Origin of the sequence: Myxococcus sp. AS-1-15, assembly GCF_020037055.1 — a bacterium.
GTDB lineage: Bacteria > Myxococcota > Myxococcia > Myxococcales > Myxococcaceae > Myxococcus > Myxococcus fulvus.
In genome coordinates this window covers 55,559-111,712 of sequence record NZ_JAIQDF010000003.1, presented here as the reverse complement: position 1 = coordinate 111,712, position 56,154 = coordinate 55,559, and the positions used below count along the sequence as shown (strand labels likewise).

Below are 56,154 nucleotides of genomic sequence, written 5' to 3'. Positions count from 1 at the left end.
GGAGTGGGTGGCGGGGGTTCCGCTGGGGACGGACTCGGGGGCCTCGGGGACCGGGGCCTGGGTCGTCATGACGTCAGGGGAGGCCTTCGCCCGGGCGCGGCGGTCCATCCACCGGCGCAGCAGGGCCAGGGGGCCGCCGACGAGGAAGATGATGATGGCGGAGATGGACCAGCCCGTGGCGAGGATGCGCAGCAGGGCGGGGACCTCGGAGGTGCGTCCGGCGATGGCGGGCACCAGCCAGACGGCCAGGGACAGCGCCGAGCCGCCGAGCAACACCCACCGGCGCCACCCTCGCGCCATCGCGGGCCAGAACGACTTCAGGACGGTCCAGGCGACCACGTAGACCAGGAGGAGAAGCAACGGCCTGACCATCAACACGCTCCCAAGCGCACGAGAACCGCAGTCATAGCGCCGGGCCGCATGCCCCGCCGCACGAAGTGGCTGAATGTAGGTGATGCCCCTGTCACCGAGGCTCGCCTGGGCGCCAGGGCGTCCTCCCTACGTCCGCGCGGCCCGGGACATTCCCCAGGGCGTGTGGGCATCAGCCCCGGGCGCCGGGGCTGGCCATGCGCAGGTGCGCGTGCAGCGTCTCGGTGCGCAGGTAGAGGAACTGGGCATCGCCGAAACCCAGCGCGTCGCCATCCGTGAGCAGCACGTCCTGCTCGGGCGTCAGCGCGGCGGTGTTGACCCACGTCCCGTTCATCGAGCCCACGTCCCGGACCGAGCAGTCCCCCGCCGAGGCGTGCCACTTGAGCGTGGCGTGGTGCTTGGACACGGACGGGTCCGGGACGATGAGCGTGCAGCCCTCCATCCGTCCCACGGTGAGCTCCTGCCCGTCCACGGCCGGACGCAGGAAGTGGACCTCCAGCGCGTCGAAGCCGCGCAGCATGACGAAGAGCCGGTCCACCAGCCGGGTGCGGTGCGCCATGCCCACGGTGCGCGCCTCGCCCAGCCGCATCGCCACCTGTTGGAAGACGGGCTCGGGCGGCTGTTGGACGAGGACCACGGGCCCGGAGGCGTCGAGGAAGGCTTCCAGGGTTGCCAGGGCGAACGGGCGCAGTTGCTTCACGGACGGCATGGTGGCCACAACCTACCCCGAAGCCGCGGGCCCTGGCGCGCACCCGCACGCACCAGGCCGCCGCCGTCCACCAGCGAACGCTCCCACGTGAGCACATGGAGCGGGTTTGGTCCGGGTTCTTCGGAAGGTTTCATGGAGGCACGCGCGAGGCTCAATCCATGCGCAGTGATTGCGAGTGGCTGTAATCCCAGACCCGAGACGAGGCTGGAAACATTTCAGCTAGTGGCTATCAACGATGGAGAAGGCTCGACAATCATTGCATATCCGCCCACGGAGCTCGGGTCGGTGGGCTCCATCACCAGGAGAAGCGCATGAAGGCACTGTCATTCGTGATGGTCGCGGCTGTTTCCATGGGCGTGCTCGCCGGTTGCGGCGAGGGCACCACGCCGGAGGCGACAGTCGACGACAAGGGGCCCCGGTACGAGGCCACGCTGAACGATGGGAGGTCCGTGATCGTGCGGGACGCCTCGGGCGAGAGCAACGTGAGCGCCCAGGCCATCGAAGGTGAGCGCACCGTCACCCAGGCCGCGTGTTGGGTGACGTTGCAGTGGTGCAGCGAGCCGGGCACCGGCGACATCGTCTGCACCCAGAACGGCGGCTGCACGACGGCGCAGTTCATCGCCGCGTGCATCTCGCTCGCCGAGGATATCTGCGGAATCTGATACATCCGTGGAAGCTCAGCGTCAGCCCCAGGTGAGGGCTGACGCTGCATGGTGGTGCGTGGCGCGGTGTGTCGTGAGATGAGGCTTTGCGCTCGCGGCGTGTCCGGTGACACTCGTGTGACACAGACATTTGTGTTCGCGCGAGGAGCGTCCAAGCCATGTGGGAGCGAATGAGGAAGCACGGCGCCTGGGTGTTGGCGGCGTCGTTGTTGGCGTTGAGCGGGTGCTCGGACTCGGACGATGACCTGCCGATGCCGGACGCCGGGGCGCAGCCCGACTCGGGGACGCCGGACGCGGGGGCACCGGACTCGGGCTCGGAGCTGCCGCCGCTGCAGGTGCCGGAGGGCTGCAACCCGCTGGCATCCGAGCATGACTGCCTGTTGCCGTATCCCTCGGACTACTTCCTGAAGGAGGACGCGGCGCTGCCGTCGGGGCACCGGGTGACGCTGAGCGCGGCCGCGAAGCTGAAGACGCGGGATGGGACGCCGTTCGACTTCACGGACCTGCATCCGGCGGATGGGTATTCGCATGGCACGCAGATGCTGGCGCTGTTCCCGGGCGGGGTGGATGACACGGGGCTGCCCTCGGTGACGCGGCCCACGGCGGCGACGTCGGGGAGCACGGTGCTGTTGGAGGCGGAGGCGGGGACGGGGGTGTTGCACTTCGCGGAGCTGGACCCTCGGGCGGCGGCGGACGCGCGGCGGGCGCTGCTGGTGCGGCCGGCGGTGCGGCTGAAGGGTGGGACGCGCTACGTCGTGGCGCTGCGCGGGCTGAAGGCGAAGGACGGCACGCCGGTGCCGGTGCCGGAGGGCTTCCGCCGCATCCGGGATGGACAGACGGCGGGGGACGCGCTGCTGGCGCCGCTGGCCCGGCGCTACGAGGCGGACATCTTCCCGGCGTTGGAGGCGGCGGGGGTGCCGCGCGCGGAGCTGCAGCTGGCGTGGGACTTCACGACGGAGACCGAGGAGAACGTCACGCGGGACATGTTGGACGTGCGTCGGCTGGCGATGGAGGCGATGGATGCCACGCCGCCGGTGGTGACGGTGACGGAGGTGACGAACGACGTGGACGCGAACATCGCGCGTCGCATCAAGGGGACGCTGCGGGTGCCGCTGTTCATGGAGACGGCGCAGCCCGGAGCGCTGCTGGCGCGGGATGCGCAGGGGCGGGTGCGGCGCAATGGCGAGGCGGAGGTGCCCTTCACGCTGCAGATTCCCCGGAGTGTCTGGGGGCAGGGCGTGGCGCCGGTGCGGCTGCTCCAGTACGGGCACGGCTTCTTCGGTGGGCAGGGTGAGGCGGATGGTTCGTTCGTGCGGCCGTTCGTGCAGGCGACGAGGATGGTGGTGGTGACGGTGGACTGGTGGGGGATGTCGCAGGCGGACGCGCCGGGGGTGGTGGGGGCGATGGCGCAGCAGCCGGGGCAGACGATGCGCTTTTCGGACCGGGTGCATCAGGGGATGGTGAACCAGATGGCGGTGACGTACGCGGCGCGCACGACGCTCCGGGACGTGCCGGAGCTGAGCGACAACGGGGTGCTCGTGTACGAGCCGGGGCAGACGTACTTCTACGGCATCAGCCAGGGGCACATCCTGGGCGGGACGTACGTGGCGCTCTCGCCGCATCTCGAGCGCGCGGTGTTCAGCGTGGGTGGGGCGGACTTCTCGCTGATGATGTTCCGGGCGAAGCCCTTCGCGCCGTTCCTGCAGGCGATCGCCGCGGCGGTGCCGGACGCGCTGGACCAGCAGAAGTTCGCGGCGATGACGCAGACGGGGTTCGACCGCATCGACCCGCTGACGTACGCGCCGCACGTGTTGAAGACGCCGTATGAAGGCAGCCCCGCGTCGCGCAAGGTGTTGGTGCAGTACGGCCTGGGCGATGCACAGGTGCCCAACGTGGCGACGGAGCTGCATGCGCGGGCGATGGGGCTGACGCAGCAGTTGCCGGCGACGTGGCGCGTGCCGGAGCTGCCGGCAGTGGAGGGGGTCCTCGACGGCGCGGCGCTGGTGCAGTTCGACTTCGGGTTGCCCTCGCCGCTGCCGGGCACGGTGGCGAACCTGCCGGCGGACGACAACCCGGTGCACGAAGGGGTGCGTCGCAACACGAAGGGCCGTGAGCAGGTGGACCTGTTCCTCAGGCCCGACGGCAAGGTGGAGGCCACCTGCGGCGGCGTCTGCCTCGGCGCGAACTGACGCGGTGGGCCGAACGTGTAAGCCGTAGTTACAAGTTCGTGGATGGCTCCGCGTTGGTTCGGAAATCGTGCGCCGTGAGGCGTGTGGCTTGCAGCGGAGACGGTCCGCGCTCGTGAAGGGGCGCGGACCGTCCAACCTGTGAGACTGCATGCATCGTCTGAGTGAATCGCCGGGCCATACGGCCCCTGTCGTGATGGGGCCGCGAAGGAGGGTAGGGAGTAGACAGCACGACCTGGGGGGTGAGACACCCGGGATGGACCTCGCGCCCCTTCGGGCCGAAGTCCGTCGAGGCGAGAGTGCTCGGGCTCGACAGGGAGGGCTCATGACGCGGTACTGGCTTTCGTTCGACTTGGGGCTCCGGGGCAACTACGACGACCTCTACCGGTGGTTGGCGAAGCTGGACGCGCGCGAGTGTGGTGACGGCATCGCGACGTTCACCACGGAGCAGACGCCCGTGCAGCTCAAGCGGGCCCTCAAGCCCATCGTGGGCAAGAAGGGGCGGGCCTACCTGATTGGCTCCGACAAGGAAGGGAAGTGGAGCGGCAAGTGGCTCTTCGGCAACCGGCGTCCCGCCCCGTGGGTCGGCTACGTCGAGCTCGCCGGTGAGGAGCAGGACGACGCATGAAGGTCTGTGTCGATGCCTGCTTCCTGCTCGCGCTCTATGACCCGAGGGATGGTCTCCACGGCGTCGCCAAGGCGCTGTTCGAGAAGCTGTTCGACTCGACTGCCCACGAACTGGTGGTGCCCTGGCCCATCCTCTACGAGACGGTGTCGACGCGCATGGCTCGCAGGAGCGCGTCGATGGGGCTGCTGGAGCGGGACTTGAAGCGCCTGCGGCAGCGCAACCGGCTGTCGATGTTGTTCGACCGGAAGATGCGCGAGCAGGCGCTCGCGGAGTGCTTCGAGGAGCTGACGAAGGACGGTGGTTACCGCGCCCTGAGTCTGGTGGACCGGGTGGTGCGGCTGATGCTGCTCAGTCGGAGCCACCGGCTCCACGCCCTCGTCACCTTCAACCGGGGCGACTTCGAGGACGTGTGCCGGCAGCGGAAGATCCAGCTCATCGACCAGCAGGGCTGACGAGCTTGGGGCCCACCGTCCTTCCACGGACGGCGGGCCCACCGTGCCTCACCCCGCGGCGGTGCTCGGGTTCTTGATGAGGTGGTCGCCGTAGTCCTCACGGAGCTTCGTCTTGAGGAACTTCCCGGTGGACGTGCGCGGAATCTGCTCGATGAAGAGGTAGTCGTCCGGCAGCCAGAACTTGGCGAACTGCTTCGCCAGGTGCTCCGTCAGCGCCTCCTTGCTCACCGCCTGCCCCGGCTTGAGCACCACCGCCGCCAGCGGACGCTCGTCCCACCGCGCATGCCGCCCGGCGAACACCGCCGCCTCCAGCACCGCCGGGTGGCTCATCAGCGCGTTCTCCAACGCCACCGACGAAATCCACTCCCCGCCCGACTTGATGACGTCCTTGCTCCGGTCGCAGATGCGCACATACCCATCTGCGTCCAACGTGACGACATCCCCCGTCCTGAACCAGCCATCCGCCGTGAAGCGGTCCGCGCCCTCGCCGCCGTAGTACGAGCCCGCCACCCACGGCCCGCGCACCTCCAGCTCGCCCATCGTCGCGCCGTCCCACGGCAACGCCTTCCCGTCCTCCCCCATCACCCGCGTCTCCACGAACGGCAGCGCGAAGCCCTGCGAGCTCTGCGCCCCCAGCTGCGCCTTCGCGTCCGCGTGGCGAAGCGCCTGCTTCACCTTCGCCATCGTCCCCACCGGGTTCATCTCCGTCATGCCCCAGGCGTGCGTCACCTCCAGCCCGTGCCGCTGCCGGAAGCCGTCAATCATCGCCGGCGGCGCCGCCGAGCCTCCAATCAACATCGTCCGCATCGCGCTCAGGTCCCACTTCTTCGGGTCCTGGTCCAACAACGCGAGGATGCCCAGCCAGATGGTCGGCACTCCGCCCGCCACCGTCACCTTCTCCGCCGACATCAACTCCAGGAGCGACGGCGGGTCCAGGTGCGGCCCCGGCATCACCATCCGCGCCCCCGTGAGCAGCGCGTCGAACGGCAACCCCCACGCCGCCGCGTGGAACATGGGCACCACCGGCAACACCGAGTCCGCCTCGCCGATGCCCGTCAAATCCTTCATGCAGCACACCAGCGTGTGCAACGTGATGGACCGATGGCTGAACAGCACCCCCTTGGGGTTGCCCGTCGTGCCCGACGTGTAGCAGAGCATCGCCGCGCTGTTCTCCTCCAGCGTGGGGAAGTCGAACGTCTCCGGCTCCGCCGCGAGCAGCTGCTCGTAGTCCAGCGTCCCCTCCGGCGCGGGCCCCGCGTCCGGGATGACGATGACATGGCGGATGCTCGGCACCTGCGCCGCGAACTTCTCGAACAGGGGCCACAGCGAGCGGTCCACCAGCACCACCGTGTCCTCGGCGTGCCGGGCGATGTAGGCCAAATCATTCGGATGCAGTCGCAGGTTGAGCGTGTGCACCACCGCGCCCATCGCCGGAATCCCGAAGTACGCCTCCAGGTGCCGGTAGTGGTTCCAGCTCAGCGTCGCCACCCTGTCGCCGGCCTTCACCCCCAGCCGCTTCAGCGCGTTCATCAGCCGGCACGTGCGCTTGTAGAAGTCCGCGTACGTGTAGCGGTGCATCGACTTGTCCGGATTGCGGCTGACGATTTCGGAGCGCGGGTAGTACGTCCGCGCGCGCTCCAGGAAGTGCGTCAACGTCAGCGGGAAGTCCATCATGCGGCCTGGCAGCATCGGCACGTCCCTTCGAGGCGAGGGTGGGGCGCCGATGCTACCGGATGCGCGCTCGGGCCAGCGTCCCGCGTCACTCGCGCCCCGAGCGTTGTCGCGTTGCGTCAGCCGAAGAACACCTGGGCGACCTCGAAGAACTCCGTCGGGACGCGCTTGAGCTCCTTGGTGGCGGCGGCCAGCTCCACGCTGACGATTTCGTTGCCCTTGAGCGCGGCCATCTTCCCGAACTCGCCCCGGGCGACCATGTCGCACGCGTGCACGCCGTAGCGCGTGGCCAGCACGCGGTCATGCGCGGTGGGCGCGCCGCCGCGCTGGATGTGGCCCAGCACGGACACGCGCGTCTCGAAGCCCGTGCGGCGCTCGATTTCCTGCGCGACGATGTTGCCCACGCCGCCCAGCCGGGGCCGTCCCGCCTCGTCCAGCGCGCCGCTCGTCACCAGCTGCTCGCCCTGGTCCGCGGACAGCTTGATGCGCGTGCCCTCGGCCACCACGACGATGGAGAAGCTGCGTCCGCCCGCGTGGCGGCTGCGGATGTGCTCGGCCACGCGCTCCAGGTCCGCGGGAATCTCCGGCACCAGGATGACGTCCGCGCCGCCGGCGATGCCCGCGTAGGTGGCAATCCAGCCCACGTGCCGGCCCATCACCTCGCAGACGATGACGCGCTTGTGCGACTCGGCCGTCGAGTGCAGCCGGTCCACCGCCTCCGTCGCAATCGCCACCGCGGTGTCGAAGCCGAAGGTGAAGTCGGTGCCGTTCAGGTCGTTGTCGATGGTCTTCGGCACGCCCACGATTCGCAGCCCCTCCTGGGACATGCGCGTGGCGGCGGACAGCGTGCCCTCGCCGCCGATGGCGATGACGGCGTGGATTCCGTTGCGCTCGATGGCGCGCTTCACCTTCTCCAGGCCGTTCTCCACCTTGAACGGGTTGACGCGCGAGGTGCCCAGGATGGTGCCGCCCCGGTGGAGGATGCCGGAGGTCGTCTCGCGGGTGAGGCGGAAGTGGTTGTCCTCGAGCAGGCCCTTCCACCCGTCGCGGAGGCCCATCATCTCGAAACCGTGGGCGGAGGCGCGGCGGACGAGGGCGCGGATGACGGCGTTCAGGCCGGGGCAGTCACCCCCGCCGGTAAGCACGGCGACTTTCATGAAGAATGTTTTATCGCGCCTTGCACCCGACGTGCTGATGAAGTTTGCCCGAGCGCCCTGCGACGGGAGGAGCGGCCCCTAGCCGAACACCGACGGCCGCCGGTGCGTCCACGGATGCGCGGCCTCCAGCTGCGACGCCAGCCGCAAGAGCGTGGCTTCATCCCCGAAGCGGGCGATGAACTGCACGCCCACCGGCAGTCCCTCGGGACTCCAGTGGAGGGGCACGCTCATCGCCGGGTTGCCCGCCATGTTGGCCATGGGGCAGTAGGGCGTGAAGCCCGCCGCGCGGAACAGGGGAGCGAGCGGCGCGTCGGGCAGGGACGCGAACGTCCCCAGCACGGGCGCGGGCTCGGTGACGGTGGGCAAGAGCCACACGTCCACGTCCTCGAAGTGCCGGGCGAAGACGCGGCCGAAGCGCAGGATTTCCGTCTGCGCGTGCAGGTAGGCCGACAGGCCCTGGCTCAGCCCGTGTTGATACAGCGCCCAGGTGAAGGGCTCGAAGTCCTCGGGCGAGGGCGCGCGGCCCAGGCGGCGCGAGAGCCCCTCCACGGTGTTCACCACGCCACAGGCCCAGGCCGTCATGAAGTGCTGGCCGAGCGTGTCGTCGCCGGGAATCTGGAGGTTGCCCTCGAGGACGGAGTGGCCCAGGCCCTCGAGCCGCTTCGCGGTGGCGACGACGGCGCTGAGGCACTCGGGGTGGACGGGGGCGCCCACCGCGTTGCGCAGCGTCAGGCCGATGCGCAGCCGACCCGGGGGTGCGCCGACCTCCAGGCCGTAGGGACGGGCCTTGGGCGGGGCGTGGTAGGGCGCGCCGAGGTCGGGCCCCTCGGTGGCGTCGAGCAGCGCCGCGCTGTCTCTCACCGTGCGGGTGAGGGCATGCTCGCCTATCAGCCAGTGGACACTGTCGGCCAGCTCCGGCCCGGTGGGGTTCCTGCCCCGGCTGGGCTTGAGGCCGAACAGGCCACACGCGGACGCGGGGATGCGGATGGAGCCGCCGCCGTCGGAGGCGTGCGCGAAGGGCACCATGCCGCTGGCCACCGCCGCCGCCGCGCCGCCGCTGGAGCCTCCCGGCGTGCGCGTCACGTCCCACGGGTTGCGACACGGTCCGTGCAGCGAGCCCTCCGTCGTGGGGAGCAGCCCCAGCTCCGACGTGTTGGTCTTTCCCAGGACCACGAGCCCCGCGCGCAGGTAGCGCTTCACCAGCTCGCTGTCATGGCCCGGCGCGAAGTCCTTCGCGAAGCGCGAGCCGAAGGTGAGCGGGTAGCCCTCCTGCGCGGCGAGCAAATCCTTGAGCAGGAAGGGCACGCCGGTGAAGGGGCCTTCGGGCAGCGGAGCCTTCGCCCTGAGGCGCGCGGTCTCGAACTGCGTCTGCACCACGGCGTTGAGCCGGGGGTTGCAGCGCTCGATGCGGGAGATGGCCGCGTCCACGAGCTCCAGCGGAGTCACCTCCCGGCGCCGCACGAGCTCGGCCTGGGCGGTGGCGTCGAGGCTGATGAAGGGGTCCATGGGCGGGCACTCTACCCGTGCGTGCGCCACGCGCGGTATGACGCGTCGCGTCCGCGCGGTGTCGGCGATGACGGCAGTTGCTGCAACAGTCACGGACATGCCTCTGGGTGAACGGCTTCGTGACTCCCGGGTGGTGTTGAGGGGCCCAAGAACATGTTCGTGTGCGCGGCTCTTTTCGAGCGAGGAGCCTCCATGAACATCCGGGTCTTCGAGTCCGAGCAGGAAGCGGCCGCCGCGTGCGCCGCGCGCATCGCCGAGGCGGTGACGGCGCATCCGTCGTTGGTGTTGGGGTTGCCCACGGGGCGCACGCCGCTCAACGTGTACCGGGAGCTGGTGTCGCTGCAGGCCAGGCGGCGGCTGGACTGGTCGATGGCGCGGACGTTCAACCTGGAGGAGTGGGTGGGGTTGTCGCCGGAGGATGGCGGCAGCTTCCACGCGTACATGGAGCGGCACCTGTTCCGACATGTGAACCTGTCGAAGGAGCGCATCCACTTCCTCGACGGCGCGGCGCCGGACCTCGCCCAGGAGTGCGAGCGCTACGAGGCGGAGCTGATGGCGGAGGGGGGGCTGGGATTGGTGTTGGTGGGCGTGGGCGCGGACGGGCACCTGGCGTTCAACGCGCCGTCGGACAGCCTGCGCGCGCCCTGTCACCGGGCGAAGCTGAGCCGGGGGGCGCGCGAGGCGAACGCGATGTTCTTCGGGGATGACGCGAGCCGCGTGCCGCTGGAGGTGCTGACGCTGGGCATGGGCGCGCTCATCCAGTCGCGCCGGGCGATGCTGCTGGCGTTCGGCGCGCAGAAGGCGGAGGCGGTGAAGGCGCTGGTGGAGGGGCCGCTGACGCCGTCGTGTCCCGCGTCGTTCCTGCAACTGCACCGCGACGTGGAGGTGTGGCTGGACGTGCCCGCCGCGAGCGCGCTGGCGGGCCGCGTCCAGTAGGGCCTCAGCGCGAGCTGCTGGCGAGGCGCGGGGCGAGAAGCTGGCGCAGCTTGCCGAGCAGCGTGAGGAACTCCACGCGGTCCTCCTGCCCGTGGGTGGCGTCCGCCGCGAGCGAGTGGATGCGCGAGAAGTTGCGCTCGTCGGTGGTCAGGGTGCCGCGCAGCAGGTCCGCGGTGCTGGCGACCGCCGCCGCGAAGCGCAGGTCCTCCGAGGCGCGGTCCAGCGACGCCTTCACCTCGTTGCGGTTCAGCACGAAGCGCTGCTCGGCGGCCTCGGAGTCACCCGGCTTCTTGGCGCGCACGCGCACGGTGGCCACCGTGTCCCCCTTGCCCGTCAGGTCCAGCTCGTAGAGCGCGGTGACGGTGTGGCCCGCGCCCACCTCGCCCGCGTCGACGTCGTCCTTGCGGAAGTCCGCGTCGGCGATGGCGCGGTTCTCGTAGCCGAGCAGCCGGTACGCGCGCACCGCGGTGCGGTCGAACTCCACTTGAATCTTCACGTCCTGGGCGATGACCTCCAGCGTGCCGCCCAGCTGGTCGCGGAACACGCGCTGCGCCTCGCGCTCCGAGTCGATGTAGTAGCAGTTGCCGTTGCCCTGGTTGGCCAGCTTCTCCATCAGCTCGTCACGGTAGTTGCCCATGCCGAAGCCAATGGTGGACAGGGTGACGCCCTCCTTCACGTACCGACGGATGCTGCCGAGCATCGTCTCCACCGTCTGGTTGCGGCCCAGGTTGGTGTCGCCGTCCGTCAGCACGATGACGCGCGAGACGCGCTGTGAGCCCGCCATGCGCACCGCCTGACGGTAGGCGAGCTCCAGGCCATCCCCCATGGCGGTGCCACCGCCCGCGGAGAGCGCGTCGATGGCGGCGTTGATGCGCTTGCGCTCCTTGGCGGGCGTGGGCTCGAGCACGGTGGACACGCCGCCGGCGTAGGTGGTGATGGCCACGGTGTCGTGAGGGTTGAGCCCCTCCACCGCGAGCTTCACCGACTTCTGGACGAGCGCCAGCCGGTCGGGCCCCTGCATGGAGCCGCTGGTGTCCACGAGGAAGACCAGGTGCGTGGGCTTGCGCTCGGCCCTGGGGACGTGGCGTCCCTGGAGGCTCACCTTGAGCAGGTGCTGGCGCTCCGCGAAGGGCGAGGGCGCGGCCTCGAGCGCGACGTGGAACGGGCCCTGCCCCGGGGGTGGCGCGGGGATGGCGTAGCGGAAGTAGTTGACCCACTCCTCCACGCGCACGTTGGACGGGTGGGGGAGCTGGTGCTCCGTCACCGAGCGGCGGAACTGGGTGTAGGAGGCGGTGTCCACGTCCACCGCGAAGGTGGAGAGGGCGTCCTCGCGCACGTCGGTGCGCGGATTGATGGCCTGGGGCGCGCCGCTGGGGGCCGGGGCCTGTGCGACGGGGACGCTGGCCCGCTGCCCGGTGTCGGAGTCGCCATAGGCGTCGTTGTTGCCGAAGGTCCTCATGCTCTTGCGCTGGAGGCCCTCCGAGCCCGAGGCGACGGCCTCATGGTTCCCCGTGAGCGACGAGGCGCTGGCGCCGAAGAGCTTGCGGATGTTGTCGCCGTACAGCGTGACGCCGCCGCCGAGCAGCGCGAGCGTGACGAACAGCGTGACGAGGATGCGGGTGAAGCGCTTGCTCATGGGGCCTCGGGGTGTGGCGGAAGAAGGCATTGCGTGGAGGGACTCGTCTCATGGGCGCCTCACCGCGCGCGTCCGTCATCCGCCCGAGGTCGGTCATCGGGAGGAGGTCGGTCATCCGACCGATGCCCTCGTGCGGGAGGAGCCGGAGGCGGGACGCCTCGGATTGGATGTCTGGGATTGCCCCAGCTCCGTCGGAAAGTGGATAGCCATGGAAAGAGGGCCTGTTGACGGTCTGCCAATAAGAGGGCATCCTTTCTGGCGAAGCAGTCACGAGTGGCCCCCATGCGCTCCTTCCCCTGGTCCTCGATTGCCGAGCAGGTCTCGCTCCTCGCGCGCTCGAGTGGAGTGACGACCGTGCGTGGGACGAGGGCTGTCGGGTGCGCTCGGCGAGGCGCCCGACGATGTCCCCTCCGCGCGCACTTCCGCCTCGCTGTCAGGGATGCCCGCCCTGGAGTCCGCCATGGTGGCGGCGCTCTGGACGGGCCTGGCCTGCTTCCCTCCGTGTCTTGGCGGCCGGGAAGCGGGAACACGCAGCGAAGGAGCGTTTCATGCGCGTCGTCAGGAAGTCACTCACAGGAAGCCGTTACGCCGTGTCATTCATTCGCACGTGGGTTGCCGTGGCGACGCTGGCGGTCCCCGGCGTCGGCGCCGCGAATGACTTGTTGAAGAGCAGTCGAGGCGGTTCGGTGCAGTGGGACTTCTGCTACGGCAAGGCGGACAGCACGCTGTTGCCCGTGGACCCGCGCACGCTGGTGCAGCCGGGCATCAGCAACGGCAAGGCGGTGCACTTCAACGCCTATTGGAAGAACTGCCACGTCGACCCGGTGGCGGTGAAGGAGGTCGGCGCGGCGAAGACGTGCGGCGAGCTGCGCGCGCGCTTCGACCACGGAGAGGGCCTGTTGACCAACGGCCACCCCGGCGTGGGCGCGCTGTTCACCGGCACCGACTACACCGTGCCCGAGGCCGCGTTCGGCATCGCGACGTTCTCCGCCGCGCAGTACAACGAGCTGTGGCGGGTCTGGGGCTTTCCCTTCCGTCCCGACAACTTCGACACCCTGGTCTCGCAACGCTACGGCTCGGGGTTGAGTCCCAAGCGCAACCCCTATCCGCTGCCGGGGCAGTTCCCCAACCTCTCCAACGGTGGCAGCGGGCAGCTGCCGGAGATGCTCACGCAGCTGCGCAACCCGGATGGCAGCTGGAGCGGGCGCATCGGCGTGACCTGCCACGCCTGCCACAGCGGCATGGTGGGAAAGCCCTCGGATGGTCCGGGGATGGGCGTCCAGGTGGGCGGTGGCAGCAGCCTGGCGGACCTGGACCTGTTCCTGAGTGATTTGCTGCCGCTGGGGTATCCCGCGTCGCTGGCCACGTTCCTGAACCTCAACCGCACGCGCGGCACGAACAACGCCAGTGACATCAACCTGGCCTTCCTGTTCCCGGACGAGAAGCTGCTGCGGCCCTCGGAGGTGATTGGGCTCATCAACTCCGGCTCCACCGCCGGCATGGACACGCCGGCGTGGTGGAACATGGGGCACCGTCCGGTGAAGTTCGTCGACGGGGTGTTCCCGATGGATGCGCCGCGCGTGGACATGGTGTTCTACACGCCGTTCATCGGTCTGTTCGGAAGTGCCGGCGGGCCGCTGAGCGAGGCGGGACAGGACTGGATGCGGGAGAACGGCCCGTCGCTCAACACCTGGGTGGACGCGCTGAAGTCCCCGCCGTATCCGCTGCCCATCAACCCGACGTTGGCGGAGCAGGGGGCGGTGCTGTTCCACACGCTCGACATGTGGGCGCCCTCGCGCAACAACACGGTGCCCCGGCCGCAGGGCAACGGCTCGTGCGCGAGCTGCCACGGGGCGTACGCGCCCCGGTACGTCAACGACCCGTCCTTCCTCGCGTCCCCGGCGCTGGAGGGCATGGCAAGCTACATCGTCCCGCTGGACATCATCGGCACGGACCCCGTGCGCGTGAACACGAACAACGCGGCGGTGCAGTCGGCGGGGGCGAAGAACTTCTTCGGCTATCCGACGACGGCGGGGACGGACCAGGACTGCGGTCCGCAGAACCAGCCGCACATCCGGGGCAACCGCCCGCTGGGCTATCTGGCGCCGCCGCTCTATGGCGTCTGGGCCACGGCGCCGTACTTCCACAACGGCTCGGTGCCGAACGTGTGGGAGGTGCTCAAGCCGTCGGACCGCAAGCCCATCTGGCGCCGGGTCTCCACGCCGCCGCGGTGGGACCAGCCGCTGGTGGTGATGGGGTTCGACACGGACCTGCAGCGCGCGTTCGACTCGACGAAGCTGGGGTGGAAGTACGACACGATTGCCTGCAAGTGGCGCGGGCCGTTGAACCCGGCGGTGTCGCCGTACATCAACTGCCAGCCGGGGGATGAGTTCACCACGCCGCTGGCTCAGGAGCTGATGAACGTGCTGTTCAGCAACCTGATTGTCTCCTGGAACATCCTCTTCCCGCCCACGCGCACGCGGCAGCAGTTGGAGGACCGGAAGATCTACAACACGAACGCCTTCGGCCAGGACAACGGCGGGCACGAGTTCAACTCCGTGCTCACCGACCCGGAGCGTCTGGCGCTCATCGAATACATGAAGACGCTGTAGGCGGCAGGTCGAGCGCTGATGGCATGCGGGCCCGCTGCTTCCTCTCGGGAGGTGGCGGTGTCCCGTGTGCGCACCGAACGCCTCCTCCGGGTCCTCTGCAACTGAGGGCCTCCACCCTCGCTGGATGACCTCCGCATGGGGGCCGCGGCGCTCAGTCGGAGTGTCGCGCTTCTCCGCGCGCCCGGCCCCTGTATGGCAGCACGAACAGGTACAGGCCGGTGAGCAGGAGCAGGAGGAGGGGAGGCAGTGCCAGATACGCGACCCAGACGGGCGGCGATTCCTGGCCCATGACGACGATGTTGGCGATGACCGCCACCGTGAAGGCCACGGACAGCCAACGGTGGGTCTGACGGATTCCTCGGCTCCAGCTCATGGGTTGCTCCTGGGATGAATCCCCACTGTGGAGTCGCGTGCGGGGGATTGCTTCTCGAAACCTGCTCGATCGGCCTGCGCTACGTGCCGGCAGACAGGGTGGAACCAAGGGCTACACGACCGTCAGCGGTGCGGTGTCCACGAAGACACAGGCCGCGAACACGGGGGCTCGCGGATCCGGTCCTCTTCCGAGAAGCCCTGCCTGGGACGTACTGTCTTCATCCCAGGCCTGGCGCACGGATAGGGTCGCGTCCGTGCCACGGGGCAGTCTGGGGTTGCGCCGTGTGCTAGCTTCGGGCCTCGACTCCAACGCCTGCTCAACGGAAGAGACGAGACCCTCATGTGCTACAGCGGCTGCCCGTTCGAACCCGGAGAGTTCGCCGAAGGCCTCATCCGGAATGAAGGCTATCCCGTGCTGGATTTGTGCGCGAAGTGCCGCAAGATGTTGCCCCAGGCGCGTGGATACTGTTCGGGCTGTGGTGAGACCATCGAGTCTTCCACGGAAGAGGGCGGGACGCTGGTGAAGTGTTGTAGCGCCGAGATGATGCGAAAGGTCCGCGAAGGGAACCTCTTCGCTCAGACGTGGAATGCCGAGCCGATGAAAGGCTCGACGCTCGGGGCGTATGTCAACATGAGCATCCAGTTGGCCAGGCTGTCGCACGAGCACGACATCGGCTTGATGTTGTACCTGGGCGAGAGCCTGACGCTGGTGAAGCGCTGCATGGGATGGTTCGTGAACGAGCGCCTGGAGGAGACGGGCGTCCTGCGCAAGCTGCCCGGCGTGAAGGTGACCGGCTCGCTCACGACCGGAGGGGAAAGCGCCATGCCCTCCTTGTCCTGGCAGGAGTACTTCGCCCAGAAGCTGGCGAAGGGCGTCGAGCTGGCCAGGACCTGGAACCCTTCCGGGCCGACGAACCTGACGGTAGGGATTGCGGACTATGGCGTCAGTGGCGGGAGCTTCAAGGCGCTCTGCAAGTACCTGAGCACCCGCACCTTCCCGGGCGTGGAGAAGTTCCAGGTCGTGATGTTCTGCTCCGAGTCCTCACGGGAGAAGCTCCTGACCGCCGTCCAGGCCTACAACAACCAGGGCAAGTTCGCCGAGGCCCTGGTCCTCCCCTTCGAGGCCTTCCTCCCGAACCCCAAGCTCGGAGGAGACACGCCGAAGAACTTCCAGGGGCGCGGCTCCATCAAGCGCGCCTGGGATGACTTTGGTGAGAAGCGCCGGTACCGCGACCTCGAGGACTCGGGAGTCGTCTCCGAGGAGGACGCCTACTTCGAGCGGATGAAGACGGAGATCCACGACCTGCTGAGGTCGGGCAACTTCGACCGCGGATGAGGGCCGTGGCGGACCGGCTCCCTCGGTTCGCGCGGCTCAGCCCTGGCGCGTGCCGGGCGTCACAGCGGGCTTCGCCTGGGTCGCGCGGGTCGAGGCCTTCGCGGGCGCACCCTGTGGCTTCGCCGGAGTCTTGGCCGAGGGCGTGGGCCTCGCCGCGACAGGCTTCGCTGCCTGCGGCTTCGGTCGAGGCGCCGTGGCTCCCGTCTTCACGGCCGCCGTCGAAGAGGGGCGCGGAGGCTCCGCCTTCGCCGCCGCGGGAGGCGAGGACGCCACCTTCGTCGTCTCGGGCTGGGGCCGAGCGGGGGCCACGGCCTTGCGCGCCCCCGTCTGCGCCGGCCTCATCGCCGGAGCCGGCTTCACCACCACCGCCGCGCGCACGGGCGTCTCCACGGCCACCACGGGCACGGGCCGCGCGCGCGCCGCCACCACGGGCCGCGCAGGCGGCTCCGGCCGCGTCCGAGCCCACGCCGTGAGCACCTTCGGCACGTAGTACTCCGTCTCCCCGTTCCTCGGCACGCGCCCGTTCACCGCGCCGGGCCCCGCGTTGTACGCGGCCACCGCGAGCCGCACGTCACGGAAGCGCCGCAGCTGCTCGGCCAGGTACCGCGCGCTCCCATCCAGCGCCGGCTCCGGGTCGAACGGGTCCTCCACGCCGAGCATCTTCGCCGTCGTCGGCATCAGCTGCCCCGGGCCCATCGCACCCGCCGGGGAGATGCGGTGCACCCGCCCCTCCGACTCCACCAGCACCAGCGCGTGCAGCAACCCCTCGGGCAGCCCGTGCCGCCGCTCCGCTCGCGTGATGAGCGGCTCCAGCGGCTCATGCCCATCCCACAGACACGAGGGCCGATGCGCCGCGTACGAGCGCAGCGCGTTCACCTTCATCTCCAGGAACGAGGGCGACAGGGGCGAGATGTGCGTGTCCCCCAGCCACGCGACGGCCGTGTTGATGAGCACCAGCGGCGCCACCGCCGCCAGCCCCACCCACGCCCACCACGGAATGCTGAAGCCACCCAGGGCCCGCTTGCGTCCCACCTCCCCACCCTTAAGGGCGCTTTCCCCCTCCGTCCAACTTCCGGCGCCCCCCAGGTCCACCCGGCGGCACCCTCAGTCCATCCAGCACCAACGTGGTGAGCGCGTCCGGCAGCTCCAGCGGGTTGCCGATGTCCTCCTCGCTCAACACCGCGAGCAACAGCCGCTCCACCGCCCCCACCACCGCGAGCCCGCTCACCGCCGGGCGGATGGGCCGCAAGAGCCCGTGCGTGTGCGCCTTCTGGGTGATGGCCACCGCGTGCCGGGACACCTCGCGCGACAGCTGCGCCACCTTCGTGCGCGCCCCCACCGCCGGCCCCCGGCTCTCCTGCAGGTACAGCCGCACCACGCCCGGGTACTGCAAGAGCGCGCTGGCGATGACCGCCGCCATCGCCCGGTACGCCTCGAACATCGCCTCCACGCCGCGCGCCCCCGCGAGCGCCCGGCCACACGCCTCCAGCCCCGACAACAGCTCCGCGCGCACGGGCGAAAGCAGCGCCTCCACCAGCGCCGGCTTGTCGGCGAAGTACCGGTAGAACGTCCCCTTGGCCACCCCCGCCGCCTGGGTGATGTCGTCGATGGTGACCGCGTCCAGCCCCCGCTCCACGAAGAGCCTCAGCGCCGCGTCCTCCAGCGCCTTCGTCCGCTCCCGCCGCGCCGTCTCCCGCACACCCCCCGGACGCCCCGGACGCTTGTCCGCCTCCCTGGCCCCTCGCTTCGGACTCACCATCGTGCGCTCCGACGCATCGCGTGATACATAAAGAGTGACCAAATAGTCATGATATCGAGGGCGGGGCGTCGACCGGGCGCTCCGTGGGAGAGCGACGATGATTGGCATCCCTCTGGGCTGGGCGTACTCCAATTTCGGCGAATGGGCGCTGCACAAGTACGTGCTGCACGGCCTGGGGCGCCGCCGCGGGAGCTTCTGGGGCTTCCACTGGCACGAGCACCACCAGGCCTCGCGCCGGCACGACATGCTGGACGACCAGTACCTGCGCTCCTTGTGGACGTGGTCCGCGCAGACCAAGGAGCTCTTGGGGCTGGCGGTGCTGGCGCTCGCGCACGCGCCCCTGTTGCCGGTGGCGCCGTTCTTCGTGGGCACCGTCTGGGCCTGCGCGGCCAACTACTACCGCGTCCACCGCCGCGCCCACCTGGACCCGAAGTGGGCCCGGGAGCACCTGCCGTGGCACTGCGACCACCACCTGGGCACGGACCAGAACGCCAACTGGTGCGTCACCCATCCGTTCTTCGACAACGTCCTGGGCACCCGCCGCGAGTACCTGGGCGTGCAGCCCGTGCACGCGGGAGAGCGCCATTCCGTGGCCTCTCCCGCGCACCCGTGAGGCGGACCTAGAACACCAGGTCGAAGTAGTTCGCCTTGGCGCGCACGCCCGCGCACGCCTCCAGCCGGGCGCTCCAGTCGCGCGTGGGCAGCGAGCCGCGCGCGGTGAAGACCAGCTGCAGCGAGTCCTCGCGCGCCATGTCCAGCAGGTTCACCGCGCCGCTGCCCGTCAGCCGGATGGACTGGGTGGGCGTGGTGCTGGCGCGGCGGTACTCACCGATGAGGATGCTCTCGGAGGTGCCCGGCTTCACCACGGACACGCTGGCGCGCTCGATGCCGCTCAGGTCCGTGCTGGACGTCACCTCGAAGCCGCGGAGCCTGAGCTCCGTCTCCACGTCGGTGTCCTCGGGGAGCACGTCGTCGAAGTCGCCCAGCGGGAAGTCGAGCGCGTACTCGATGTCGGCGGAGCCGGGGAAGGCGGCGGGGAAGTCCACGTTCGGCTCGGCCTTGCAGATCTCCTCGGCCTCCGCCTCGATGAAGAACAACGAGTCGCAACCGGTGGCGACGAGCGCGCAGGTGGAGAGCACCAGGGCGCGGAAGGAAGTCGTTCGCATGGTGGGGGCTCCTGGCCTTAGAAGAAGTAGAAGAGGAACCCCACCTTGACGGAGGGGATGGTGGCGCGAACGGTGAGGTTGCGGGCGGTGATGTCCGACTCGTCGGTGGCGTCCTCGATGAGGGCGGTGGCGTCCTTCACGCCCATCCGCACGTAGCTCAGGCCCAGGTGCAGGAAGAAGTTGAAGCGGCTGGCCGCGCCAATCTCCAGGCCCACGCTGCCGGCCACGTAGTTGTAGCTGATGTCCTGGATGGCGGACGTCGCCCGCGAGGGCTCGGCGCCCAGCCAGTCCACCACGTCGTTGTAGTCCGAGCCGAAGTAGTACCCGGCCTCGGCGTTGATGGACGGCGCGATGAAGGTCTGCAGGGGCAGGATGCTCAACCCGCCGCGCAGGCCCAGGCTCAGCGTGTTGGTGGTGGGCCCCGCCTGCAGCCGCAGCCAGGGCACCGGCTTGAGCACCGCGGACAGGCCGATGCCGTGCGGCGCGCCCGCGTCCACCAGCAGGCCGAAGCGGTAGGGTGAGTCGCCTCCGCCCTCCTGGGCGTGGGCGGCGGCGCCAGTGGCCAGCGCCGTGAGGCAGGCCAGCGCCGTGCCGTGTCGTCGTAGGAATGCCGCGCGTCGTCTCGTCGAGGGTGTCGCCGTCGTCATGTGCTGTTCCACGAAGGGAAGTCCCGGCCCGGGCGAGCATCATTCGGCGCCACGCTCCGAAACGGAAGTCGCGCGCTCGAAAATGATGCCGGCGGCCGCCTCAAGGCACGGAAAGCCCCGGGTTCCCGGCGCCGGCCCCGAGGAGGGGAGGCCCGCTGCCCGGTGTACACCAGGCAACGAAACCTCCCACACGCCTCGGGCCCTGCAGGCGACGTCAGCCCTGGAGCGCCTCGGTGCGGCCCTGGCGCGCGTTGACGGCCTCGATGACCTGCGCGGGCGCAATCACACCCTGGCGGCCGAGGATGACGGCGGTGGACTCACCCTCCGCCACCACCTTGCCGTTCGAGATGAACTGGTGCGTGGCGTAGAAGTACTTCTCGTCCCAGCGCGAAATCGTCATCGACACCGTGTACTTGCGGAACGGCGGCAGCGCCTTTTTGTAGTCCATGGTGTGGCGCACGATGATGGGCGCCCACTTGTTCTTCATCATCAGCGCCGCCAGCCCCGTGCGCACGAACAGGTCCACCCGGTTCAAGTCACACACCGTGAGGAACCGCCCGTTGTTCATGTGCAGGTTCAGGTCCAAATCATTGGGCAGCACGCGCTGCTGGAGGGTGCTGGTCAGCGCGTCCACCTTCATCTGCGGCTTCCACAGCGAGGACACGAGCACCCACAACATCCGGAGATAGAGATTCATGTGCTTCGCGCTGCTCCTGCAGGAAGAACGAGATGAGGCGGGACGGCGGATAGTAGCCAAAGCCGGAAGCGTGGCGGTACATGAAACCCAGATGGCCCCCGTGCGGTGTGAGCTCCAGTTGCACGTGGGAGCGCAGCTCGCCCGGTGAGGGCAGCGTGTCGGGCGCCACCAGCGGGTCGTCTCCGGCGTTGAGGATGAGGAAGGGCGTCTGGATGTCGCCCAGGAACTGCCGGCTGCTGCAGCGGCGGTAGTAGTCCTGGGCGTCGCTGAAGCCATGCAGCGGCGCGGTGAACACCTCGTCGAAGTCGCGGATGCCGCGCAGGCCCGACAGCGCGCCCAGCCGCGAGGCGTACTCGGGCAGGTGTGCCTTGAGCCGCGCCACGCGCTGGTAGGAGCGCAGCACGCGCAGCTGGTAGAGCTGGTTGATGCCCTCGTACGCGCGGGCGGCGGTGCTGGCCAGGTCGAACGTCAGCGACACGGCGGCCGCGGCGCGCAGGTGGCTGTGGTGGCCCGTCTGCGCGAGGTAGCGGATGACCATGCTGCCGCCCAGCGAGAAGCCCACCGCGTACAGCGGCGTGGTGGGCTCCTGCTCGCGCACGGTGGCGACGAGCCAGCCCAGGTGCTCGGTGAAGCCCGCGTGGTAGAAGGGCGCCAGCCGGTTGGGCACCGCGCCGCCCCGGTGGCAGAGCACCGCCGCGCGCAGGCCGCGCCGGGACAGCTCTCCCAACAGCGCGCGGATGTACGTGGAGTCGGGCGTGCCCTGCATCCCGGGCAGCAGGATGAACAGGGGCCCTGAGCCCTCGCGGTTCAGCCAGTGCACGTCCACGAAGTCGCCGTCGGGCAGCTCGTGCCGGCGCTGCTCGATGGCCACGTCGAAGCGCCGCGGGTCCAGGTGCGGCGCCACCGTCTGCACGTGCGAGTGCCTGAGCCACCACGGGGCCTGGAAGCCGGAGGCAAGCTCACCCACGGACGGCCTCGACGGGCGGCGTGGCCGTGTCCTCGGGCAGCGGCATGCCGATGCGCGCCATGACCTCCAAATCCTTGGGCGTGTAGGGCCGCGTGCGGCGGCGCACGTAGTCCGCGCCCAGCACCAGGTTGAAGTTGGACACGCCGCCGTAGCGGTGGTGCAGGAAGTGGTTGCGGTAGATGGCGCGGCCGTAGCGCGTGCGCAGGAACCACGCGAGCCACCGGGGCGCGGTGCGCTGCCCCTCCTCGAACGGGCGGTGCAGGTACGGGTGCACGAAGTGGCTCATGAACGGCGGCAGGAGCAGCGTCACGCACCCGGCCAGGAAGGCGATGGGCTTGAGCGTGAAGTAGAAGAGCGGGAAGAAGATGACCAGCGGCGAGACGAAGACGAACGCGCCCTCGCCGTGCAGCTTCGTGGCGAACGCGCCCTTGATGATGGTGACGCCGTGCTTGCCGCGCTGGAGCAGCTCCTCGGTGAGCTTCGTCTTCTCCTCCTCGTCGCGGAACTGGGTGACGTGGTCCCCGCGGAAGGTGCGCACGTGGTGGATGGTGTGGTGGGAGAAGTGCGTGTTGATGAGCGGCCGGAACAGCCACGGCGCGCGCTGCCAGAAGCGCACGGCCTTGGGGCGCGCGTCGGACACGTACTCGTGCATGAAGGACTCGATGTACGAGGCGATGACGTAGCCGAGCACGAGCCCGAGGAGGACATGGATGAGGTCGGACATGGGAGTCAGTGCTCCTCTCCGGAGAGGGTGAGCAGGCGGTCCAGCCGACCGGGTGAGGGGGCCGGAGCCGCCAGGAGCGCGGGTGCGCCCCGGGGTGGGGTGGGGGGAAAGCCCGTCATGCGGCCTTGCGACGCGTCGTAGACCTTGAGGCGGAAGGCCTTCAGCGACTCGAACAGGCCCAGGCGCACGCCGTGGCCCTCCAAGTCATGCTGCTGCATGTAGTCGCGCAGCAGGTAGCCAGGCACCTGCGGCTTGAGGTGGTGCACGTGGTGCAGGTTGATGGCGCCGAAGGTCCACTCGAGCACGCGCGGCAGCACCAGGAAGCTGCTGCCCTTGAGCGCGGAGTCCTTGAGCGTCCAGCGCGCGTGCGGCACCCAGTACGGCTCCTCCACCTGGTGCTGCACGAAGAACAGCCAGATGCCCAGGCCCGCGGCCACCTGGGTGATGAGCAGGTGCATCAGGAAGAAGCGCGGCCAGTCACCGAAGGCGAGGAAGGCCGCGTGGACCGCGACGAGCGCCAGGTTCGTCACCCAGATGGAGCGGCGCTCCGGCACGCGCGAGCGCGCCACCAGCGTGGGCAGGCGGAAGCGGAACATGAACTGGAACACCGGGCCGATGCCGAGCAGCACCGCGGGGTGGCGGTAGAGCCGGTAGCGCAGCCGCTCGACGGGGCGGAGCGCCTGGTACTCGTCCGCCGTCATCGTCACGATGTCGCCCGTGCCCCGGCGCTCCAGGTCGCCGCTGGTGCTGTGATGCACCAGGTGCATGGCGCGCCAGTACGCGTGCGGCGCCAGCGTGAGCAGCCCGAGCCACGTGCCCACCCGGTCATTCATCGACGGGCGCGCGAAGAGCGAGCGGTGTGAGCAGTCGTGCTGGAGGATGAAGACCCGCACCAGGGTGATTCCCGCGAGCACCGCGAGCCCCAGGCCCAGGGCCATGGAGTGCGCGAGGGCCACGTAGCTGGCGGCGGTGAGCAGCAGATAGGCGCCCGCCGTGCCCACCACGTGGAGCAGGCTTCGGGTGGTGCGGGGTTGCCAGCGGGCTGTCGGTGCGGGGTGTGGGGTGTGGGGTGTGGGATGAGCTGTCATGGTTGTCTCGACGCTGCGGGCCGGCCCCCCGGAACCATTGATTTCTCCATCAATGGACATAACCGCCGTGACGCGTCGCGACAAGGACTTCGCAGGTTTTGCGATGATTTGGTAGTTTTCTTGGTTGGTTGTGCGTCTGGGACTGTCAGGGGCGCAACAGTCGATGGAGGCTCACCTCGAGCTGGCTGCGGATGAGGGCCAGCAGGCTCTCCAGTTCGGCGGGGGCCAGCTGGAGCCGGCGGACGAGCGCGTCGCGGGTGCGCTCGACGAGCTGCTCACGGGCCTGCGCAATCCAGCGCGCGGCGGTGGAGCGGGAGGTCTGGTACATGAGGCCCACGGAGTCCACCGAGAGGTTGTCGACATGGTGCAGGCGCAGCAGGCCGCGCTCCCGGGGGGAGAGCGTGGCGAGGGCCTCCTGGAGACACTCCCGGAAGTCCTCCTGATGCCGCGCCCGGATGAAGCTCAGCTCCGCGTCCCCTCCCACCAGCGCGTCCGCGTCCGAGGGCAGCGCGTCCAGCGCCACGTGACGGGGCACCTCCGCGTGCAGGTCCGCGAGCAGCCGCGTGGCCACCGCGCGCACCCAGCGCTCCAGGGGGCCTCGGCCCGTGTACGTGGCGATGCGCGGCAGGGGCGCGCCCTCGGCGACGAGGAGCCGGTGGCGCAGGCGCTGCTTCAGCTCGGCGACGCGCTCGGCGTCCTCGGCGGGGAACCACGCGCCCACGCGGGCGAACACGCTCGTGTCCAGCAGGGCCAGGGCGGTGGTGTCCGCGTGCGCGCACGCGTAGGTCAAGAGCAGCTCGCCCGCGTGCACCTGCTCCAACAGCGCGCACGGGGCCTTCGACGCGGGCATGCGCGCGGCCAGGTGGCGCACGAAGTCCTCGGGCTGGAAGCACAGCGTGGGTTGCTCGTGTCGGGCGCGGGCGAGGAGGGCCTGCAGCCGCGCCTCCAGCGTTCCAAGGTCTTCTTCCGACGACGTCTTCACGGGTGTCACGGCGACGAAGGTCCGACTCAGCCCCAATGCATCCCCCATGGCGGGGGAGTCTATCCGGGGATGGGTGAAGGGGGGACGGCATGGGTGAGGGCACCTGTCCGGATGAGGCGGAGCTGGCCGACCTGGTGCAAGGGTTGGTGTCGGGGGACGCGCTGGCTTCGCTGGAGCGTCACCTGGATGGGTGCGGGCTGTGTCGGCGCGTGGTGGTGGTGCTCGCGGGAGGCGAGGCGCGCGCGGAGTCGGTGGCCGCCTCGGCGGATGCGGGCGTGCCCCGGTTGGAGCGCGGCGCCCGGGTGGGGCACTACGAGGTGCTGGAGCACGTGGGCCTGGGCGCCATGGGCGTGGTGTTCGCCGCGAACGACCCGAGGCTGCACCGCAAGGTGGCCCTGAAGTTGTTGCGCTCGGACTGGGTGAAGGAGGGCGGCGCGGAGGACGCGCGCGAGCGCTTGTGGCGCGAGGCGCGGGCGCTGGCCCGGCTGTCCCATCCGCACGTCGTCGCGGTGCATGACGTGGGGGTGCATGGGGAGAGCCTCTTCATCGCCATGGACTTCGTGGAGGGGACCACGCTGCGGCGCTGGCTGCGGGCGGAGCCTCGGCGGTGGACGGAGGTGCTGGGCCGCTTCCTCCAGGCGGGCGAGGGCCTGGCGGCGGCGCATGCGCGGGGGCTGGTGCACCGCGACTTCAAGCCGGACAACGTGCTGGTGGGCGTGGATGGGCGCGTGCGGGTGACGGACTTCGGGCTCGCCCGGCTGACGCAGACCTCGCTGCCGGGGGGCGTGGAGTCCGCCGTGCTCGACGGGGCCTCCTCCGGGGACGCGGGGACGGTGACGCAGCCGGGGGCGCTGCTGGGGACGCCCGCGTACATGGCGCCCGAGCAGCTGGAGGGACGGCCCGCGGACGCGCGCAGCGACCAGTTCAGCTTCTGCGTGGCGTTGCACGAGGGGCTGTATGGCCGGCGTCCGTTCGAGGCGAGCTCGCGCGCGGCGCTCGTGCAGGCCATCCGCGCGGGGCCTCCGGTGTCGTCGGGGGAGGCGCGGGTGCCGGCGAGGATTCGCCGCGCGGTGCTGCGGGGCTTGAGCGCGGACCCGACGGCGCGGCATCCCTCGATGGAGGCGTTGCTCGCGGCGCTCACGCATCGGCCCCGGTGGGAGCGCTGGCGGATGGCGGCGGTGTGGGCGGGGGCGGCGACGCTCGCGGGGGTGGGGGCGGGGTTCTGGCTCCGGGAGACCACGCGGTGCGCGGGCGCGGACGGGCACCTGGTGGGTGTCTGGGATTCGGCGCTGCGAGGCCAGCTGGAGGCGGTCTTCACCGCGTCGGGTCTGCCATTGGCCCAGGAGGGCTTCGGCGCGACGGCGCGGCGGCTGGATGCGTATGCGGAGGCGATTGCCCGGATGGAGCGGGACTCGTGCGAGGCCACTCACGTGCGCGGTGAGCAGTCCGGGCGGATGTTGGATTTGCGGGGCATGTGTCTGGACCGGCGGCGCGAGGCGCTGCGCGCGTCGGTGACGCTGATGCTGCAAGGGGACGCGGCGGTGCTGGAGCGCGCGCCCCAGGCGGCGCACGCGCTGCCGGACCTGCTGCCCTGCGCGGACCGGGAGGCGCTGGCCAGCGTGGTGCCGCTGCCCGAGGACCCGGTGGTGCGTCAGCGATTGCAGGGCTTGCAGGCGCGGCTCGCGGAGGGCATGGCGTTGCAGGAGGCGGGGCAGCACGCGCGGGCGCGGCAGGTGGCGGAGGAGGTGCTCCAGGCCGTGCGGCAGACGGGGTATCGGCCGATGGAGGCGTCGGCGTTGTTCCTGCTGGGGTTGGTGGAGAAGGCGCATGCGCGCTTCACCGAGGCCGCGGAGGTCTTCGACGCGGCGCAGCTGGCGGCCCTGGCCGGACGGGACGATGACCTGATGGTCCGCGCGCTCATGGGGCTGGCGGACTCGGAGCTCCAGGGGCATGCGCGCTACGCGGAGGCGGAGCGGGCCGTGAGGCTGGCGGAGGCGACGCTGGAGCGGCTGGACATCCGACAGGCGCCCGGGGCGGCCGGAGAGCTGCATTTGTTCCGGGGACACCTGTTCCATCGCAAGGGCGAGGCTGTCCGCGCGCAGGAGGACTTCCGTCGCGCGCTGGAGCTGTTCGAGCAGGCGCATGGGCCCGAGTCCCCGCGGCTGGACGCGCCGCTCACGGCGCTGGGGCTGATTCTCAACCTCCAGGGGCACTACGAGGAGGCGCGCGGTTACTACGAGCGCGCGCTGGAGCTGCAGCAGCGCGCGTACGGCCGCGAGCATCCGGTGTGTGTCAGCCACCTCAACAACGTGGCCACGGCGCTGCGGCTGCAGGGGCGGGTGGAGGAGGCGGTGGCGCGCTACGAGGAGGCGTTGTCGCTGGGGGAGCGGCGCCTGGGTGCGGCGCATTCGTCGACGAACATGGTGCGCGTCAACCTGGGGGACGCGCTCCAGCTCCAGGGCAGGCTCACGGAGGCGCTGGCGCGCTACGAGGAGGCGATGCCCGCGTTGCTGGCGGTGCACGGGGACACGCACCCGCGGGTGGCCTCGGTGCTCACGAGCATGGGCACTGCGTACGCGGACCTGGGCGAGTCGCGGCTGGCGCAGAAGTCCTATGGGGAGGCGCTGGCGGTGCAACGTCGGCTGCTGGGGCCGGAGCACCCCGACCTGGCGCTGACGTACAACAACCTGGCCTCGGTGATGTTGGACCTGGGGGAGCCTGGGAAGGCGCGGCCGCTGCTGCAGCTGGCGCGTGGGTTGTGGGAGAAGTCGCTGGGGCCGGAGCATCCGCGGGTCGCCTCGGTGTTGCAGAACCTGGCGAAGGCGGACCTGGCGGAGGGGCGGCTGGGCGCGGCGCACGCGGGGTTCGAGCGGGCGCTCGCGATGCGGCGCAAGGGCCTTGGGCCCGAGCACCCCAAGCTGGTGTCGACACTGACGCTGCTGGCGGAGGCGAAGCGCAGGCTGGAGGGGCCGCGCGCGGCGCTCGCGACGCTCCAGGAGGCGGTGCTCCTGGCGGGCAAGGCGCAGGTGACTCCGGCGGACCGGGCCAAGGCGCTGTTCTGGCTGGCCCGGGCGACGTGGGATTCGGACGGCTCGCGCGAGCAGGCGAGGACGCTCGCGAGGCAGGCGGAGGAGGCGCTGCGCAAGGCGCCCCGGACGACGGAGGCGCTGGCGCGCGAGGTGCGGCAGTGGCGGGCGCGGCATGACGCGTCGACGTCCCAGCGGGCCACGGGAGAGGCGAGGCGGCCGTGAGCCCCCGAGGGCTCAGGGCGCGGGCTGCCTCCACACGGGCAGGGTGAGCCGGCTCCCGGGCAGCCAGGTGATTTCGAGGGGCGTCTTCGCGTCCGCGAGGCGCTCGTCGCTGACGTCCTTGCCCGTGCCCAGGTTGAGCTGGGATTGCGCGTGCTTGTTGATGGCGACCACCGCGACCACCTGGCTCCCCACCTCGAGCCTGCGGCTGGTCATCCGTCCGCTCTGGAAGGTCAGGCGCTGGCGCTTGCCCGGAACGAGCAGCCGCCGCTGCTCGCGCTCCGCCACGTGGCTGGCGCGCTGGAGCACGTAGGACAGGTACACGTACTCCCCCTTCGCCGTGCGCTCGTAGAGCACCACGTAGAAGTCGAAGTCCTTCTTGTTGGTGATGAAGTCGAGCCGCCCGGCGAACAGCCCGCTCACCTCCAGGGCTTGCGTGAGCGGCTCGCCGACGTAGACGAAGCCGTCGCGCGGCGCCTCGAGCGTCGTGGACACGATGTCCGACGGCTCGTAGTGCGGCCCAGGCGAGCGGTCCTTGAAGTCCACGCGCAGCCGCTGCCGGGTCCCCGCCACGGGCGCCACTGTCGTCAGCCGGTGCGGAGCGCCCGTGGCCGAGGGCGCGAGGAACAGCTCCACCGCGCCGTTGCTCACACGCGCCAGGTCCGGCGCGTGCTTCCACGTGTTCGCCCCCATCACCTGGTAGTTGACGCGGTCCTTCAGCAACGCGGGCAGCGGCCCCTGTCGCAGCACGTGCTCCAGCCACTGGTAGCGCAGCGCATGCACGTCCAGTCGGGCCACGGGGTCGATGCGATAGCCCATCAGCTCATCGCTCGACGCGTGCTGCCCGCCCATGTGGTCGTAGGGCCCGATGACGAAGTAGTGGCGAGCGTCCGGCGCGTGCTTCAGGTGCTCGGTGAGGTAGTACATCGCGCTCAACGAACAGCCGTCGTAGTAGCCCGTCGTGGTGAGCACGGGGATGCGGATGCGCGCGAACTCCTGACGGTACGGAATCATCTTCCGCCAGTACGCGTCGTACGTCGGGTGCTCCAGCCAGCGCTGGAAGAAGGGATTGGGACGCCCGTCCAGCCGCTCCAGCGCGCGATAGGGCTCGCCGCTCGTGTACCAGCGCTCGTGGAGCGCATCCCACCGCGCCCCGTCGAAGTAGTCCGCGTCCGCCAGGCCCTTGTCGAGCGTGACGTAGCGCGGCCAGCGGTAGAAGAAGCCCTGGAAGACGTTGCCCTGCATCGGCACGTCGATGCCCGGCGCCACCGGCACCGACGGCATGATGGCCTTGAGCGCCGGGTGCCCTCGCTTCGCCGCGGACCACTGCGTGAAGCCCTCGTAGCTCCCCCCGAACATCCCCACCTGCCCATCGCTCCACGGCTGGCGGCTCACCCAGTCGATGACGGCGATGGCGTCGTCCCCGTCATGCTCGAAGGGCACCGGCGCATCGGGACTGTTGCGCTTGCCTCGCGTGAGCGCCGTCACCCCCGCGAAGCCATGCGCCGCCGAGCGCACCGCCTCCTGCTTGTTGAAGCCGTTGGCGTAGATGGTGAACGACATCGCCGTGGGCAGCGGCGCCTGGGTCTTCCGGGGACGCGCGACGGTCACGGACACCTGTGCCCCGTCGGGCGTGGGCACCAGGACGTCCTCCTCGATGACGTAGCGGCGCGCCTCGTCCCGGACCCACAGGGGCTCGCTCGCGGGCAAGAGCTCCTGGAACACCTGATGGACCTGGTAGTGACGCACCAGCTCCACCGCCTGGGCTCGTGTCAGCCGTCCCGCCTTGCGCGCCTCGGCGAGTCGGGTGTCCAGCTCCCGTCGCGCCCGCTCCAGGTCGAAGCGGAACATCCCCCGCGCATCGAGCGCGACCCGGTCCTCCAGCGCGCCGAAGGTCCGGTCGAACGCCCCGCGCAGCGCGTCGGCGTACGGCGTCCCGCGCTCGACCTGGGCCTGCTTCGCCAGCGCGTGGGCCTCGTACTGCAGGAAGGTGATGCCCTGCGTCGCTGTGTTCGCCTCCAACAGGGGCCGGAGCTCGCGGATGGACGCGACCGCGCCCGCGAAGTCACCTGACACCAGCTGGAACCGGAAGCGCTGGCCCAGTCGGGTGGCCAGGTCCTCGTCCGGAGGGTCCTTCAGCAGGGCCCTGGCGAGCACGGGCATCGCCTTCGCGAGCGCCTCGGGGGATTCGGACGTGGGGGACGCGAAATCGGCGGGTGTGGCTTTCGCGAGCGTGGCGAGCAGCAGGGTCAGCAGGAGGGCGCGCGGCATGAGTTCTTTCGAGGAGGTCCACGATAGGACGCGATGCCCGCGCATCCATGGACACCTGGTGCGGCCCAGGCGTCGAAGGTGCGCCCCGGGCCTACTTGTCGTGGGTTCATTCGTGTGCATCGCGCGTGTGCTCCGCCGGACGAAGCGGGTGTCGTGGCTGGGGGCCTGTTGGGCTCGCGACGTCGGCGCTGTCCCCGGGAGCACTTCCGGTGCCCCTCGGTCGGTGCGACCTTGCGAGCCCGGATATCACGGAGCTCACAGGCTCCGTGGAGGCCGGCCCAGGACCTGGGGGGACCGGATGATCGACGAAGTCGATCAACGCTTGAAGGCATGGGTGAGCCGCGTCGCCGGCGAAGCGCCCGTGTACCTCGGCGTCCCGGACCGGGAGGTCATCGAGCGCGGAGTGTGTCTGTACCTGCTGGAGCTGGGGCCCGCGCCTCCCGCGCGAGGTGGACGCCGGGGGCCGCTGCAGTTCTCGGTCTGCTACCTGGTCACCGCCGGCGCGGAGGCTCCCGAACAGGCGCACCGGCTGCTCGGCGAGCTGGTCTTCTCCGCGATGGAGGAGGCGGAGTTCGAGGTGGACCTGACGCCCGTGCCCGCCACGCTCTGGGCGGGGCTGCGCGTGCCGCCGCGCCCCGGCTTCCGGGTGCGCCTGCCGGTCCGACGCGAGCGGCCCGCGTCCGTGGTTCACCGCGTGCGCTTCCCGGTCATCACCCAGCTGGTGCCCGTGGAGGCGCCGGCCGCCGAGCCCCAACCGCTGCCCATCCACTTGCCGCTGAAGGAGGACTGACGTGCCGAGCTCCCTCGCCGAAGTGGAGGAGGTGACCCATGACTGACGCCAAGGCGCCCGAGGTGGCCCCATCGCAGCAGGGGATGGGCACGCGCGTGGACCCCTTCCGCGCGTACAACTTCAAGCTGCTCATCGACGGGGTGAGCGAGGGGCACTTCACCCAGTGCACCGACCTGGAGGTGGAGGTCATCACGCCGCATCCCCGTGAGCGGCTCGCGGGGCCCGTGATGCACGGGGATTTGACGCTGCGCTACGGCGTCACGCAGTCCCCGGAGCTGTGGAACTGGTTCCTCGCGTCGATGAACGGGGGACCGTCGCGCAAGAACGTCTCCGTGCTGTTGTTTGACGGGGATGGGATGACGCAGAAGCTGCGGTGGGACCTCAACGAGGCCTGGCCGAAGAAGTGGCGGGCGGCTCCGCTGGATGTGCTCGGACAGCAGATCGCCGTCGACTCACTCACCCTCGTCTTCGAGTCCATCACCCGTGGTTGACCGCGCGCGAGGACAGGTGCCCGGTGGGTGGCTGCGCTCCGTCGCCCGGCGGATGAAGGACTGGGCGCGGGCGGTGCTCTCCGAGGAGGAGGCGGACTTCGCCGCGGCGCTCTCCCAGGCGCGGTTGACTCCGGAGCGCGCGTGTCCCGCGACCCGCGGGCCGCCCATCACCGCGCCCCGGGGGCCACCGATGCCCCTGGCTTCCATCACGATGGTGACGGCGCCCGCGGTGAGCGTGGGGCCGCCGGAGCACTGGGTGCGGGACGTCCAGGCTCGGCGCGCCATGGGGCCTCCGGCGGACTGGGTGGCGCGGGTGCGCAAGGTCGCGCCCCACCTGGTCGAGGGGATGACGGACGAGGTGCCCACGCCGCCCTTGAGTGACGCGCATCTGTCCGCTCGCGCGCGCATGATGCTCTCGGGCAACGCGACGGACCCGGAGCCTCGGCGTCCCCTTCCACCTCCCGCGATGTCGCCCTCCATCCGCACGCGGCCTCCTGCTCCGCGTCTGTCCCGTCGGGTCGAGTCCCTCGCCACGACAGAGAACCCCGCGCCGATGTGGCGTGAGGGAGGGGCTTCTCCGCCGCCCGTGAGTACCTCGCCCACGCGGGACTCCACCGAGGTGGCGGCTCCGGGGGTGGCCGGGGCGCAAGGGGCCTGGGCTCATCCCTTCGCGTCGCCGCCGCACGCGCCCATTGAAGCGGAGCCCGCGCCGCTGCCCGTGGAGGGGCCCACGACGCCTGTCCCGCTGATGCTGCGGGGCGCGCCGTTCCCCAATCCGGTGCGCGTCGAGTCCACGCCGGTGTCTCCCTCGGAGGTGTGCGTGCCGCCGCTGGGGGAGCTGGACAACGATGATGGGCTCAGCTCGTCGGGACTGCCGCAGGGCATCTCCGCGTCCCAGGCCTCCGGCGTCCAGGGCCCCGTGGCCGTGCCTCGTGCCCGCTCCACCGCGGAGCTGTGGATTCCGCGCCGGCCCGGTGCCGAGGCCGCGCCCGTGCACGCGGAGCCGGTGCCTCGCGAGCCGCACGTCGCGAGCGGGCCTCGGACGACTCCCGGAAGGACGGAGACGTGGCCGGGCGAGAGCGGTCAGGAAGAGCCGAGGCAGGCGGCGCATCCCGTCCAGGAAGAAGCGGGGTACCCCACCGCTTCGTCGCGGGACACCGACGACGAGGACGCCGCGCGCGAGCTGCGGCTGTGGGCGCAGATGCGCCGGCTCGAGCGGGAGCAGCGAGGTGAGTGATGGCCCGAGGGGCCTGCCCCATTTCGCATGAGGGGGCGCGAAGCGGTTGAGCGTTCGATGCCCGAGCCGTGCGTCGTGGGGTGCGCCTCGGGCCCGGCGTGCACCGGGTGGTCCGCCGCTCCAGGGCATTCGTGCCGTCACGAACCCGCGTCATCTCCTGGCTCGGCGGGCAGGGTGTCCCACCAGCGTGGCTCGTCCGGACTCTCCTCGAGCGCAGGGAAGTAGAAGGGGCTGCCCCAGCGCTCCTGGGCCCGCTGGCCCACTTCAATGGCGAGCACACGCGCGTCGCCCATCGTCTGGCCACTGGGGCGCATCGTCACCAGCGGGACGCAGGTGAAGCGAGGATGCGCGGTGGATGCACCCGGCAGGATGGCGAAGACATCGAGAGACCATCCGAACGAGTCGCCATCCCATTGCACCTCGATGGCCACGGGAGGATGGGGGAGCGCATCGAGCGCTTCACGTGCCCGCGCTCGCCACGCCTCGGGAGCGCTCTCCCTCCACCGGCGCGCCGCCTCCGCCTCGCCGAACGCGGGATGGAGCGTCTCCAGCTCCTGGGAGCGCCAGGTGAGCTGCTCGACCGCCGTGGCGAGCGGACAGCCCGTCCGCTTCCGCAGCATGGAGATGGCCGCGAAGAGCTCACGGGAGAGCAGGAGCGGGTCGACCTCGACGAGGACCTCGGGTGGGATGGACGGGCTCATGTTCCTGGGTGGGTCGCCGGGGAAGCGCTGCACGCGCCGGGACGCGGCGCGCAAGGACGAAGCGCTGCGCGGCCCCTGACCTGGGCGCTGCTCCCGTCTCCCTGCCTCGCCGGCTATGCTGTGCGCGCAATGTCCGAACGCACCCGAACCGGCGCCGCCCTGTCGGAGTCACGGGCGTCGGAGGGGGACCTGCGCCGCCGCCTGGAAGGGCGGGTGGAGCTCATCGAGTCAGCCCTCCGACGCTACCGCCTGCTCGCCGAGCAGCTCGAGTCCCGTCGCTGGCGACGCCAGGTGTGCGCCGCGCCGAGCCTGCTTCGTGAGGTCAGGGAGCTGGAGGGCTCGCTGACCGAGGCCCTGGAGCGCACGGAGCGCCGATGCGAGCTGGAGGGCTGGCCCGCCGACGCCCGGATTCCCACGTCGGCGCGGCGCATGCGCGACCTCCAGGCGCGAGTCTCCACCCTGGTCGACCGGCGGCTGGATGAGCTGCTCCGCCGCCCCGAGTCGCTGCCGCTGCGGGATGCCCTCGTGAAGCTCGAGGAGGTTTGTCTCCAGGATGTCTCGCTCGTGCGGACACCGGGGGAGCCCTTCTCGCTGCGCATCGGCTCGGCGGGAGGAGGGATGCAGTACGTGCTCGCAGCGCAGTTCGTCCTGGGCTTGTTCCTGGGCACGGTGCTGTTCGATGGACTGGGCAATTCGTTCAATTGGGGGATGGCGCTCGTGGTCACCGCGGTCGCGCTGTGGCTGCTGCTGCTCCTCACCGCGAGCCTGTTGCGACGTCGTACACCCGGCGTCCTCTGGCTGACGCCGGAGCGGCTGGTGTGGCTGGCGCCGGGAGGCGATCCGCCGGTGGTCGTGCGGTTGGACTCACTGGGGGACGGCGCCGTCGAACCAGAGGGGCCTTGGGGCACGTTGGCGGTGCGCGGTGACCGGTATCTCCACCTGCCTCGCTTCGGGCGCGAGAAGGTGGAGCGGCTGCGCGTGTTTCTCGAGTTGTTCCGCGTGCCCCAGGTCCGTGCCAACGCCTCGCGCGCCGAGCGGCCCGTGACGCTCGTGAGCTATCCCGCGCAGCTTCGTCGCAACAACCTCTGGACGCCGGGGCAGCTCGTGCTGTCGCACCGGGGCGTCTACTTCATTCCGGGCCTGGACTCGGACCCAGGTGCGGCCTTGTTGAAGGCCGCGACGGGGCGGAGGCTCGACTCACGCGTCGAGCTGACGTGGGTGCTGGAGGCGCTTCGCTGGCAGCCCGAGTCGGAGCTGGATGCGTTGCTGGCGCGGGCCATCGCGCAGACCCAGGGCGCCGCCTGGGCCTCCGTGGACGTGCGCGTGTCTCCCGACGTGGAGGAGGAGCAGGACGTCCACTTGTCGCGAGGGAAGGAAGTCCTCGTGGGCAAGCCGGCCTCGGACGACCGAGGCACGGTCCTCCAACTGCTCCACGGCTGGGGTGTCGGAGGGTAACGGTCGCTCCCAACCCGAGCGCCTGTCTGTCTATCCTGTGAGCGCGATGTCCGAACGCGTCCGAGCCGCCAGCGTCGGAAGAGGACCTGCGTCTCCGCCTGGAAGGCCGGGTGGAGTTCATCGAGGAGGCCCTCTATCGCTACACGCCGCTCGTGGATGCGCTCGCATCACGCCACTGGCTGCGCCACCTGCGCGAGAAGCCGGACCTGTTGCGCAAGGTCCGCGAGCTGGAGGGTTTGTTGCCCGAGGTGATGGAGCACCTGGAGCGCCGGGGCAAGGCGGAGGGCTGGCCCCGGGGCTCACGGATTCCGCGCAGGTTGCGTCGGCTGCGTGTGGTCCGGGAGCGGGCGCTGGACGGGCGCGTGGAGCTGGCCTGGGTGCTGGAGGGGCTTCGCTGGCAGCCCGAGTCGGAGTTGGAGGCCGTGCTGTCACGCGCGGTCGCGGCGACCGGTGGCACGGCCTGGTCTTCCGAGGACGTGCGGGTGGCTCCAGGCCTCGAAGGCGCACGGGAGGTCCACCTGGTGCGTGGCGAAGAGGCGCTCGTGGGCACGCCCGGCGCGAAGGAGCGGAGCGCCGTCCTCGCGCGCCTCCACGCCTGGGCATCCCGCGCGCCGACCCGGTAACCTTGCCCGAAGCCATGTCCCGACAAGACCTCGCCAAGCGGGCGCCTCGCGAAGGCCCCACCTCCGAGGACGTGCGCCTCCAACTGGAGGGCCGCGCCGAGGTGCTGGAGTCCGCGCACGCGCACATCGCCGCGCTGGAGTCCGCGCTGCGCAGCCGCGCCTGGAAGCGCAAGCTGCGCGCGAAGCCCACGCTCGTCGAGGAGTGGCTGGAGCAGCAACCCCGCGTCGCGGAGGCCCTGGAGCACGCGAAGCGCCGCGCCGAGCGCGAGGCCTGGCCCGAGTCGCTTCCCCTGATGCGCGTGCTGCGCGAGCTGGACGCGCGCTCGAGGCGGCTGGCACCGCTGGTGCGTCGGCGGCTGTCCCGCCACGCGTTCGTGTCCGGCCCCATCGCGCTGGCAACGGAGCTGCGCCGGCTGGACACGCTGGCGAAGCAGCAGGTGTCCCAGAACCTCCAGGAGGGCGAGGTGCTGCTCTTCCAGACGCAGCGCTCCGGCTCCGTGCCTGTCCGTCAGACACCGCTGCGCTGGTCCTCACTGGCGCTGGCGCTGCTGGGCGTGTCCGCGCTCATCTTCTTCCTGCCGGTGGATGGGCGCCCGGTGGGAGGCTGGTTGTTGATGGCGCTCCTCGTCGTCCCGATGGTCATGATGCTGCTGCGCTCCGGCTGGCTCACGATGACGAACGAGCGGCTCATGTGGACGCCGGTGTTCGGCGAGGCCGTGTCGGTGCCCCTGTCCTCCATCGCGCCGGGCGGAATCCAGGTGGGCAGGTTGTTCTCCTTGAGGGTGGATGGGACGCCGGGCGTCACGGTGCCCTACCTGATGGAGGCCAATCTGGTCGCCACGCTGCTCGAGCTGCACACGCAGGCTCCGCTGCGAGGGCTGGCGCGCTCCGGAGTGCGGCTGGAGAACGCGGTCCTCTATCCGGCGACGCTGCGAGAGGATGGGCAGGGGCGCTCGGGCTGGGCGATGCTGCGGCCGAGCGGCGTGTCCTTCATCCCCAATGGCCAGGGCCCCCAGGCGCTCGCCACGGTGCTGGGGCGGCCGAGCGCCATCCAGGCCGAGGTGAACTGGGTGTTGGACTCACTGCGCTGGCTGCCCGACTCGGAGCTCGACGGGGTGCTGGCGCGCGTGGTGGAGGCCACCGGGGGCGTGAGCTGGTCGGCCTGGGAGACCTCTCGACGCGGCGATGTGCCGCTGTGGAAGCGACTGACGCTCTCCCACGGACATCGGGTGCTCAGCGGACAGGTGGAGTGGTCCTCGCTGGGCGCGACGGAGAAGGTGCTGGGCTTCTGGCCGGAGGGCGGAGGCCACCCGAAGTGAGCAGGCCCACCTCGGGTGCCTCCCGTGGGTCACTCGCTCAGCGCTGGACGTCGTACCGCAGCAGCACCACGCCGTTCTGGTAGACCTTGGTCGAGCGCAGCGCCAGCTCGAGGTGCCTGTCCAGCCTGGACACCAGCGGGATGCCCGAGCCGAGCAGCCGCGGGTTGAGCTTGACGAGCACCTCGTCCACCAGGCCCGCGGCGAAGAGCTGCGTGGCCAGGGCGCCACCGCCGGACAGGTAGATGCCCTTGCCCTCCTTCGCCTTCAGCGCGCGCACCGCGCCGACGACGTCGTCCGAGATGAGCTTCACCCGGGGATTCGGCGCCTCCTTCATGCTGCGCGAGACGACGAACGTCTCCAGGTACGGGTAGGGGTCGGTGACCTTGAACTTCAGGCCGACGTCATACGTCCGGCGGCCCATCAGCACCGTGTCGTAGTCGTGCCGCAGCGTGGCCATGTACTCGGTGGCGTGGTCGCCTTCGAAGACGAAGCAGTCGAAGGAGTCGTCCTCGCGGGCGATGTAGCCGTCGAGGGTGGTGGCGACGTGGTACGTGAGCTTGCGCGTCTGGGATTGCATACGGAGACCTCGGGAGTGGCTGTGTCCCGCCGCGCGCACGGGTGGCGCTCCGCGCCGGAAGGCCGCGGTGGGACAGGGAAGGGACGCGTCACGGGCCGTGAGGGCTCGTGGCGCACGCTCTGGATGCCTGGGGAACAACTCCGCTGTCCGCGTGGACTCACGCCGAGCACGTTCGACGCCCGCACGGACTCAAGACAGAGCCGAGGGCGAGGTGCGCTTCGAGGAGCGGAGGTGTCAGTTGGAGGAGGTCATGGACAGCGCGGTTGCCCGCGCCGTCAAACACAATGGACCCGCCCTCGCATGAATGCAAGGGCTTGATTGTCGCTGTGTCCCGCTCCGGCACCGGACGAGCGTTCGTCCGATGTCACACGATGGAATGTTCTTCAGAAGTCGAGGATGAAGGTCTCGAGCGCCTCGTGCTCGGGGTCCGTCATCGTCGACGGGTCATGGTCGTTCGGGTCGTCGCCGAAGATGGACATGCCCGGAGGCACGGTGGTGCCGATGCACAGGATGCGTCGGGGCTCGGTGCCCACGCCGTCGCCGTCGTTGTCCGGGTACAGCACGGCCCAGCGGATGAGCGCCGCGTTCGTGTCATCGCAGTCATTGCCCGTGGCCTGGAGGAAGTAGGGCGCGGGGAGCGTGGCGGCGGCGCAGCGCGTGCCGGACTCGGGCGTGGTGAAGCCGTCCCCGTCGCGGTCCACGTGCCGATACGAATGGCTCATCCAGCGACTTGAGTCGTCGTCCGCGCAGTCGCTCCCCAGCAGCGACCTGTTCGCGGGCGTCTGCCCGTTCGTGCACTGGTCCTCCGCGACGCCCGCGCCCACGCCGTCCCCATCCAGGTCCGGCCACGTGCGCAGCGTCTTGTGCACCGACGCGTTCATGTCGTCGCAGTCCGGGCCCACGGAGAGGTTGAGATAGCCGGCGGGCAGCGCCTCGCCCGCGCAGAGCTGGCCCGGGGCGGCCACGGTGTACCTGTCACCATCCACGTCCCGATAGGCATAGGACAGCCATTGCCACCGCGCGGCGTCGTCGTCCGCGCAGTCCTCGCCCGTCGTCGCGTAGCCCGAGGGCCGTGTGGTGCCCGCGCACACGGGGACCCTGGGGCCCACGCCCACGCCGTCTCCATCCGCGTCCCGGTAGAGGTCCCAGCGCACGCGCACCGTGGCATCCCGGTCATCGCAGTCCTCCCCTCGCGCGGTGGTGAGGTGGCCCGGCGGAAGCTCCGTGCCGGCGCAGACGTTGCCGGGCGACCACACCGTGTCTCCGTCGCCATCCGCGTCGCGGTAGGAGTAGTCGAGCAGCCGCCAGCGGGTGGCGTCCTCCGGCGCGCAGTCTCCACCAAAATAGACGTAGCCCGCGGGCGGCGTGTCGCCGATGCACAGGGCCAGCATGTCGCCGTCGCCAGCCCCGTCCCCGTCCTTGTCCGTGTAGACGCCGCGTACCTGGAACCGCGTCGCATCCGCTTCGTCGCAGTCCTTCGACAGCCAGTGGTCGACGTACCCCGGTGGCAGGGGCGCGCCCTGGGGCAGGCAGAGGCTGCCGGGCGACTCCCGGCCATACCCGTCCAGGTCCTCATCCCGGTACAGGTAGACGCGAGTCTGGCTGCGCGTCGGGTCCGTGGGGTCGCAATCGCCTGAGTGGGCCGCGTAGCCCGCGGGGAGGGGGTCCTGGGCGCAGATGGAGAAGGTTTCGATGCCATCTCCCACGCCATCCCCGTCCGCGTCGGGGTAGACCCAGGTGGACGCCTGGTAGCGCCTGTCCTCGTCATCGCAGTCCAGCGGTCCCGGCTGCTCGCGGTAGGGAAGCACGTGCTCTCCCACGCAGGCCCTCACGAGGTTGGGACCCGTGGCCCCGTCCCCGTCGCGGTCCGGATACAGCCCTGGGACTTCCCGCCAGGTGCCAGGGTCCGTCGGGTTGCAGTCTCCCTCCACGGCGGACCAGCCCGGGGGCAGGTCGTGGGCGCCACACACCTTCTCCCGGAGGCCATGCCCCCGGCCGTCCCCATCGGTGTCCGCGTACCCCCAAAGCTCGCGCCAGCGCTGGCCGTCCGTCGGAGCGCAGTCCTGCGCGTCCAGGACGCCATCGCCGTCCGAGTCCGGTCGTGTCTCCTCGCCGCCCTTCTCGAGCCCGCTGCCACAGCCGACCTGGAGTGTCGTCAGGGCCAGCGCGAGCGGCAGCCAACTGCCTCGCATCGTGCGCATGGATGTGCCCCTCATCCTTGCCGTCAGGGCGCGGGCTGCGCCGTACGACGCGTGAGGCGACAGGACGGCTGTCCGCCAATCCATCGCTGGACCTTCAGCTCAAGCAGGTAGCGCCCCGGACGCGTCATGGCCAACAGCGCCATCCGGTCGCACCGCGAGCCATGCTGGCTGGCGTCGTAGTACGCGGGGTTCGAGTAGAACTCGAACTCGAAGGTCCGCGGGGCGCTCTCGCCCTGGAGTACGCCCCGTATCTCGATGACGTTGGCCTCCGTGATGGCGTAGCTGTCCACCGTCTCGAAGACGTAGGGCACGTCCACCTGGGGCGTCTCGCTCCAGGCCAGCGTCGAGGGCAGCAGCGCGGCCGCGGTCGACAGCACGAGGTTTCGGAGGACTCGACTCGGGGACATGTGGGGCAACCTGGGACGGGGGTGGGCAGGGCACACGAGGCCCCGCCGCATATACACCTCGAGGGGATTTTCCTGGCCTTTCCCCGGGATTTCCCGCCGGTCATCCAGGCGACCGGAGGCCCACGGCGCGCCTTGTCATACGCGGGCGCCTGCAATACGCCTGAGGGCCATGTCCGACGCCGCGCTCCCCGCCGACTTCCTCGCCGCCCTCGCCGAGGGCTTCCCCCAGGACTTTCTCACCCGGGAGCCCGAGGAGCTGAAGGAGTACGGCCGCGACTGGACGCGCGTGTACACCCCTGCCCCCAGCGCGGTGGCGCTGCCCCGCACCACGGACGAGGTCGCCCGGCTGCTCGCCCTCTGCCACCGGCACGGCGTGGCGGTGGTGCCCTCCGGCGGGCGCACGGGCCTGGCCGGCGGCGCGGTGGCGGCCAAGGGAGAGCTGGTGCTGTCCCTGCGGCGCATGGCGCACATGGGGCCGGTGGACCTGCTCGGCAACACGGTGCGCGTGCAGGCGGGCGCGGTGACGGAGGCGGTGCACCGCCACTGCGCCGAGCACGGCCTGACGTGGCCGGTGGACTTCGCCTCCAAGGGCTCCAGCACCGTGGGCGGCAACATCGCCACCAACGCGGGCGGGGTGAAGGTCATCCGCTACGGCCTCACCCGCAACTGGGTGCTGGGCCTGCAGGTCGTCACGGCGGAGGGCCGCGTGCTGGAGCTCAACGGCGCGCTGGAGAAGAACAACACCGGCCTGGACTTGCGCCAGCTCTTCATCGGCAGCGAGGGCACGCTGGGCGTCATCACCGAGGCCACGCTCAAGCTGACGCAGGTCCCCGGCAAGCAGGATGTCTTCCTCTTCGCCGTGCCGGACGTGGCCGCGGTGCTGCGGCTGTTCCGCGACGCACGCGAGCAGACGGCCTTCGTCATCTCCGCCTACGAGTTCTTCACGGACCGCTGCCTTTCCCGCGTGCAGCGCCACCGCAAGCTGCGCTCACCGTTCGAGGCCGACAGCGGCTGCTACGTGCTGCTGGAGGCCGAGTCGCGTGACGCCTCCGCGGTGGAGGCCTGGCTGGGCTCGCTGTTCGAGCGGGGGCTGGTGACGGACGGCACCCAGGCGCAGGGCGCCGCGCAGGCCCAGGAGCTGTGGGCGCTGCGCGAGGGCATCAGCGAGAGCCTGTCCGCCACGGGTCTGCCCCACAAGAACGACATCTCGCTGCCCGTGGCCGGCCTGGAGGCCTTCTGCGCGGAGCTGGAGGCCGTGTTCCAGGCGCGCTACCCGGGGTGGGAGATCTGCCTCTTCGGCCACATCGGCGACGGCAACCTGCACGTCAACGTGATGAAGCCGGACGCCATGGACAAGGCGGAGTTCCTCGCCCACACGAAGCAGGCGGACCCCACCATGTTCGAGCTGGTGAGGAAGCACGCGGGCAGCATCTCCGCGGAGCACGGCATCGGCCTGTTGAAGAAGGACTACCTGGGCTACTCGCGCTCGGAGGAGGAGCTGGTGCTCTTGCGCGCGCTCAAGCGGACCCTGGACCCCCGGGGACTGCTCAACCCGGGGAAGGTGCTGGACGCCTGAGCGCGGCGCGGCGCGCGGTCAGGAGACGATGCGCGTCTTGATGTCGGTGGTGAGGCCCGCGATGGCGTCACACACCGGGCGCGACACGTCCTGGTCCAGGTCCATCACCAGGTAGCCGATGTTGGCGTCGGTGCTGAGGACCTGGGCGTGGATGTTGGCGTTCAGGTCGGAGACGATGCGGTTGATGTCGCGCAGCACGCCCGGGATGTTGCGGTGCACGTTGAGGATGCGGTGCGTGCCGGGGATGAGCGGCGCCTCCACCATGGGGAAGTTCACCGCACCCGTCGTCGCGCCCGTGCGGAAGAACTTGGAGAGGCTGACGGCCACCTCCTTGCCGATGGACGCCTGCGCCTCCTCGGTGGAGCCGCCGATGTGCGGCGTGAGCACCACGTTGGGCAGGTTCTGCAGCTCCGTCACGAAGCCGTCCGAGTTGCCCTCCGGCTCCTCCGGGTACACGTCCACCGCCGCGCCGCCCAGATGCTTGGACTTGAGCGCCGCCGCCAGCGCGGCGATGTCCACCACCGTGCCCCGGCTGGCGTTGATGAGGCTCGCGCCCCGCTTCATCTTCGCGAACTGCTCGGCGCCCATCATCATGTGCGTGGACGTCAGCGCCGGCACGTGCAGCGTCACGAAGTCCGACTCGGCGAGCAGCTCGTCCAGCGTCGCCACCGAGCGCGAGTTGCCCAACGGCAGCTTCGTCATCACGTCGAAGTACACCACCCGCATGCCCAGGGACTCGGCGAGCACGCCCAGCTGCGAGCCGATGTGGCCGTAGCCGACGATGCCCAGCGTCTTGCCGCGCACCTCGTGGCTGCCGGTGGCCACCTTGCGCCACTGGCCGGTGTGCACCTCGCGGCTGCGGTCGAAGAGCTGGCGGGTGAGGACGATGATTTCCGCGATGACCATCTCCGCCACGCTGCGCGTGTTGCTGAAGGGCGCGTTGAAGACGGGGATGCCGTGCGTGTTGGCGGCCGTCAGGTCCACCTGGTTGGTGCCGATGCAGAAGGCACCGATGGCGAGCAGCTCCTCCGCATGCACCAGTGCCTCGGAGGGCACCGTGGTCTTGCTCCGGATGCCCAGCAGGTGCACGCCCTTGAGCCGCTCGGCCAGCTCCAGCGGCTTGAGCGCGGAGCTGACGCGCTCCACCTGGAAGCCCTCGGCGGCCAGCAGCTCCTCCGCGGACGGGTGGATGTTCTCCAGCAGCAGGGCGCGGAACGGACCCTCGTTGAGAATCGGGCGCGTCGGGGACGGCGGGAACCGGGCAGTGCTCATGTCGCCGTGCGTTATTCCCGGGCCCCCGGTGTGTCAAGCGCGGCTTGAGCAGGCGGGAGAGGCCGGTGTCTCGGGCAGGCAGGCCGCTGGCCCGGCGTGCGTGGAGGAAGTGGCCCCGAAGACAGAAGCGGGCGGCCCGTCTTCCACGGACCGCCCGCCTCGGTGAGTCAGGTGACTTGCATCAGCGGGGACTACCGGAGCGTCCAGGCCACCGTGCCGGAGCAGGTGGTGGCGCCGTAGCAGCCGGCGCGAATCTGGTACGTCCCGCCCGCGCCCGCGGGCACGGTGTAGGTGGCGTGGGACAGCGAGCCGCAGGCGTCGTCGTTGCTCGTCACCTGCTGGCCCGCGCTGTTGTACAGGCGCAGGAAGGTGTCGCCGGTGCCGGAGGCGCCCGTCATCGAGCAGGTGCCGAAGGACAGCGACTGGCCGGCGGTGAGGGTGACGTCCTGGTTCGTGGTCCCCGTGCGCGCGCTGTTGGTGGCGGTGGCGGAGAAGTCGAACGTGCCGCTGGTGGGCGCGGGGGTGGAGCCGCCACCCTCGAGCTTCCAGGCCACGGTGCCCGAGCAGGTGGTGGTGTCGTAGCAGCCCGCGCGGACCTCGTAGGTGCCCGCCGCCGTCGCGGTGAAGCTCAGCTGGGAGCCCCGGCCGTTGCACGCGTCGTCGTTCTCCGCGACCTGCAGGCCGCTCGGGCCGAACAGGCGCAGGTACGAGTCACCGACGACGGCCGCGTCCGGCACGCCGCAGGTGCCCACGGTGATTTTCTGCCCCGCCGTCAGCGCCACCGTCTTGTGGGTGGTGTTGACCGTGGCGCTGTAGGTGTTCTGGGCGGAGAAGGTGAAGGTGGAGCCGCCCGTCGGAGGCTGCGTGGTGCCGCACAGGCGCTGGCTGGTGGCCACCTTGCAGAACGCGGTGATGGCGGGCTGGACGTAGGTGATCTCCTCGCCCCCGCAGCCCGTCTCCGGGCAGTTGTTGACGACGTAGCAGCTCCCGCTGCGCACGTAGTCCTCGTCGCCGCGGACCAGGATGCCGGCCAGCGTGTGGTTGGCGGTCTCGTAGACGCCCGAGCCGGAGTTGCCCGCGAAGGTGTCCGTGGTGGCGACGAAGTAGTCCAGGGTGCTGGCGCGCGCGGTGCGCACCTTGCCGCCCGAATCAATCTTGAAGGGGATGCCGCTGCCCGAGCCGATGACGGCCACGCCCTCGCCCGCCGTCAGCGCGGTGTTGCCCGAGCGCACGGGCGCGGGGGTGAAGCGCGGCGCGGCGGAGCGGTCCAGCCGGATGATGGCGTAGTCGAGGTTCGTGCTGCCGCTGCCGGAGTCCAGCCGCCGCGTGACGATGGCCTTGCAGGAGAAGATGTCCGCCGTCGTCACCTTCTGCAGGGTGTCGGCGCCCGTGTTGTAGTAGTTGAAGACGAAGCGCGTGTCGGCGCAGTCGGCTGCGTTCTCCACGCAGTGGCCCGCCGTCAGCACCAGGTCATCGTCGATGAGCGTGCCCGAGCACCACGCGGCCGCCGGGTCGTTCCAGAAGCGCTGGTTGTTGCACAGGTTCTCGTACTCGCCCAGCGTGTAGGCGTAGAAGCCGACGTCGTCCGGGTTGGACGTGTCGAGCATGTCCGGGGACATCAGCGCCACGGTGGACTGCTCGGCGCGCTGGCGCAGCGTGGCGTTGGCGTGCGCGTACACGTCGAAGCGGTCATCCGTGCCGTACACCACGGGGCTCTCGCCGGAGCCCGTCTCCTCCGGCACCTCCGGCTCACCCGTGGGGGACTCGGGGCCCGGCTGACAGGCGGTGACGGCGACAGAACACAGGAGCGCGCCCAAGAGCTGCCGGGCGGCGCCATTCCGGATGTGGTGCATGAAGAGACGACTCCTGAAGTGGAACGGGCCCGCCCGCAAGGCCGGGCGGGGCTCACACTCTACCGGAGACGCCGGGGCCGCGCAGGGCGGGGTGCTTCAGTCCGCCTCGGGGTTGCGCAGCCACTCCAGGGCTTCCGGCTTCGTCTCGAACGTGCGGGTGGGGATGGTGAGCATGGCCCGCTTCGTCATCCGCCACGCCTGCAGGCCGGAGGGGGCGTCACTGACGACCCGCGCCGAGCGCTTCATCCCGTGCAACTGCGCGTACGCGTTGAGCGCCGCCATGGAGGCCACCACGTCGGTGGGCATCACCCGCAGCTGGGACTGGTCCACCAGCGCGGACCACTCCCCCGCGAAGCCGACAATCGCCTTCTTCACCTCCGTGAGGTACTCGGTGAGGTCCGCCGAGGTGACCTGCGGGGGATAGACGACCTCGAGGATTCGGTCCTGCGCGTGAACGGTGATCTGGAATGGCATGGGCGGTGACGGCTCCGAAGGCGTGCCATCCTAGCCTCAGCCGGTGACACTCCGATACCCGACGCTTCACCTGCCCCCGAAGACGGGTGGCAAAGGCCACCCTGTCCAGAAGCGCCGGGAATGTCAGACCCCCCGGCTAGTGACGTCCCTGCCGCCGAACCGGTACTGGCCTGCGTCGTAGGGCGTGGCCGGCGGTTCGAGCCGGCAAGGGGGTTACATGAACAGGAAGCTGTATGTCCTGGGCGCGGTGCTGGGCACCGTGCCGGGGCTGCTGCCGGGAGCCTGTCCGCCGGGGGATTTGCCCGCCGGAGAGGCACGACGGGAAGCCCAGGCGCCGGTGTCGGCGCATGGCAAGGGCAGGACGGAGCGCCGGGCCGTGGTGGCTCCGCCCGAGGCTCCCAAGGCCGTCCGGAGCGAGGACGCACGGGCGATAGGCGCGCGGGAGACGGAAGCACCCCGTCACCCGTGCGAGCTGATGACGGTGGTGAAGGTCCCCTGCGATGAGCGCCTGGAGACCTGTGAGTACACGTATTGGGAGTGCCCGGCGGCGGTGAACCCGCTCCGGGCCTGACGCAAGTCGAAGAGCGAGGCCCCTCATGATGCGCACCGACCGACAGGCAAGCCCCAGCACCCCCACGGCCTGGGGCGCGGACCCGCTCGTCGGGCAGGTGTTGCAGGGCCGTTTCCAGGTGGTGGCGCCGCTGGAGGGTCCGGGCACGCAGCGGGTGTACCGGGCCCTCCAGCTCCCGCTGGAGCGCACCGTGGCGCTGCGCGTGCTGGGCGCGCCCTTCGAGGACCTGGAGGCCCCGCGCCGCTTCTTCCAGGAGGCCCGCGCCGCGGCCAGGCTCGCCCATCCCCACACCGTCACCGTGCTGGACGCGGGGCGGCTGGAGGACGGGACGCTGTTCGTGGCCACGGAGTGGCTGGAGGGGCGCACGCTGCAGGAGGTGCTCGCCTCGGGGCCGCTGCCGTGGGCGCGGGCGGTGGCGTGGGCCCGGGCGCTGGGGCGCTCCCTGCGTCAGGCGCACCAGCGGGGCGTGGTGCACGGGGACGTGTCCCCGGGCAACGTCGTGCTGGTGGAGGAGGCGGGGGCGCACGTGAAGCTGCGCGGCTTCGGGCGCACGCGGCCCGTGATGTCGGAGTCGGCCCGGCTGTCGGTGCGGGAGCTGACCGAGGGCGACGCGGGGCTCGGCGCGCCCGCGTACATGGCGCCGGAGCGGGCGCGGCACGTGGCGGACGCGCGCGGGGACATCTACTCGCTGGGCGGGGTGCTCTTCCACATGCTGATGGGGCGGGTGCCGTTCGAGTCGGATGACCTGCTCGAACTCGTCTTCGCCCACCACAAGGAAATGCCTCCGCGCTTCTCGGAGCTGCGGCCCGACCTGGCCGTGCCGGAAGCGGTGGAGGCGGTGGTGCGGCGGTGTCTGGAGAAGCGCCCCGAGCAGCGCTTCGCGTCCATGGAGGCCCTGCTGGAGGCGCTCGGGGACGCAGCGTCGCGCGAGGTGGAGCCCGAGCAGGCGCCGGTGCGCGCGGCTTCGGACGCGCACCGGACGCGGGGGCCTAGTTGGTGGGGCCGCTGGCGGGCTTCTTGAGGTACTGGTCGAGGAACGCGCGGGTGCGGGAGTAGGCCTCCTCCTCGTTCTTCTTCTTGGTGAAGCCGTGGCCCTCGTCGGGGAAGAGGACGTACTCGACGGGGACCTTGCTCTTGCGCACCGCCTGGACGATTTCGTCCGACTCCGCCTGCAGCACGCGCGGGTCATTGGCGCCCTGGATGACGAGCAGCGGCTGGCGAATCTTCTCCGCGTGGAACAGGGGGGAGATTTCGCGCAGCATCGCCTCCTGCGTCTGGGGGTTGCCCACCTCCTGGTAGAGCGCCTGGCGCCGTGACTCCCAGTGGGCGGGCATGCTCTTGAGGGTGCGCAGCCAGTTGGACACGCCGAAGATGTCCACGCCCACGTTGAAGACGCCCGGGTGGTACGTCAGCGCGGCCAGCGTCATGTAGCCGCCGTAGCTGCCGCCGATGATGCCCACGCGCTCGCCGTCCACGTATGGCAGGCTGGCCAGGTACTTCTTCGCCTCCACGCAGTCGAGCAGCGGCTCCTTGCCGTGCTTCTGGTCATCCGCCGTGTAGAAGGTCTTGCCGTAGCCGGAGCTGCCCCGGTTGTTGATGGCCAGCACCACGTAGCCGTGGTTGACCAGGTACTGAATCATCGGGCTGTAGCCCTTGCGGGACTGGCCACCGGGGCCGCCGTGCACCCAGATGAGCGCGGGCGCCCGCGTCTGGGCGGTGGCCTGGTGCGGCTTGAAGAGGATGTTGGGAATCACCATCCCGTCGAACGACTTGAAGCGCACCACCTCCGCGTCGACCAGGTCCTTGGCGTCGATTTCGGTGGTGAGGTTGTCTGTCAGGCGCGTGGCCTTCTTCGTCGTGAGGTCGAAGACGTAGAGGTTGTTGGGCGAGCGGTCCCCGCGGTGGTGGAAGGCCAGGCGCTTCTCACCGCGGCCGATGGACACGCTGGTGATGTCACCCTCGGGCAGCCGGGGCAGCTCCAGCTGCTTGCCCGTCTTCGTGTCCTGCACGCGGATGACGGTGCTGGCGTCCGCGTTGATGCCGGTGACGCGCAGCGCACCGTTGCGGGAGAAGTACGTGTACATCACGTCCCAGTCCGTCTTCTCCACCTCCTCCATCTTCCCGGTGGCGAGCACGTAGCGCACCACGCGGGTGAACTCGGAGCCCTCGTCGGTGATGAGGTAGAGCGCGGTGGAGGTGGTGTCGAACTCGGCGGGGCTCCAGGTGGCGGTGCCCTGGTGCTGGCTGATGTGCTTGCGCTCCTTCGTGGCGAGGTTCAGCAGGTACACGTCGCTGTCGGCCGTGGTGTTGGTCTTCTCCAGGGCGAGCCACTGCTCGTCCGCGGACACGGCGCCCACGTCCAGGCCGTCCTCGTTCTGGTACAGCCGCGTGCGCTCGAACGTCTTCGCGTCGTAGCGGTACAGGTCCATGAAGCGCTCGTCGCGCTCGTTGGTGAGGACGTAGAAGCCCGCCTCGTCCTGGCTCCAGCCGAAGAAGACGGCGCGGTGCTTGTCGCCCGGGGTGAGGTCCTTCTCCTTCCCGTCGGGCGTGCGCACGTAGAGGTGATGCTGCTCGTTGCCGCCCTGGTCGCGCGTGAAGAGGATGCGGTCGTCCTTCGGGAAGTAGCTCACCGCGAAGGTGCTGTCCGTGGTGGAGCGGGTGAGCTGGGTGGGCTTGCCGCCCTTCACCGGCGCGGAGAAGACGTTGTAGATGCCCGTCTGGTTCGACGAGTACAGCACCCGCTGCTCGTCGGAGGAGAAGGACGCGCCCCGAATCAGGGTCGTCTTCATGAACTGCTCGATGGTGTAGTGCTTCGAGGGGCGCGTGGACGCGCGCTCGACCTTGGCCTTGCCGGACGCGGCGGCCTTGGGCGCGGCGGGATTGGCCAGCGCGAGGGAGGGGACGAGGGTCGCGAGGGCCATGGCCCGCGACACGGTGAACCAGGACGGCATGGTGGACTCCAGTGGGGGTGTGGAACCCGGAAGCGGCGTCGCCGCCCGGTGTCCCGCCTTGTACACGAACGACGTCGGGCGGGATTGCATGCGCTCGCGAGCCCGCTTCAAGGAGCGAGCGGGCGAGGGTTTTTCGCGGGAAGAGGAGCCGGGGCCCTCCGGGGTTGTGTTGGACGATGCAAGACCCCCAGAGGCCCCTGGTCCGACGCGCGCTCGAGCCTGTCCGTCACCGCGAGCGCAACCAACTCGTCCTGCCCGTCCCGGAGCGTCCAGCCGAGGAGGCTCTCGCGGAGGCTCGCGTGTGGCTCGACGGCATCCACGCGCGGATGCTGGAGGCCGACGATGACGTGCTGCACCAGGACATGCACTCGCTGCACCTGGGGCTGCTCACGCTGCGGCGCCGCTGGAGCCCGGAGGACTGGAAGGTCTTCTGTCAGGACACCGCGCGCAAGCACCCGCTGCGCTCGTTCCTGCACCAGTGTCCCTTCACCCGCCGCGCCTTCGAGCGGCCCCGGGGGTACGCGGGCGACGCGGCGCTCATCGACTACCTCTACCTGGACCACGCCGCGGACGAGCTCCACGCGGGCCGGGAAATCTATCGGTACATGCACCAGCAGCCCAGCGCGGTGAGCGTGCGCGAGCGGCGGGACCTGCTCGCGCGCGAGCTGGACGCCACGGCCGAGCGGGTGCCGGGCGAGGCGCGCATCCTCTCCGTGGCGTGTGGCCACCTGCGCGAGGCGGAGGCCTCGGCGGCGGTGCGGGAGCGGCGCGTGCGGGAGCTCATCGCGTTCGACCAGGATGCGCTGAGCCTGGCGGAGATCTCCCACCACCAGCCGCTCGACGTGGTGAAGCCTCACTGCGGCTCGGTGCGCGCGCTGCTCGCGGGCAAGGAGTCCTTCGCGGACCTGGACTTCATCTACTCCGCGGGCCTGTACGACTACCTGTCCGACTCCGTCGCCACGCGGCTGACGGGGCTGCTCTTCAACATGCTGCGCGCGCGGGGGCGGCTGTTGGTGGCCAACTTCGCGCGCTTCCCGCCGGAGACCGGCTACATGGAGGCCTTCATGGACTGGTGGCTCCTGTACCGCGAGGAGGATGAGCTGCGCGGCTTCCTCGGCGAGGTGCCGCTGGAGCGGCTCGACTCCGTGCGGCTGTTCCGGGACGGCCAGGACAACGTCATCTACCTGGAGCTCGTGCGCCGCTGACGAACTCAGTGCACCGGAGGGCCCGGGGACTCCTGCGGTGAGGAGGCAGGCCCGGCGCGGGGCAGGGTGACGGTGAAGGTGGAGCCCTCACCCGGCGTGCTCTCCACGGCGATGGCGCCGCCCAGGGCCTGGACGATTTCGCGGACAATCCACAGGCCCAGCCCGAAGCCGCCGTAGTGTCGCACCGACACCGCGCGCTCGAAGCGGCCGAAGATGCGCGCGCGGTCCTCGTCGGCGATGCCGATGCCGGAGTCGCGCACCCGCAGCAGCGCCTGTCCGCCCTTCTCCTCGCCCAGGGTGATTTCAATCGGCTTGCCGGCGCCGTACTTCATCGCGTTGGAGAGGAGGTTGCCCACCACCTGCTCCAGTCGCATCGCGTCCCAGGAGCCGGTGAGCCGGGGGACTCGCGAGTCGAGCCGCACCGGGCACTCCGCGCGCACGAGCGCCTCGCGGCTGCGCTCCAGCTGCCCCTGGACGAGCGCCACCAGGTCCACCTCCGAGAGCTTGATGTGCAGCTGCCCCTGGGCGAGCCGGGAGATGTCCAGCAGGTCGCTCACCAGCCGCCCCAACCGCTGCGTCTGGGCGGAGGCGGACTCCAGCTTGGTGGAGAGCTTGCGGGGGGACAGCCCCGCGTCGCCGCTGGCGCGGACCTGGGCCTGGAGCCCCTGGATGTGGAGCTGCAGCGAGGTGAGCGGCGTCTTCAGCTCGTGGGCGGCGATGGAGAGGAAATCGTCGCGGCGGCGCACCGCCTCCTGCTCGGCCTCGAAGTTCTCCGCGTTCTCCAGGGCGGTGCCCGCGAGCACGGTGACGAACTCCGCCAGGTGCTCCTCCACCTCGCCGAACAGCGCGCCCACCTGACGGTGCGTGGCCAGGACGCAGGCCACCGTCTTGCCCCGGACCTGGAGCGGCGCGCACAAGAGTGAGCGCACCCCGGCGAGCTCCATGCTCTCGCTCGCCCCGCCCGGAAGGCCCTGGCCCATCACGGTGATGCGGCCCGTCTCCATCGCGCGGGCGATGGCGGTGCGGCTGGGGCCCTCGGTGTCCTCGTCCTCGGTGAGCACGCGCGGGTCCACGATGGCGCAGTGCTCGGCGCGCAGCAGCTCCAGCATGGACTGGCGCACGGCCTCGAACACCGCCTCGCGCGACAGGGCCGAAGCAAGCCGCCTCCCCGCCTCCAGCACGCGCGGGAAGCGGTCCACCAGCGAGAGCGCGCGGGTGCCACCCGGCTCCGCGACCTCGGGCGAGAGGCCCTCCTCCATCTCCGCCAGCTCGCGCGTGGCCACGGACAGGTCCGCCTCCGCGTCGGGCCAGCCGAGGGCGCGCCCCAGCTCTCCTCGCGCCTTCAGGCTCCGGGCGTGCTCGTGGCGCATCTTCAGGTCGCGCGCGGCCTGGAGGGACTGCTCGAGCCATTGACGGGCCCGGCGCTCCTGGCCCCGCAGCGCGGCGACCAGGGCCCGCTCCCGCAGGGCGTGAGGCAGGTTGTTGCGGTAGGTGCGCGCCAGGGCATGCGCGGCCTTCGCCGTCTTCTCGGCGCGCTCCAGCAGGGCGCGGCGCCTTCCGGCGGCCAGGGGTGAGGTGGCCTCCGCGAGCTGGCGCAGCGCGGTGGCGAGCAGCGGGGTGATGGGGGCCACGTACTCCTGACGCAGGTGGGCCTCGTCGACGAGCCGCGCGGCGCGCTCCAGCACCGCCACCGCGCCCGCCGCGTCGCCCTGGCGCATCCGGTGGAGGGCGTCCGCCTGGAGCACGCCCGCGAAGCTCTGCGGGTCCGGCTGGTCCGGGTTGGTCAGCTCTCCTTCCAGCAGCGCGCCCGGCAGCCTCCCGTCCGACGCCTTCGCCCAGGCCTCCAGGCCCAGCCGCACCGAGTAGCGGTCCCCCAGCGCGAGCGCGGCCGCGTGCAGCCGCTGGCTCGTCTCCAGCGACTCGCGCAGCCGGCCCAGGCGGTAGAGGGCCATGGCCACCTGGAACGTGGCGTTGTTCACCTCCCACGGGTCTCCGGTGCGCTCGAGCAGCCGGATGGCCTGGGTGCACTTCTCGATGCAGTCCTCGAAGCGCGAGGACGCGTAGCAGGCGAGCCCGTAGAAGTGCAGCGTCTGGCCCTGGCCCCAGATGTCGTTCTGCTCCTGGCGCAGGGTCAGCGACTTCTCCGCGTACGCGTAGGCCCGCTCGAACCAGGGCAGGGTGGTCAGCGCGGGCGAGTGCTCCGAGTACGCCTGCGCCAGCTCGGGCGTGGGCGGATAGCGCTCCGCGAGGTTCAGGTCCCTCAGGTGCGCCCACAGCACCGCCGCGCGGCCACGCCGGTACCAGTAGCCATACGCGAGCCGGCTGTAGAGCCGCACGGCCTGGAGGTCCTCGGTGCCGCCCTCGATGGGACGCCGCGCGAGGAACCAGCGCGGCGCCACCGTGTGCGCGGCCTGCGCGAGGATCTCCCACGCCGCGCTCGCGCCGGTGAGCACGCCCCGGGGCGGCACCCAGCGTCCCATCAGCTTCAGGCCCTGCTCCAGCGCGACCGTGGCCTCGCCGAAGTCGCCGCGCTTGAAGGCGAGCTCACCCAGCTGGCCGAGGATGCGCGCCTGCTCCTGCTTCTCCCGCGCCAGTGACTGCGCGCGCTCCAGTTGCTGACGGGACTCCTCGTAGCGGCCGCGCAGCATGAGGACGTTGCCCAGGCCCGCCGCCACGCGGAAGCGGGTGCCCGCGTCCGCGCCCGCCGCGCCGCGCTCGGCGATGCGGTAGTTGAGCTCCGCGGACTCCAGCGCGAACCGCCCGCGCGCCAGCTCCGCCGCGACGAGCGCGTGGGGCAGCGCCTGCGTGTACTCACCCGCCGCGTCGAAGTGGTAGGCCAGCTCGAACGAGTCCTTCGTCGGCTGGGCCGCCGCCGAGCGCGCCGCCTGCCGGTGCAGCTCCCGCCGTCGCTGCGGCGTCAGCATGTCCAGCAGCACCTCGCGCAGCTTGTCGTGCACGAAGGTGTAGCGCGTGCCCTCCTCCCACAGCATGTGTCGGCGACGCGGCTCCTCCAGCGCGGCGCTCAGGTCCTCGCGGGACACGCCCGACAGCGCCTCCAGGCGCGACAGCTCGAAGGACTTGCCCAGCACCGCGCCCACCGACAAGAGGCGCCGCGAGGCCAGGGGCAACAGACGCAGACGCCGCACCAGGAACCCCGCGGCCTGTCGGGACGAGCGCGCGTGCGCCATCGCCGCCGGCTCCACGCTCCAGCCGGAGGGCCCCGGCACCAGCACGCCGTCCTCCACCAGCCCGTGCAGCACCGCGCTCGCCATGAAGGGGTTGCCCTCGGACAGCCGCGTCACCAGCTCCGTGGCCTCGCGGGGCAGCGTGCCCGCCATGGACTCCGTCAGGCGCGTCACCTCCGCCGCGCCCAGCGCGGACAAGCGCAGGTGCACCGTGGGCGCCAGCTTGCGCAGCACGTGCGTGGGGCCGATGTCCTCGCCACGGAAGGCGACGATGACGAGCACCCGTCCCTGTCCTTGTCGCCTCGCCTGGGACCAACCCTCCAGGGCCCGCAGGGTCAGCTCATCCGCCCACTGACAGTCGTCGAGCACCACCACGGCGGGCTCGTCCCGCGTGCCCAGCGCGCCGAGCAGCGCGGTGAGTGCCTGGATGCCGCGGCTCTCACCCAGGGACTCGGGCCCCAGCGCCCGCGCGGAGGCGTGCGGCGCGGGACACAGGAGCGGCTCCAGCTGCGGCAGCACCGTGCACAGCCCCGCCTCCTGTCCGGCGAGCCGCCCCCGCAGCGCCTCGGCCAGCGCGGGCCGCGCCGCGAGCGCCTGGGTGATGGCCGAGGCCACGCCGGTGAACAGCTGGAAGGGCCGCCGCGCCGCCTGGTCCTGCGCCTGTCCTTGCAGCACCCACGCGTGGTGTCTTGGAGCGCGGGCGGAGAGCTCCTCGAGCAGCCGGCTCTTGCCGCCGCCGGACTCGGCCTCCACCACCACCAGTCGCCCCGGGTCCGTCAGCGTGCGCTCGAGCTCGCGCTCCAGCGTGGCGACCTCCTCGTGGCGGCCGACGAAGGAGGGCTCGGTGAGGCTGCGCCGGGCGTCCCTCGCGCCGATGATGAGCTCCGGCTCCGCGTGGCCCTGGGAGAGCGCGTCCTCCAGCTCCAGCAGGTCCGCCAGCGCGGAGGCGGCCGACTGGTAGCGGTCCGAGGGGTCCGTCTGCAGCAGGCGCGAGACCAGCTCCTCCAAGGCGCGCGGCGCGTCCACGCCCACCGCGCGCAGCCGGGGCCGCGCGGACAGGTGCTGCCGGAGGACCTCGCCCACCGAGTCGCCCGTGAAGACGGGGACCCCGGCCAGCGACTCGAAGAGGACGACGCCCGTGGAGTACAGGTCCGACGTGGCCTCCACGGGGCGGTGCAGCAGGCCCGCCTGCTCCGGGGAGAGGTAGCGCGCGGTGCCCACCGGCAGGTCGCGCAGGGACGCATCCAGGCGCTCGCTGCGGGCGAGCCCGAAATCAATCAGGGTGGCGCGCGACAGCGGCTCGCCGGACACGATGAGGTTGGCGGGCTTCACGTCGCGGTGCAGCACGCCGTGGTGATGGGCCTCGGCCAGCGCGGACAACAGGCCCCGGCCCAGCGCGAGCGCCTCGGGGACGCTCAGCACGCCGCGCTCCAGGCGCGCCTCCAGGGACTCTCCCGTCAGCCAGGGGGTGACCAGGTACAGCCAGTCCTCCGAGGTGCCGATGTGGCGCACGGAGACGATGAAGGGGCTGTCGAGCCGCGCGAGCGTGGCGGCCTCGTGCTCCATGCGGTGACGCGCGGCGGGGACGAGCGCCGTGGTGGAGGTCACCTTGATGGCCACGCGCTCCCCGGTGCGCACGTCCACACCGGCCCACGTGGAGATTCCCCGACCGACCTTCAGACGCTGGACGAGCTCGAACCGGTGGCCCAGTCGGCGGCCCGGCCGCGGCTCTCCTGGAACGGCGCTGGCGGATTGGATGCCTTCAGCCATTCAGTGCCCTCGCGCTCCACCCCGCGACGCAAAGGCGCCGTGGTTGGCCGCGCGTCCCGTCCTTCCCGGCAACGTTGGGTGTCGGACGGGCGCCGCCAAGGGAGTGGCCGGAGCACGCTTCCCGTGCGCCGACTCAGCCTTCAACAGCCGCACGCGCTCCGCTTCCCTCCTGCTTCTCGGCCATGCGGGCAGGCTGCTCGGACAGCGGGGGGGCGGGCGCGTCTGACTCGGGTGTGCCCGCACGTCGTCCGGCGGGCGACGGGGCAGGGGGCCGACCTTCCGGCAGGTGGGTGGCACATGCTACGCCGGTGCGTGAAGTCGCCGCTCCTTCCCTCCCCCTGAGGACCTGCTCCATGACGAAGTTCTCGCAGACGTTGCTGGCCGCGCTCGCGCTGTCCCTGCTGCTCCCCTTCGCCTCCGCGCGCGCCTCTGACTATCCGCCCGACTACCCCATCTGCAGCGTCTACGACTCCGTGACGACGGGGCCCTTCGAGGTCATCCGCCACACGCGCCGGCTGCCCGGCCGGCTGGCCACGCTCACCGTCAGCTACCGGGGCTTCCTGCGGGGCCTGTACCCGGACCATCAGATCTCCATCTACGTCAGCCTCAACGGCCGTCAGCAGACGCTGGCCGCGAGCGCGGGCGCGAACAACGACGCCTATGTCTTCCTGAACGCGGGGCCGCGCGCGTGCACCAAGTGCATGCGGTACATGAACACGCCGCTGTGCAACGCGCACTTCGCGGCCGGAGGCCAGGAGGGCGTCTGGGTGTGCGAGCAGCCCTCGGCGGTGGAGAACGACTTGTTCTTCTATGCCTTCGACCAGAACGGCAACCAGAACGCGTGGGACATCCACGTGGCCGCGACGGCCGGCGGCCAGTGGGACAGCAATCTGGGCAACAACTACTTCGCGCGACTGCCGGCGCGGTCGAGCTGCTGGTAGTTTTCCGCCGAGAGCGTTCGCGGGCTGCACCCGAAGCTTGACTCCCCGAGAGCCCCGGCGGAAAAGCCGGGCTCATGAGGCGGCCCCCGCTGTATCCACCGGGCCGCGGGGAGCCCGGGATTGAAGCTCGCGACGCTCAAGGATGGAACCCGTGACGGGCGGCTCATCGTCGTCAAGCGGGACAACTCGGCCTATGCGCTGGCCACCAACGTGGCGCTGACGCTGCAAGCGGCGCTGGATGACTGGGACACGAAGGAGCCGCAGCTGCGCGCGCTCGCCCAGCAGCTGGAGACGGACAGTGTGCAGAGCCGTCCGCTGGACGTGAAGGCGCTGCATGCGCCGCTGCCGCGCGCGTACGAGTGGATTGACGGCAGCGCGTACATCAACCACGTCATCCTGGTGCGCAAGGCGCGCAACGCCGAGCCGCCGGCCACGCTGAAGACGGACCCGCTGGTGTACCAGGGTGGCTCGGGTGACTTCCTGGCGCCCACCGCGGACATCCCGCTGGCGGACGAGGCGTGGGGCATGGACTTCGAGAGCGAGGTCTGCGTCATCCTCGGCGACACGCCGCAGGGGACGAAGGCGGAGGACGCGGGCAAGCACGTCAAGCTGCTGATGCTGGCCAACGACGTCTCGCTGCGCAACCTCATCCCGGAGGAGCTGGCGAAGGGCTTCGGCTTCTTCCAGAGCAAGCCGGCGACGGCGTTCAGTCCGTTCGCGGTGACGCCGGACGAGCTGGGCTCGGCGTGGCGCGAGGGGCGGGTGCACCTGCGC

47 protein-coding genes (2 of these 47 only partly in view) are annotated in these 56,154 nt (G+C 70.7%); 21 read left to right on the top strand and 26 right to left on the bottom strand.

Going from position 1 to position 56,154, the window contains the following annotated elements:
- Positions 1-372, bottom strand: partial view of a metallophosphoesterase gene (locus K8625_RS09995; RefSeq protein WP_223782558.1) — the beginning only. The gene continues 897 nt to the left of window position 1, outside the view; the window shows 372 of its 1,269 coding nt (coding positions 1-372); it begins with the start codon at positions 370-372; its stop codon lies off the left edge, out of view.
- Between the two features lie 169 nt (positions 373-541).
- Positions 542-1,078: an FHA domain-containing protein gene (locus tag K8625_RS09990; protein ID WP_223782557.1), complete on the bottom strand. Its 537-nt coding sequence runs from the start codon at positions 1,076-1,078 to the stop codon at positions 542-544.
- A 311-nt stretch (positions 1,079-1,389) separates the two neighbouring features.
- Between K8625_RS09990 and K8625_RS09985 the strand changes: the two genes are divergently transcribed.
- The 4 genes from K8625_RS09985 to K8625_RS09970 all read left to right on the top strand — a co-directional run bounded on the left by K8625_RS09985 (position 1,390) and on the right by K8625_RS09970 (position 5,006).
- Entirely contained in the window at positions 1,390-1,740 is a 351-nt protein-coding gene (locus K8625_RS09985) for a hypothetical protein (RefSeq protein WP_223782556.1), read from the top strand.
- Between the two features lie 158 nt (positions 1,741-1,898).
- On the top strand, positions 1,899-3,929 hold the full coding sequence (locus tag K8625_RS09980) for a hypothetical protein (RefSeq protein ID WP_223782555.1): 2,031 nt from the start codon (positions 1,899-1,901) through the stop codon (positions 3,927-3,929).
- A 322-nt stretch (positions 3,930-4,251) separates the two neighbouring features.
- Complete coding sequence (locus K8625_RS09975) at positions 4,252-4,554, top strand: hypothetical protein (RefSeq protein WP_223782554.1); 303 nt, start codon at positions 4,252-4,254, stop codon at positions 4,552-4,554.
- A complete protein-coding gene (locus tag K8625_RS09970; RefSeq protein WP_223747122.1) occupies positions 4,551-5,006 on the top strand; it encodes a hypothetical protein in 456 nt (151 codons plus the stop codon). Before K8625_RS09975 ends, K8625_RS09970 begins: the two co-directional genes overlap by 4 nt.
- 48 nt (positions 5,007-5,054) lie before the next feature.
- Here the strand turns inward: K8625_RS09970 and K8625_RS09965 are convergent, their stop codons facing one another.
- The 3 genes from K8625_RS09965 to K8625_RS09955 all read right to left on the bottom strand — a co-directional run bounded on the left by K8625_RS09965 (position 5,055) and on the right by K8625_RS09955 (position 9,340).
- Positions 5,055-6,695, bottom strand: coding sequence for a long-chain fatty acid--CoA ligase (locus tag K8625_RS09965; RefSeq protein WP_223747123.1), 1,641 nt, complete (start codon positions 6,693-6,695; stop codon positions 5,055-5,057).
- Between the two features lie 101 nt (positions 6,696-6,796).
- Positions 6,797-7,834, bottom strand: coding sequence for a 6-phosphofructokinase (locus K8625_RS09960; RefSeq protein ID WP_141332983.1), 1,038 nt, complete (start codon positions 7,832-7,834; stop codon positions 6,797-6,799).
- Positions 7,835-7,912: 78 nt separating this feature from the next.
- Entirely contained in the window at positions 7,913-9,340 is a 1,428-nt protein-coding gene (locus tag K8625_RS09955) for an amidase (RefSeq protein WP_223747124.1), read from the bottom strand.
- A 192-nt stretch (positions 9,341-9,532) separates the two neighbouring features.
- Here K8625_RS09955 and K8625_RS09950 point away from each other — a divergent pair, with 192 nt between their 5' ends.
- Complete coding sequence (locus tag K8625_RS09950; protein WP_223782553.1) at positions 9,533-10,276, top strand: glucosamine-6-phosphate deaminase; 744 nt, start codon at positions 9,533-9,535, stop codon at positions 10,274-10,276.
- Positions 10,277-10,280: 4 nt separating this feature from the next.
- Here K8625_RS09950 and K8625_RS09945 read toward each other — a convergent pair whose 3' ends face one another.
- Positions 10,281-11,912 (bottom strand): von Willebrand factor type A domain-containing protein, encoded by a 1,632-nt coding sequence (locus K8625_RS09945; protein ID WP_223782552.1) that lies wholly within the window; start codon positions 11,910-11,912, stop codon positions 10,281-10,283.
- A gap of 590 nt (positions 11,913-12,502) precedes the next feature.
- On the opposite strand from K8625_RS09945, the gene K8625_RS09940 reads away from it, so the two are divergent.
- Complete coding sequence (locus K8625_RS09940) at positions 12,503-14,524, top strand: hypothetical protein (protein WP_223782551.1); 2,022 nt, start codon at positions 12,503-12,505, stop codon at positions 14,522-14,524.
- 151 nt (positions 14,525-14,675) lie between these two features.
- Here K8625_RS09940 and K8625_RS09935 read toward each other — a convergent pair whose 3' ends face one another.
- Positions 14,676-14,897: a hypothetical protein gene (locus K8625_RS09935; protein WP_223747128.1), complete on the bottom strand. Its 222-nt coding sequence runs from the start codon at positions 14,895-14,897 to the stop codon at positions 14,676-14,678.
- Between the two features lie 339 nt (positions 14,898-15,236).
- On the opposite strand from K8625_RS09935, the gene K8625_RS09930 reads away from it, so the two are divergent.
- Positions 15,237-16,232 carry a hypothetical protein gene (locus K8625_RS09930; protein WP_223782550.1) on the top strand — a complete coding sequence of 332 codons (996 nt, stop codon included), beginning with the start codon at positions 15,237-15,239 and terminating at the stop codon, positions 16,230-16,232.
- Between the two features lie 36 nt (positions 16,233-16,268).
- Here the strand turns inward: K8625_RS09930 and K8625_RS09925 are convergent, their stop codons facing one another.
- Together K8625_RS09925 and K8625_RS09920 are read right to left on the bottom strand one after the other, a co-directional pair.
- Complete coding sequence (locus K8625_RS09925; protein ID WP_223782549.1) at positions 16,269-17,264, bottom strand: lytic transglycosylase domain-containing protein; 996 nt, start codon at positions 17,262-17,264, stop codon at positions 16,269-16,271.
- Between the two features lie 10 nt (positions 17,265-17,274).
- Positions 17,275-17,991, bottom strand: a complete 717-nt coding sequence (locus K8625_RS09920) for a TetR/AcrR family transcriptional regulator (RefSeq protein WP_223782548.1) — start codon at positions 17,989-17,991, stop codon at positions 17,275-17,277.
- A gap of 97 nt (positions 17,992-18,088) precedes the next feature.
- Between K8625_RS09920 and K8625_RS09915 the strand changes: the two genes are divergently transcribed.
- Positions 18,089-18,604 carry a hypothetical protein gene (locus K8625_RS09915; protein ID WP_141332766.1) on the top strand — a complete coding sequence of 172 codons (516 nt, stop codon included), beginning with the start codon at positions 18,089-18,091 and terminating at the stop codon, positions 18,602-18,604.
- A 7-nt stretch (positions 18,605-18,611) separates the two neighbouring features.
- Here the strand turns inward: K8625_RS09915 and K8625_RS09910 are convergent, their stop codons facing one another.
- The 7 genes from K8625_RS09910 to K8625_RS09880 all read right to left on the bottom strand — a co-directional run bounded on the left by K8625_RS09910 (position 18,612) and on the right by K8625_RS09880 (position 24,310).
- Complete coding sequence (locus tag K8625_RS09910; RefSeq protein ID WP_223747133.1) at positions 18,612-19,157, bottom strand: hypothetical protein; 546 nt, start codon at positions 19,155-19,157, stop codon at positions 18,612-18,614.
- Between the two features lie 17 nt (positions 19,158-19,174).
- Positions 19,175-19,804: a hypothetical protein gene (locus K8625_RS09905; RefSeq protein WP_223747134.1), complete on the bottom strand. Its 630-nt coding sequence runs from the start codon at positions 19,802-19,804 to the stop codon at positions 19,175-19,177.
- A gap of 214 nt (positions 19,805-20,018) precedes the next feature.
- A complete protein-coding gene (locus K8625_RS09900) occupies positions 20,019-20,501 on the bottom strand; it encodes an acyl-CoA thioesterase (protein WP_223747135.1) in 483 nt (160 codons plus the stop codon).
- Positions 20,392-21,468: a YheT family hydrolase gene (locus K8625_RS09895; protein WP_223747136.1), complete on the bottom strand. Its 1,077-nt coding sequence runs from the start codon at positions 21,466-21,468 to the stop codon at positions 20,392-20,394. Before K8625_RS09895 ends, K8625_RS09900 begins: the two co-directional genes overlap by 110 nt.
- On the bottom strand, positions 21,461-22,192 hold the full coding sequence (locus K8625_RS09890) for a hypothetical protein (RefSeq protein WP_141332770.1): 732 nt from the start codon (positions 22,190-22,192) through the stop codon (positions 21,461-21,463). Before K8625_RS09890 ends, K8625_RS09895 begins: the two co-directional genes overlap by 8 nt.
- A gap of 5 nt (positions 22,193-22,197) precedes the next feature.
- A complete protein-coding gene (locus tag K8625_RS09885; protein ID WP_223782547.1) occupies positions 22,198-23,280 on the bottom strand; it encodes a fatty acid desaturase in 1,083 nt (360 codons plus the stop codon).
- Between the two features lie 145 nt (positions 23,281-23,425).
- Positions 23,426-24,310 carry a sigma factor-like helix-turn-helix DNA-binding protein gene (locus tag K8625_RS09880; protein ID WP_223782546.1) on the bottom strand — a complete coding sequence of 295 codons (885 nt, stop codon included), beginning with the start codon at positions 24,308-24,310 and terminating at the stop codon, positions 23,426-23,428.
- Between the two features lie 41 nt (positions 24,311-24,351).
- Here K8625_RS09880 and K8625_RS09875 point away from each other — a divergent pair, with 41 nt between their 5' ends.
- The gene (locus K8625_RS09875; protein WP_223782545.1) at positions 24,352-27,513 is read left to right on the top strand and encodes a serine/threonine-protein kinase; all 3,162 of its coding nucleotides are present in this window, start codon (positions 24,352-24,354) and stop codon (positions 27,511-27,513) included.
- Positions 27,514-27,525: 12 nt separating this feature from the next.
- On the opposite strand, the gene K8625_RS09870 is transcribed toward K8625_RS09875, so the two are convergent.
- Entirely contained in the window at positions 27,526-29,781 is a 2,256-nt protein-coding gene (locus K8625_RS09870) for a CocE/NonD family hydrolase (protein WP_223782544.1), read from the bottom strand.
- 334 nt (positions 29,782-30,115) lie between these two features.
- Between K8625_RS09870 and K8625_RS09865 the strand changes: the two genes are divergently transcribed.
- From K8625_RS09865 to K8625_RS09855, 3 genes are read left to right on the top strand one after another with little or no spacing between them, the layout of a single operon-like run.
- Complete coding sequence (locus K8625_RS09865) at positions 30,116-30,571, top strand: hypothetical protein (protein ID WP_223782543.1); 456 nt, start codon at positions 30,116-30,118, stop codon at positions 30,569-30,571.
- A 38-nt stretch (positions 30,572-30,609) separates the two neighbouring features.
- Positions 30,610-31,062: a phage tail protein gene (locus K8625_RS09860; RefSeq protein ID WP_223747142.1), complete on the top strand. Its 453-nt coding sequence runs from the start codon at positions 30,610-30,612 to the stop codon at positions 31,060-31,062.
- Positions 31,055-32,299 (top strand): hypothetical protein, encoded by a 1,245-nt coding sequence (locus tag K8625_RS09855; protein WP_223782542.1) that lies wholly within the window; start codon positions 31,055-31,057, stop codon positions 32,297-32,299. The genes K8625_RS09860 and K8625_RS09855 overlap by 8 nt, the downstream gene beginning before the upstream one ends.
- Before the next feature lie 137 nt (positions 32,300-32,436).
- Here the strand turns inward: K8625_RS09855 and K8625_RS09850 are convergent, their stop codons facing one another.
- Positions 32,437-33,000 (bottom strand): hypothetical protein, encoded by a 564-nt coding sequence (locus K8625_RS09850; protein ID WP_223747144.1) that lies wholly within the window; start codon positions 32,998-33,000, stop codon positions 32,437-32,439.
- A gap of 129 nt (positions 33,001-33,129) precedes the next feature.
- Here K8625_RS09850 and K8625_RS09845 point away from each other — a divergent pair, with 129 nt between their 5' ends.
- The 3 genes from K8625_RS09845 to K8625_RS09835 all read left to right on the top strand — a co-directional run bounded on the left by K8625_RS09845 (position 33,130) and on the right by K8625_RS09835 (position 36,397).
- Entirely contained in the window at positions 33,130-34,455 is a 1,326-nt protein-coding gene (locus tag K8625_RS09845) for a hypothetical protein (protein ID WP_223782541.1), read from the top strand.
- Between the two features lie 110 nt (positions 34,456-34,565).
- A complete protein-coding gene (locus tag K8625_RS09840) occupies positions 34,566-35,078 on the top strand; it encodes a hypothetical protein (protein ID WP_223782540.1) in 513 nt (170 codons plus the stop codon).
- Between the two features lie 14 nt (positions 35,079-35,092).
- Positions 35,093-36,397 (top strand): hypothetical protein, encoded by a 1,305-nt coding sequence (locus K8625_RS09835; RefSeq protein ID WP_223782539.1) that lies wholly within the window; start codon positions 35,093-35,095, stop codon positions 36,395-36,397.
- A 37-nt stretch (positions 36,398-36,434) separates the two neighbouring features.
- Here the strand turns inward: K8625_RS09835 and K8625_RS09830 are convergent, their stop codons facing one another.
- From K8625_RS09830 to K8625_RS09820, 3 genes are all read right to left on the bottom strand, one after another.
- Positions 36,435-36,974: a dihydrofolate reductase family protein gene (locus K8625_RS09830; protein WP_223747148.1), complete on the bottom strand. Its 540-nt coding sequence runs from the start codon at positions 36,972-36,974 to the stop codon at positions 36,435-36,437.
- Positions 36,975-37,357: 383 nt separating this feature from the next.
- Positions 37,358-39,175, bottom strand: coding sequence for a hypothetical protein (locus K8625_RS09825; RefSeq protein ID WP_223782538.1), 1,818 nt, complete (start codon positions 39,173-39,175; stop codon positions 37,358-37,360).
- A 23-nt stretch (positions 39,176-39,198) separates the two neighbouring features.
- On the bottom strand, positions 39,199-39,582 hold the full coding sequence (locus K8625_RS09820) for a hypothetical protein (protein WP_223747150.1): 384 nt from the start codon (positions 39,580-39,582) through the stop codon (positions 39,199-39,201).
- 169 nt (positions 39,583-39,751) lie between these two features.
- On the opposite strand from K8625_RS09820, the gene K8625_RS09815 reads away from it, so the two are divergent.
- Positions 39,752-41,158 (top strand): FAD-binding oxidoreductase, encoded by a 1,407-nt coding sequence (locus K8625_RS09815; protein ID WP_223782537.1) that lies wholly within the window; start codon positions 39,752-39,754, stop codon positions 41,156-41,158.
- An 18-nt stretch (positions 41,159-41,176) separates the two neighbouring features.
- On the opposite strand, the gene serA is transcribed toward K8625_RS09815, so the two are convergent.
- The 3 genes from serA to K8625_RS09800 form a co-directional block, all read right to left on the bottom strand.
- The gene (gene serA, locus K8625_RS09810; protein WP_223782536.1) at positions 41,177-42,430 is read right to left on the bottom strand and encodes a phosphoglycerate dehydrogenase; all 1,254 of its coding nucleotides are present in this window, start codon (positions 42,428-42,430) and stop codon (positions 41,177-41,179) included.
- 191 nt (positions 42,431-42,621) lie between these two features.
- Complete coding sequence (locus K8625_RS09805) at positions 42,622-44,283, bottom strand: serine protease (RefSeq protein WP_223782535.1); 1,662 nt, start codon at positions 44,281-44,283, stop codon at positions 42,622-42,624.
- Positions 44,284-44,379: 96 nt separating this feature from the next.
- The gene (locus K8625_RS09800) at positions 44,380-44,757 is read right to left on the bottom strand and encodes an STAS/SEC14 domain-containing protein (RefSeq protein ID WP_046716184.1); all 378 of its coding nucleotides are present in this window, start codon (positions 44,755-44,757) and stop codon (positions 44,380-44,382) included.
- Positions 44,758-44,974: 217 nt separating this feature from the next.
- On the opposite strand from K8625_RS09800, the gene K8625_RS09795 reads away from it, so the two are divergent.
- A complete protein-coding gene (locus K8625_RS09795) occupies positions 44,975-45,328 on the top strand; it encodes a hypothetical protein (RefSeq protein ID WP_141326168.1) in 354 nt (117 codons plus the stop codon).
- 25 nt (positions 45,329-45,353) lie between these two features.
- Entirely contained in the window at positions 45,354-46,349 is a 996-nt protein-coding gene (locus K8625_RS09790) for a serine/threonine-protein kinase (protein WP_223782534.1), read from the top strand.
- Here the strand turns inward: K8625_RS09790 and K8625_RS09785 are convergent.
- Positions 46,318-48,279 carry an alpha/beta fold hydrolase gene (locus K8625_RS09785; protein WP_223782533.1) on the bottom strand — a complete coding sequence of 654 codons (1,962 nt, stop codon included), beginning with the start codon at positions 48,277-48,279 and terminating at the stop codon, positions 46,318-46,320. The two genes, K8625_RS09790 and K8625_RS09785, sit on opposite strands and share 32 nt — an antisense overlap.
- A 176-nt stretch (positions 48,280-48,455) precedes the next feature.
- On the opposite strand from K8625_RS09785, the gene K8625_RS09780 reads away from it, so the two are divergent.
- Positions 48,456-49,484: a class I SAM-dependent methyltransferase gene (locus K8625_RS09780; protein ID WP_223782532.1), complete on the top strand. Its 1,029-nt coding sequence runs from the start codon at positions 48,456-48,458 to the stop codon at positions 49,482-49,484.
- 5 nt (positions 49,485-49,489) lie between these two features.
- On the opposite strand, the gene K8625_RS09775 is transcribed toward K8625_RS09780, so the two are convergent.
- Entirely contained in the window at positions 49,490-54,439 is a 4,950-nt protein-coding gene (locus tag K8625_RS09775; RefSeq protein WP_223782531.1) for an ATP-binding protein, read from the bottom strand.
- Positions 54,440-54,792: 353 nt separating this feature from the next.
- On the opposite strand from K8625_RS09775, the gene K8625_RS09770 reads away from it, so the two are divergent.
- On the top strand, positions 54,793-55,380 hold the full coding sequence (locus K8625_RS09770; RefSeq protein WP_141326173.1) for a hypothetical protein: 588 nt from the start codon (positions 54,793-54,795) through the stop codon (positions 55,378-55,380).
- A 120-nt stretch (positions 55,381-55,500) separates the two neighbouring features.
- Positions 55,501-56,154, top strand: the 5' portion of a protein-coding gene (locus K8625_RS09765) for a fumarylacetoacetate hydrolase family protein (protein ID WP_074953112.1). 327 nt of this gene lie beyond the right edge of the window; the window shows 654 of its 981 coding nt (coding positions 1-654); the start codon lies at positions 55,501-55,503; the stop codon falls past the right edge of the window.

Excerpts from the sequence above, each read along its gene's own strand:
- K8625_RS09985 (WP_223782556.1), top strand. The coding sequence starts at position 1,390 with ATGAAGGCACTGTCATTCGTGATGGTCGCGGCTGTTTCCATGGGCGTG.
- K8625_RS09920 (WP_223782548.1), bottom strand. The coding sequence starts at position 17,991 with ATGGTGAGTCCGAAGCGAGGGGCCAGGGAGGCGGACAAGCGTCCGGGG.
- K8625_RS09880 (WP_223782546.1), bottom strand. The coding sequence starts at position 24,310 with ATGGGGGATGCATTGGGGCTGAGTCGGACCTTCGTCGCCGTGACACCC.
- K8625_RS09845 (WP_223782541.1), top strand. The coding sequence starts at position 33,130 with ATGTCCGAACGCACCCGAACCGGCGCCGCCCTGTCGGAGTCACGGGCG.
- K8625_RS09945 (WP_223782552.1), bottom strand. The coding sequence starts at position 11,912 with ATGAGCAAGCGCTTCACCCGCATCCTCGTCACGCTGTTCGTCACGCTC.
- K8625_RS09825 (WP_223782538.1), bottom strand. The coding sequence starts at position 39,175 with ATGCGCACGATGCGAGGCAGTTGGCTGCCGCTCGCGCTGGCCCTGACG.
- K8625_RS09785 (WP_223782533.1), bottom strand. The coding sequence starts at position 48,279 with ATGCCGTCCTGGTTCACCGTGTCGCGGGCCATGGCCCTCGCGACCCTC.
- K8625_RS09990 (WP_223782557.1), bottom strand. The coding sequence starts at position 1,078 with ATGCCGTCCGTGAAGCAACTGCGCCCGTTCGCCCTGGCAACCCTGGAA.
- K8625_RS09890 (WP_141332770.1), bottom strand. The coding sequence starts at position 22,192 with ATGTCCGACCTCATCCATGTCCTCCTCGGGCTCGTGCTCGGCTACGTC.
- K8625_RS09800 (WP_046716184.1), bottom strand. The coding sequence starts at position 44,757 with ATGCCATTCCAGATCACCGTTCACGCGCAGGACCGAATCCTCGAGGTC.
- K8625_RS09970 (WP_223747122.1), top strand. The coding sequence starts at position 4,551 with ATGAAGGTCTGTGTCGATGCCTGCTTCCTGCTCGCGCTCTATGACCCG.
- K8625_RS09775 (WP_223782531.1), bottom strand. The coding sequence starts at position 54,439 with ATGGCTGAAGGCATCCAATCCGCCAGCGCCGTTCCAGGAGAGCCGCGG.
- K8625_RS09900 (WP_223747135.1), bottom strand. The coding sequence starts at position 20,501 with ATGAATCTCTATCTCCGGATGTTGTGGGTGCTCGTGTCCTCGCTGTGG.
- K8625_RS09955 (WP_223747124.1), bottom strand. The coding sequence starts at position 9,340 with ATGGACCCCTTCATCAGCCTCGACGCCACCGCCCAGGCCGAGCTCGTG.
- K8625_RS09830 (WP_223747148.1), bottom strand. The coding sequence starts at position 36,974 with ATGCAATCCCAGACGCGCAAGCTCACGTACCACGTCGCCACCACCCTC.
- K8625_RS09805 (WP_223782535.1), bottom strand. The coding sequence starts at position 44,283 with ATGCACCACATCCGGAATGGCGCCGCCCGGCAGCTCTTGGGCGCGCTC.
- K8625_RS09770 (WP_141326173.1), top strand. The coding sequence starts at position 54,793 with ATGACGAAGTTCTCGCAGACGTTGCTGGCCGCGCTCGCGCTGTCCCTG.
- serA (WP_223782536.1), bottom strand. The coding sequence starts at position 42,430 with ATGAGCACTGCCCGGTTCCCGCCGTCCCCGACGCGCCCGATTCTCAAC.
- K8625_RS09875 (WP_223782545.1), top strand. The coding sequence starts at position 24,352 with ATGGGTGAGGGCACCTGTCCGGATGAGGCGGAGCTGGCCGACCTGGTG.
- K8625_RS09965 (WP_223747123.1), bottom strand. The coding sequence starts at position 6,695 with ATGCTGCCAGGCCGCATGATGGACTTCCCGCTGACGTTGACGCACTTC.
- K8625_RS09905 (WP_223747134.1), bottom strand. The coding sequence starts at position 19,804 with ATGACGACGGCGACACCCTCGACGAGACGACGCGCGGCATTCCTACGA.
- K8625_RS09860 (WP_223747142.1), top strand. The coding sequence starts at position 30,610 with ATGACTGACGCCAAGGCGCCCGAGGTGGCCCCATCGCAGCAGGGGATG.
- K8625_RS09815 (WP_223782537.1), top strand. The coding sequence starts at position 39,752 with ATGTCCGACGCCGCGCTCCCCGCCGACTTCCTCGCCGCCCTCGCCGAG.
- K8625_RS09870 (WP_223782544.1), bottom strand. The coding sequence starts at position 29,781 with ATGCCGCGCGCCCTCCTGCTGACCCTGCTGCTCGCCACGCTCGCGAAA.
- K8625_RS09935 (WP_223747128.1), bottom strand. The coding sequence starts at position 14,897 with ATGAGCTGGAGCCGAGGAATCCGTCAGACCCACCGTTGGCTGTCCGTG.
- K8625_RS09820 (WP_223747150.1), bottom strand. The coding sequence starts at position 39,582 with ATGTCCCCGAGTCGAGTCCTCCGAAACCTCGTGCTGTCGACCGCGGCC.
- K8625_RS09885 (WP_223782547.1), bottom strand. The coding sequence starts at position 23,280 with ATGACAGCTCATCCCACACCCCACACCCCACACCCCGCACCGACAGCC.
- K8625_RS09790 (WP_223782534.1), top strand. The coding sequence starts at position 45,354 with ATGATGCGCACCGACCGACAGGCAAGCCCCAGCACCCCCACGGCCTGG.
- K8625_RS09910 (WP_223747133.1), bottom strand. The coding sequence starts at position 19,157 with ATGCGAACGACTTCCTTCCGCGCCCTGGTGCTCTCCACCTGCGCGCTC.
- K8625_RS09850 (WP_223747144.1), bottom strand. The coding sequence starts at position 33,000 with ATGAGCCCGTCCATCCCACCCGAGGTCCTCGTCGAGGTCGACCCGCTC.
- K8625_RS09980 (WP_223782555.1), top strand. The coding sequence starts at position 1,899 with ATGTGGGAGCGAATGAGGAAGCACGGCGCCTGGGTGTTGGCGGCGTCG.
- K8625_RS09915 (WP_141332766.1), top strand. The coding sequence starts at position 18,089 with ATGATTGGCATCCCTCTGGGCTGGGCGTACTCCAATTTCGGCGAATGG.
- K8625_RS09930 (WP_223782550.1), top strand. The coding sequence starts at position 15,237 with ATGTGCTACAGCGGCTGCCCGTTCGAACCCGGAGAGTTCGCCGAAGGC.
- K8625_RS09960 (WP_141332983.1), bottom strand. The coding sequence starts at position 7,834 with ATGAAAGTCGCCGTGCTTACCGGCGGGGGTGACTGCCCCGGCCTGAAC.
- K8625_RS09795 (WP_141326168.1), top strand. The coding sequence starts at position 44,975 with ATGAACAGGAAGCTGTATGTCCTGGGCGCGGTGCTGGGCACCGTGCCG.
- K8625_RS09975 (WP_223782554.1), top strand. The coding sequence starts at position 4,252 with ATGACGCGGTACTGGCTTTCGTTCGACTTGGGGCTCCGGGGCAACTAC.
- K8625_RS09835 (WP_223782539.1), top strand. The coding sequence starts at position 35,093 with ATGTCCCGACAAGACCTCGCCAAGCGGGCGCCTCGCGAAGGCCCCACC.
- K8625_RS09780 (WP_223782532.1), top strand. The coding sequence starts at position 48,456 with ATGCAAGACCCCCAGAGGCCCCTGGTCCGACGCGCGCTCGAGCCTGTC.
- K8625_RS09950 (WP_223782553.1), top strand. The coding sequence starts at position 9,533 with ATGAACATCCGGGTCTTCGAGTCCGAGCAGGAAGCGGCCGCCGCGTGC.